General features: G+C 70.7%; 54 protein-coding genes and 1 pseudogene (1 of these 55 cut by a window edge). 39 read left to right on the forward strand and 16 right to left on the reverse strand.

The window, feature by feature from the left end; genetic code table 11:
- The 7 genes and pseudogenes from ABZS66_RS09650 to ABZS66_RS09680 form a co-directional block, all read left to right on the forward strand.
- Positions 1-549 (forward strand): annotated as a pseudogene (locus tag ABZS66_RS09650) (hypothetical protein); the annotation flags it as partial.
- Positions 546-1,709, forward strand: coding sequence for a thiolase family protein (locus ABZS66_RS09655; protein WP_354756664.1), 1,164 nt, complete (start codon positions 546-548; stop codon positions 1,707-1,709). The pseudogene ABZS66_RS09650 and the gene ABZS66_RS09655, both read left to right, overlap by 4 nt.
- Positions 1,706-2,176 (forward strand): zinc ribbon domain-containing protein, encoded by a 471-nt coding sequence (locus ABZS66_RS09660; RefSeq protein ID WP_354756665.1) that lies wholly within the window; start codon positions 1,706-1,708, stop codon positions 2,174-2,176. The genes ABZS66_RS09655 and ABZS66_RS09660 overlap by 4 nt, the downstream gene beginning before the upstream one ends.
- An 85-nt stretch (positions 2,177-2,261) precedes the next feature.
- Positions 2,262-3,377 carry a TRAP transporter substrate-binding protein DctP gene (dctP, locus tag ABZS66_RS09665; protein ID WP_354756666.1) on the forward strand — a complete coding sequence of 372 codons (1,116 nt, stop codon included), beginning with the start codon at positions 2,262-2,264 and terminating at the stop codon, positions 3,375-3,377.
- Complete coding sequence (locus ABZS66_RS09670; RefSeq protein WP_354756667.1) at positions 3,367-3,960, forward strand: TRAP transporter small permease; 594 nt, start codon at positions 3,367-3,369, stop codon at positions 3,958-3,960. The genes dctP and ABZS66_RS09670 overlap by 11 nt, the downstream gene beginning before the upstream one ends.
- Positions 3,957-5,330 (forward strand): TRAP transporter large permease, encoded by a 1,374-nt coding sequence (locus tag ABZS66_RS09675; RefSeq protein ID WP_354756668.1) that lies wholly within the window; start codon positions 3,957-3,959, stop codon positions 5,328-5,330. The genes ABZS66_RS09670 and ABZS66_RS09675 overlap by 4 nt, the downstream gene beginning before the upstream one ends.
- Positions 5,331-5,353: 23 nt before the next feature.
- Positions 5,354-6,364, forward strand: a complete 1,011-nt coding sequence (locus tag ABZS66_RS09680) for a phosphotransferase family protein (protein ID WP_354756669.1) — start codon at positions 5,354-5,356, stop codon at positions 6,362-6,364.
- Here ABZS66_RS09680 and ABZS66_RS09685 read toward each other — a convergent pair.
- Together ABZS66_RS09685 and ABZS66_RS09690 are read right to left on the reverse strand one after the other, a co-directional pair.
- Positions 6,334-7,011 (reverse strand): TetR/AcrR family transcriptional regulator, encoded by a 678-nt coding sequence (locus tag ABZS66_RS09685; RefSeq protein ID WP_354756670.1) that lies wholly within the window; start codon positions 7,009-7,011, stop codon positions 6,334-6,336. The genes ABZS66_RS09680 and ABZS66_RS09685 overlap by 31 nt on opposite strands.
- A gap of 10 nt (positions 7,012-7,021) precedes the next feature.
- Positions 7,022-8,299, reverse strand: coding sequence for an acyl-CoA dehydrogenase family protein (locus ABZS66_RS09690; RefSeq protein WP_354756671.1), 1,278 nt, complete (start codon positions 8,297-8,299; stop codon positions 7,022-7,024).
- 78 nt (positions 8,300-8,377) lie between these two features.
- On the opposite strand from ABZS66_RS09690, the gene ABZS66_RS09695 reads away from it, so the two are divergent.
- The 7 genes from ABZS66_RS09695 (at position 8,378) to ABZS66_RS09725 (ending at position 14,148) form a co-directional block, all read left to right on the forward strand.
- On the forward strand, positions 8,378-8,845 hold the full coding sequence (locus ABZS66_RS09695) for a VOC family protein (protein WP_354756672.1): 468 nt from the start codon (positions 8,378-8,380) through the stop codon (positions 8,843-8,845).
- A 51-nt stretch (positions 8,846-8,896) separates the two neighbouring features.
- Positions 8,897-10,069 (forward strand): MFS transporter, encoded by a 1,173-nt coding sequence (locus ABZS66_RS09700; RefSeq protein WP_354756673.1) that lies wholly within the window; start codon positions 8,897-8,899, stop codon positions 10,067-10,069.
- Between the two features lie 86 nt (positions 10,070-10,155).
- Positions 10,156-11,133, forward strand: a complete 978-nt coding sequence (locus ABZS66_RS09705; RefSeq protein ID WP_354756674.1) for a VOC family protein — start codon at positions 10,156-10,158, stop codon at positions 11,131-11,133.
- Positions 11,133-12,455, forward strand: a complete 1,323-nt coding sequence (locus ABZS66_RS09710) for an aromatic ring-hydroxylating dioxygenase subunit alpha (protein WP_354756675.1) — start codon at positions 11,133-11,135, stop codon at positions 12,453-12,455. Before ABZS66_RS09705 ends, ABZS66_RS09710 begins: the two co-directional genes overlap by 1 nt.
- Position 12,456: 1 nt before the next feature.
- Positions 12,457-12,966, forward strand: a complete 510-nt coding sequence (locus ABZS66_RS09715; RefSeq protein WP_354756676.1) for an aromatic-ring-hydroxylating dioxygenase subunit beta — start codon at positions 12,457-12,459, stop codon at positions 12,964-12,966.
- Between the two features lie 25 nt (positions 12,967-12,991).
- A complete protein-coding gene (locus tag ABZS66_RS09720) occupies positions 12,992-13,771 on the forward strand; it encodes an SDR family oxidoreductase (protein WP_354756677.1) in 780 nt (259 codons plus the stop codon).
- 44 nt (positions 13,772-13,815) lie between these two features.
- Positions 13,816-14,148, forward strand: a complete 333-nt coding sequence (locus tag ABZS66_RS09725) for a non-heme iron oxygenase ferredoxin subunit (RefSeq protein WP_354756678.1) — start codon at positions 13,816-13,818, stop codon at positions 14,146-14,148.
- 11 nt (positions 14,149-14,159) lie between these two features.
- Here ABZS66_RS09725 and ABZS66_RS09730 read toward each other — a convergent pair whose 3' ends face one another.
- Positions 14,160-14,918 (reverse strand): SDR family oxidoreductase, encoded by a 759-nt coding sequence (locus tag ABZS66_RS09730; protein WP_354756679.1) that lies wholly within the window; start codon positions 14,916-14,918, stop codon positions 14,160-14,162.
- 253 nt (positions 14,919-15,171) lie between these two features.
- Here ABZS66_RS09730 and ABZS66_RS09735 point away from each other — a divergent pair, with 253 nt between their 5' ends.
- The 6 genes from ABZS66_RS09735 (at position 15,172) to ABZS66_RS09760 (ending at position 22,185) form a co-directional block, all read left to right on the forward strand.
- Positions 15,172-16,377 carry an ABC transporter substrate-binding protein gene (locus tag ABZS66_RS09735; RefSeq protein WP_354756680.1) on the forward strand — a complete coding sequence of 402 codons (1,206 nt, stop codon included), beginning with the start codon at positions 15,172-15,174 and terminating at the stop codon, positions 16,375-16,377.
- Between the two features lie 19 nt (positions 16,378-16,396).
- Positions 16,397-19,090 (forward strand): branched-chain amino acid ABC transporter permease/ATP-binding protein, encoded by a 2,694-nt coding sequence (locus tag ABZS66_RS09740; protein WP_354756681.1) that lies wholly within the window; start codon positions 16,397-16,399, stop codon positions 19,088-19,090.
- On the forward strand, positions 19,087-19,791 hold the full coding sequence (locus ABZS66_RS09745) for an ABC transporter ATP-binding protein (protein WP_354756682.1): 705 nt from the start codon (positions 19,087-19,089) through the stop codon (positions 19,789-19,791). The genes ABZS66_RS09740 and ABZS66_RS09745 overlap by 4 nt, the downstream gene beginning before the upstream one ends.
- A gap of 88 nt (positions 19,792-19,879) precedes the next feature.
- A complete protein-coding gene (locus ABZS66_RS09750; RefSeq protein ID WP_354756683.1) occupies positions 19,880-20,842 on the forward strand; it encodes an alpha/beta hydrolase in 963 nt (320 codons plus the stop codon).
- 42 nt (positions 20,843-20,884) lie between these two features.
- The gene (locus tag ABZS66_RS09755) at positions 20,885-21,202 is read left to right on the forward strand and encodes a hypothetical protein (RefSeq protein WP_354756684.1); all 318 of its coding nucleotides are present in this window, start codon (positions 20,885-20,887) and stop codon (positions 21,200-21,202) included.
- The gene (locus ABZS66_RS09760) at positions 21,199-22,185 is read left to right on the forward strand and encodes an amidohydrolase family protein (protein ID WP_354756685.1); all 987 of its coding nucleotides are present in this window, start codon (positions 21,199-21,201) and stop codon (positions 22,183-22,185) included. The genes ABZS66_RS09755 and ABZS66_RS09760 overlap by 4 nt, the downstream gene beginning before the upstream one ends.
- 79 nt (positions 22,186-22,264) lie before the next feature.
- On the opposite strand, the gene ABZS66_RS09765 is transcribed toward ABZS66_RS09760, so the two are convergent.
- Together ABZS66_RS09765 and ABZS66_RS09770 are read right to left on the reverse strand one after the other, a co-directional pair.
- On the reverse strand, positions 22,265-23,458 hold the full coding sequence (locus ABZS66_RS09765; protein ID WP_354756686.1) for an FAD-dependent oxidoreductase: 1,194 nt from the start codon (positions 23,456-23,458) through the stop codon (positions 22,265-22,267).
- Complete coding sequence (locus tag ABZS66_RS09770) at positions 23,455-24,210, reverse strand: IclR family transcriptional regulator (protein ID WP_354756687.1); 756 nt, start codon at positions 24,208-24,210, stop codon at positions 23,455-23,457. The genes ABZS66_RS09765 and ABZS66_RS09770 overlap by 4 nt, the downstream gene beginning before the upstream one ends.
- 278 nt (positions 24,211-24,488) lie before the next feature.
- Between ABZS66_RS09770 and ABZS66_RS09775 the strand changes: the two genes are divergently transcribed.
- The 3 genes from ABZS66_RS09775 to dmpG are packed head-to-tail and all read left to right on the forward strand — an operon-like array spanning position 24,489 to position 27,267.
- Entirely contained in the window at positions 24,489-25,319 is an 831-nt protein-coding gene (locus ABZS66_RS09775) for a fumarylacetoacetate hydrolase family protein (protein ID WP_354756688.1), read from the forward strand.
- Positions 25,316-26,260, forward strand: coding sequence for an acetaldehyde dehydrogenase (acetylating) (locus ABZS66_RS09780; RefSeq protein ID WP_354756689.1), 945 nt, complete (start codon positions 25,316-25,318; stop codon positions 26,258-26,260). Before ABZS66_RS09775 ends, ABZS66_RS09780 begins: the two co-directional genes overlap by 4 nt.
- A complete protein-coding gene (dmpG, locus tag ABZS66_RS09785; RefSeq protein WP_354756690.1) occupies positions 26,257-27,267 on the forward strand; it encodes a 4-hydroxy-2-oxovalerate aldolase in 1,011 nt (336 codons plus the stop codon). Before ABZS66_RS09780 ends, dmpG begins: the two co-directional genes overlap by 4 nt.
- Before the next feature lie 23 nt (positions 27,268-27,290).
- On the opposite strand, the gene ABZS66_RS09790 is transcribed toward dmpG, so the two are convergent.
- Positions 27,291-28,247, reverse strand: a complete 957-nt coding sequence (locus ABZS66_RS09790) for an NADP-dependent oxidoreductase (protein ID WP_354756691.1) — start codon at positions 28,245-28,247, stop codon at positions 27,291-27,293.
- 154 nt (positions 28,248-28,401) lie between these two features.
- Between ABZS66_RS09790 and ABZS66_RS09795 the strand changes: the two genes are divergently transcribed.
- Positions 28,402-29,265 carry a LysR family transcriptional regulator gene (locus ABZS66_RS09795; RefSeq protein WP_354756692.1) on the forward strand — a complete coding sequence of 288 codons (864 nt, stop codon included), beginning with the start codon at positions 28,402-28,404 and terminating at the stop codon, positions 29,263-29,265.
- 14 nt (positions 29,266-29,279) lie between these two features.
- On the opposite strand, the gene ABZS66_RS09800 is transcribed toward ABZS66_RS09795, so the two are convergent.
- Positions 29,280-29,849: a TetR/AcrR family transcriptional regulator C-terminal domain-containing protein gene (locus tag ABZS66_RS09800; protein ID WP_354756693.1), complete on the reverse strand. Its 570-nt coding sequence runs from the start codon at positions 29,847-29,849 to the stop codon at positions 29,280-29,282.
- A 50-nt stretch (positions 29,850-29,899) separates the two neighbouring features.
- Here ABZS66_RS09800 and ABZS66_RS09805 point away from each other — a divergent pair, with 50 nt between their 5' ends.
- The 3 genes from ABZS66_RS09805 to ABZS66_RS09815 all read left to right on the forward strand — a co-directional run bounded on the left by ABZS66_RS09805 (position 29,900) and on the right by ABZS66_RS09815 (position 31,925).
- Positions 29,900-31,150, forward strand: a complete 1,251-nt coding sequence (locus ABZS66_RS09805; RefSeq protein ID WP_354756694.1) for an FAD-dependent monooxygenase — start codon at positions 29,900-29,902, stop codon at positions 31,148-31,150.
- Complete coding sequence (locus ABZS66_RS09810; protein WP_354756695.1) at positions 31,147-31,539, forward strand: RidA family protein; 393 nt, start codon at positions 31,147-31,149, stop codon at positions 31,537-31,539. Before ABZS66_RS09805 ends, ABZS66_RS09810 begins: the two co-directional genes overlap by 4 nt.
- Positions 31,540-31,601: 62 nt before the next feature.
- The gene (locus ABZS66_RS09815) at positions 31,602-31,925 is read left to right on the forward strand and encodes a PadR family transcriptional regulator (RefSeq protein ID WP_354756696.1); all 324 of its coding nucleotides are present in this window, start codon (positions 31,602-31,604) and stop codon (positions 31,923-31,925) included.
- A gap of 815 nt (positions 31,926-32,740) precedes the next feature.
- On the opposite strand, the gene ABZS66_RS09820 is transcribed toward ABZS66_RS09815, so the two are convergent.
- Positions 32,741-34,588 carry an MDR family MFS transporter gene (locus tag ABZS66_RS09820; protein WP_354756697.1) on the reverse strand — a complete coding sequence of 616 codons (1,848 nt, stop codon included), beginning with the start codon at positions 34,586-34,588 and terminating at the stop codon, positions 32,741-32,743.
- 53 nt (positions 34,589-34,641) lie between these two features.
- On the opposite strand from ABZS66_RS09820, the gene ABZS66_RS09825 reads away from it, so the two are divergent.
- Both ABZS66_RS09825 and ABZS66_RS09830 read left to right on the forward strand, forming a co-directional pair.
- Positions 34,642-35,142 carry a MarR family transcriptional regulator gene (locus ABZS66_RS09825; RefSeq protein WP_354756698.1) on the forward strand — a complete coding sequence of 167 codons (501 nt, stop codon included), beginning with the start codon at positions 34,642-34,644 and terminating at the stop codon, positions 35,140-35,142.
- A 21-nt stretch (positions 35,143-35,163) separates the two neighbouring features.
- Complete coding sequence (locus ABZS66_RS09830) at positions 35,164-36,075, forward strand: NADP-dependent oxidoreductase (RefSeq protein WP_354756699.1); 912 nt, start codon at positions 35,164-35,166, stop codon at positions 36,073-36,075.
- Positions 36,076-36,094: 19 nt separating this feature from the next.
- Here the strand turns inward: ABZS66_RS09830 and ABZS66_RS09835 are convergent, their stop codons facing one another.
- Together ABZS66_RS09835 and ABZS66_RS09840 are read right to left on the reverse strand one after the other, a co-directional pair.
- Complete coding sequence (locus ABZS66_RS09835; RefSeq protein ID WP_354756700.1) at positions 36,095-36,754, reverse strand: TetR/AcrR family transcriptional regulator; 660 nt, start codon at positions 36,752-36,754, stop codon at positions 36,095-36,097.
- A gap of 88 nt (positions 36,755-36,842) precedes the next feature.
- Positions 36,843-37,709, reverse strand: a complete 867-nt coding sequence (locus tag ABZS66_RS09840; protein WP_354756701.1) for an SDR family oxidoreductase — start codon at positions 37,707-37,709, stop codon at positions 36,843-36,845.
- Between the two features lie 411 nt (positions 37,710-38,120).
- On the opposite strand from ABZS66_RS09840, the gene ABZS66_RS09845 reads away from it, so the two are divergent.
- Complete coding sequence (locus ABZS66_RS09845; protein ID WP_354756702.1) at positions 38,121-38,702, forward strand: DUF4240 domain-containing protein; 582 nt, start codon at positions 38,121-38,123, stop codon at positions 38,700-38,702.
- A gap of 347 nt (positions 38,703-39,049) precedes the next feature.
- Complete coding sequence (locus ABZS66_RS09850; protein WP_354756703.1) at positions 39,050-41,320, forward strand: tetratricopeptide repeat protein; 2,271 nt, start codon at positions 39,050-39,052, stop codon at positions 41,318-41,320.
- Between the two features lie 97 nt (positions 41,321-41,417).
- On the opposite strand, the gene ABZS66_RS09855 is transcribed toward ABZS66_RS09850, so the two are convergent.
- The 3 genes from ABZS66_RS09855 to ABZS66_RS09865 are packed head-to-tail and all read right to left on the reverse strand — an operon-like array spanning position 41,418 to position 44,115.
- Entirely contained in the window at positions 41,418-42,188 is a 771-nt protein-coding gene (locus tag ABZS66_RS09855; protein ID WP_354756704.1) for a metallophosphoesterase, read from the reverse strand.
- 32 nt (positions 42,189-42,220) lie between these two features.
- Positions 42,221-43,501: an ATP-binding protein gene (locus ABZS66_RS09860; RefSeq protein WP_354756705.1), complete on the reverse strand. Its 1,281-nt coding sequence runs from the start codon at positions 43,499-43,501 to the stop codon at positions 42,221-42,223.
- 5 nt (positions 43,502-43,506) lie between these two features.
- Complete coding sequence (locus ABZS66_RS09865; protein WP_354756706.1) at positions 43,507-44,115, reverse strand: response regulator transcription factor; 609 nt, start codon at positions 44,113-44,115, stop codon at positions 43,507-43,509.
- A 125-nt stretch (positions 44,116-44,240) separates the two neighbouring features.
- On the opposite strand from ABZS66_RS09865, the gene ABZS66_RS09870 reads away from it, so the two are divergent.
- Genes ABZS66_RS09870 through ABZS66_RS09880 form a run of 3 tightly spaced genes read left to right on the forward strand, consistent with a single transcriptional unit; the run spans position 44,241 to position 47,970 of the window.
- Positions 44,241-45,320: an iron ABC transporter substrate-binding protein gene (locus tag ABZS66_RS09870; protein ID WP_354756707.1), complete on the forward strand. Its 1,080-nt coding sequence runs from the start codon at positions 44,241-44,243 to the stop codon at positions 45,318-45,320.
- Positions 45,321-45,325: 5 nt separating this feature from the next.
- Positions 45,326-46,891, forward strand: a complete 1,566-nt coding sequence (locus ABZS66_RS09875) for an iron ABC transporter permease (RefSeq protein ID WP_354756708.1) — start codon at positions 45,326-45,328, stop codon at positions 46,889-46,891.
- Complete coding sequence (locus ABZS66_RS09880; RefSeq protein WP_354756709.1) at positions 46,888-47,970, forward strand: ABC transporter ATP-binding protein; 1,083 nt, start codon at positions 46,888-46,890, stop codon at positions 47,968-47,970. The genes ABZS66_RS09875 and ABZS66_RS09880 overlap by 4 nt, the downstream gene beginning before the upstream one ends.
- A gap of 8 nt (positions 47,971-47,978) precedes the next feature.
- Here ABZS66_RS09880 and ABZS66_RS09885 read toward each other — a convergent pair whose 3' ends face one another.
- Positions 47,979-49,517: a LuxR C-terminal-related transcriptional regulator gene (locus tag ABZS66_RS09885; protein WP_354756710.1), complete on the reverse strand. Its 1,539-nt coding sequence runs from the start codon at positions 49,515-49,517 to the stop codon at positions 47,979-47,981.
- An 860-nt stretch (positions 49,518-50,377) separates the two neighbouring features.
- Here ABZS66_RS09885 and ABZS66_RS09890 point away from each other — a divergent pair.
- Positions 50,378-50,986, forward strand: coding sequence for a hypothetical protein (locus tag ABZS66_RS09890; protein WP_354756711.1), 609 nt, complete (start codon positions 50,378-50,380; stop codon positions 50,984-50,986).
- Between the two features lie 6 nt (positions 50,987-50,992).
- Here ABZS66_RS09890 and ABZS66_RS09895 read toward each other — a convergent pair whose 3' ends face one another.
- Positions 50,993-51,790 carry an alpha/beta hydrolase gene (locus ABZS66_RS09895; protein ID WP_354756712.1) on the reverse strand — a complete coding sequence of 266 codons (798 nt, stop codon included), beginning with the start codon at positions 51,788-51,790 and terminating at the stop codon, positions 50,993-50,995.
- A gap of 207 nt (positions 51,791-51,997) precedes the next feature.
- Here ABZS66_RS09895 and ABZS66_RS09900 point away from each other — a divergent pair, with 207 nt between their 5' ends.
- Positions 51,998-52,282, forward strand: a complete 285-nt coding sequence (locus ABZS66_RS09900) for a hypothetical protein (protein WP_354756713.1) — start codon at positions 51,998-52,000, stop codon at positions 52,280-52,282.
- 244 nt (positions 52,283-52,526) lie between these two features.
- On the forward strand, positions 52,527-52,811 hold the full coding sequence (locus ABZS66_RS09905) for a DUF3027 domain-containing protein (protein ID WP_354756714.1): 285 nt from the start codon (positions 52,527-52,529) through the stop codon (positions 52,809-52,811).
- A 246-nt stretch (positions 52,812-53,057) separates the two neighbouring features.
- Here the strand turns inward: ABZS66_RS09905 and ABZS66_RS09910 are convergent, their stop codons facing one another.
- Complete coding sequence (locus tag ABZS66_RS09910; RefSeq protein ID WP_354756715.1) at positions 53,058-54,923, reverse strand: hypothetical protein; 1,866 nt, start codon at positions 54,921-54,923, stop codon at positions 53,058-53,060.
- Between the two features lie 193 nt (positions 54,924-55,116).
- Between ABZS66_RS09910 and ABZS66_RS09915 the strand changes: the two genes are divergently transcribed.
- The gene (locus ABZS66_RS09915; protein ID WP_354756716.1) at positions 55,117-55,533 is read left to right on the forward strand and encodes a hypothetical protein; all 417 of its coding nucleotides are present in this window, start codon (positions 55,117-55,119) and stop codon (positions 55,531-55,533) included.
- Positions 55,534-55,538: 5 nt separating this feature from the next.
- Positions 55,539-55,579 carry the start of a helix-turn-helix transcriptional regulator gene (locus ABZS66_RS09920; RefSeq protein WP_354756717.1) on the forward strand. 184 nt of this gene lie beyond the right edge of the window, so only the first 41 of its 225 coding nucleotides appear in the window; the start codon lies at positions 55,539-55,541; its stop codon lies beyond the right edge, outside the window.

Consider the following 55,579-nt stretch of genomic DNA (forward strand, 5'->3'; position numbering starts at 1 on the left):
GCGCCCCCCGCGGACGCGGACACCCGGGTCGCGCCGTTGCGACCGGCCGAGCTCGGTGCCACCGCCGACGCGGCCGCCGCCGTCGTCCTGGGTCTGCACGGCGACGGGCCACGGGTGGCCGGGGTGGGCCACGGCACAGACCGGGCCAGGATCGGCGACCGGGATCTCGTCGAGCTGCCGGCCGTCCGGGACGCCGTCGCCGCCGCACTGCGGGCCGCGCACCGTGACGTCTCCGACGTCGGGCTGGCCGAGCTTGCCGGCCCGACGCTCTTCGACGAGATCCTCATCCTGGAGGCGGCCGGACTTGCCGGGCCGGGCGAGGGCTTCGGCGTCTATGCCGACAACGTGTGGGTGAACCCGTCCGGCGGGGCGGCCGCCGGCGACTGTTTCCCGTGCAGCGGCCTGCTGCGGTTCGTCGCCGCCGTCCGGCAGCTGCGCGGTGACGGCGGCGACCGCCAACTCGCCACGCCACCGGCGGTCGGCCTCGCCGTCGCCGGCTCGACCGTGGCCCAACAGACCGCCACCGCGGTCGTCCTGGAGCGGACATGAACGATCCCATCGGCATCATCGGTGTCGGCCAGACGCCCTACCGCAAGCGAAACCCGGACCGGTCCGCGGGGGAACTGGTCCGCATCGCGGTCACCGAGGCCCTCGCCGACGCGCGTATCGAGCTCGCGGACATCGACTTCGTCGTCGGGGGAGTGGCCCCGGACGCGCTCAGCGGGATCGCCGACATCGACAAGGCCTCGATCAGCCTGCCCGGCAAGCCGTACCTACACGTCAACACCGGTGGCGCCACCGGGTCGTCGGCCCTGCTGGCGGCCCGGACGCTGATCGACGCGGGCCGCGCCGACGTCGTCCTCGTGGTCGCCCTGGAACGGATGGGCCAGGCGACCACCGCGCAGAGCATCTTCAACACGATCTTCGACCCGATCTACGAGAAGGACTTCGTCCTCACCACGATCACGATGGCCGCGCTGCGGGCCACGATGCTCATGAGCCGCCACGGGTTCACCGGGGAGCACTGGGCCGGCATCGCCTCCCGCAACTTCACCCAGGCGACCCACAACCCGCTCGTGGTCGGCGCGAGGCCACGGACGGTCCAGGACGTACTGGACTCTCCGGTGCTGGCCTGGCCCATCCACCTGTACGAGGCCTGTCCCATCTCCGAGGGGGCCTGCGCGGTCGTCCTGGCCCGCGGCGACCTGGCCCGGTCCCGGGAAACGGCGTGGATCCTCGGGACGGGCGCCTACAGCGACACCTACGCGATGGGCGACCGGATGCACCGGCCGGAGGGGAGCCTGATCGAGATGGTGCCGCTGCGGCGGGCCGCGGAGAAGGCCTACCGCGAGGCCGGCATCACCGAACCGCTGCGCCAGGTCGACGTGCTCGAGCTGCAGGCACCCTTCGCGATCATCGAGGCGATGGCGTACCCGGCCCTGGGCCTGTGCGACCTCGACGACAGCCGCGGGTTCGTGGAGCGCGCCATCGCCCTGGACATCCCGTTGACCGTCAACCCTTCCGGCGGCGCCCAGGCCGCCAACCCGGTGTCGGCGACGGCGCTGGTGCGCATCGCCGAGGCCGCCCTCCAGGTCCGCCACCGCGCCGGAGACCGGCAGGTTCCCGGCGCCCGGACGGCCCTGGCCACCGGGCAGGGCGGCGCGACCCAGTTCTCCACCGTCTGCCTGCTCGGAAGCGAGGCGCCTTGACCACCGATGACCTGCTCGTCCTGCCCGGCAACTGGAACTTCGACTACCAGTACTTCGCCGGCGAGACCGCGAGCCGCTTCTTCGCCGAACTGCGCGACCGCCGCCGCATCATGGGGCGGCGCTGCCCGTCCTGCCGGCGCCTGCTCATCCCGGCACGGTCCTACTGCGATGTCTGCTACGTCGAGACCGGGGAATGGGAGGAGGTCGGCCTGTCGGGGACGCTCGAAGCCTTCGCCATCATCCTGGCCCACTTCCCGGGCCTGCCGGAGCCGCCGCTCGCGATCGGCTTCGTCACGCTCGACGGCGCCGACTCGGCGATCCTCAACTTCGTCCGCGGTGTCGACCTGACCGACGCCGACGCGGCGGGTGCGCGGCTGCTGCGCGAGACGCGCGTCGATGTCGTGTTCTCCGCCGAACCAGCAGGCCGGATCACTGATTTCCATTTTGTTATCAGCTCGTCAACGTAGGTGTTGACAAGAAATCGGCGGCTCCCTAGCGTCGTACCGAGCATGACCGTCGTCACATCGGTGCCGTCAATCGGCGAGGAGAGCCATGGGCATCAGATATTCCTGGAGCGGCGCGGCAAGGATCGCCGGCATCGCCCTCATCAGCACCGCCGCACTGGCCGGCTGCGGCGGTGGATCCGGCGCGGGGGACGGTTCGGTGACCATCAAGCTGGCCATCCCGACCGGACCTGACGCGCCCATCGGGCAGGCCGCGAAGTTCTGGGCGGAGACCCTGGAGAAGGAGAGTGGCGGGCGGGTGCGGGTCGACATCTTCGACTCCGGCTCGCTCGTCCCCGGCACCGAGACGCTGAAGGCGACCCGGGACGGCCGGGTCGGGCTGGGCATCGTGCCCAACGCGTACCACCCCGAGGAACTCGCGGCGCTGAGCGTCGTCGCGACGCCGTACGTGACCCAGAAGACCGTCGTCGACATCGCCGCCCTCAACGAACTGGCCGTGAGCAACAAGACGCTCAAGGCCGAGTTCGAGGAGCTCGGCGTCAAGCCGCTCTTCTTCGTGGGCAACGGCGGAGCCGCGGCCGTCACCAAGGCTCCGATCACCTCGCTCGCGGACTTCAAGGGCAAGCGCTTCCGGGCGCTGGCGACGACCGACACGATGGTCAAGCCGCTGGGCGCGACCGGTTCGTTCGTCGAGTTCGCCGACGTCTACGAGAGCATCCAGCGGGGCGTCATCGACGGCGCCTTCCCGATGGACATGGGCAGCGCGGCGAGCGCCAGCCTCAACGAGGTCGCGCCGTACCTCACGGTCACCGGCCAGGGCACCTACACCGTCTCGGTCGGGATCGTCGCGCAGCGCACGTACGACAGCTACCCGGCCGCCGTCAAGGACGCCATCGAGCGGACCAACCAGGCGTACAACGCATGGGTCCCCACCGCATTCGCCGAGTACGAGGCCAAGGTGTGCGACAAGCTCCGCGCCGCCGGCGCACACGTCAGCGTCCTTCCCGGCGACCAGTCCAAGGAATGGCAGGACAAGACCGAGGCCAAGCTCAACGAGCTGCTCCTGGCGGCGGCGGCGAAGGGCCGTATCGCCGCCGACGACTTCAAGGCGCTCCAGGACGACTACCGGAAGCTCGCATTGAAGTACGAGAGCACCACGAAGTACGAGGACGGGCTGACCGCCTGTGCGACACGTGCGAACTGACACCGAACGGCTGGGTGCGGACCCGCACGGGTCCGCACCCACGGAGGTCCCCGACCCGGCGAGCACCCCGGGCGGCACGGTGCTCGACCGGCTGGAGACCGTCACGGAAACGGTCGCCCGGTTCGCCGCGTACCTCGGCGGCGTCGGGATCGCCTGTCTCGTACTGGCCACGGTGACCGACGTGGCCCGGCGCGCCGCCGGGATGACGAGCATCAACGGACTCGTCGACCTGACCGAGGTGGCCCTGGTGTTCGTCGTGTACTTCGGCTTCGCGCAGGCCGAGGTGGACAAGACGCACATCCGCACGAGCTTCCTGACCGAGCGCCTTCCCGACCGGGTGCGCCGGGTCGTGCTCGCCGCGGTCTGGGCGCTCGCGTTCGCCTTCCTGCTCTGGGCGGTCGTACGGACCGGCCAGTCCGCGGCGGACTCGTTCCACGCCGGCGAGTCGCGGGCCTCGCAGTCGGGCGTGCCCGTCTGGCCGGCGCGGGTGATGGTGTCGCTGGGACTCCTGGGTCTGGCGCTGCAGAGCTTGATGAACGTGATCGCGGCCGTCCGCGGTCGCCGGTCCGGAGGAGACCGATGAGCGCCGGAGTCATCGTGATCTGCGCCGTGGCGGTGCTGCTGCTGCTCATCGTGGTCGAGGTACCGGTGGGCCTCGCGCTCGCCGTCAGCGGCATCTTCGGGTCGGTCCTGCTGGAGGGCTGGCCCGTAGCGTCCGACGTGCTCAGCACCACGCCGTACTACGCAAGCGCGCGGTATGCGCTCTTTGTCATTCCCATGTTCGTGCTGCTGGGCGCGCTGGTGGCCAACGCCGGCATCGGGGCGCAGATCTTCACCGCGGTCAACAAGGTCGTCGGACGGGTCCCGGGTGGTCTGCCGGCCACCACCGTCCTGGCCACCGCGGCCTTCAGCGGCATCTCCGGGTCGAGTGCCGCCGACGTCGCGGCGTTCGGCCGCATCTCGGTCCAGGAGATGACGCGCAAGGGCTACTCGCCCAACTACGCGGCGGCGGTGGTGGCCGCGGCCGGTGCCTTCGCCGCGCTGATTCCACCGAGCATTGTGCTGGTCGTCTTCGCCATCACCGCCGACATCTCGGTCGGTTCGATGATCCTCGCCGGTGTGCTTCCCGGGCTCTTCTCCGCCGCCGTCCTCGCCGGTTACGTCGTGGCAAGGACGATCTGGAGCAGGCGCGGCAGTCCCGCGGAAGCGCACGACTCGCCGGTCGACCTCACCCGGGACGCCCCCGAGGACGCCGAGTTCGCCCGGTACCAGCAGTCCCGCCGCGGGTCCCTCATCGGCGCGCTCTACGCGGTGCTGCTGTTCGCCATCGTGATCGGTGGCATCCAGACGGGGCTCTTCACCTCCACCGAAGCCGGTGCCGTCGGTGCCTTCGCCGCGCTCCTGCTGACCCTGGTGGTCAAGCGTCCCAAGCATCTCACCCGGTGGGCCGTCGTCGCGCGGTCGCTCAAGGAGACCTCGTCGATCACCAGCATGGTCTTCCTGTTGCTGGTCGGTGCCGCGATCTTCAACTACTTCCTGATCTCCGCCCGGGTGCCCAGCGACGTGGCCGCGTGGGTCGCCGGGCTCGACCTGCCCGCCCACATCGTCCTGCTGCTGATCCTGCTGCTCCTGCTGCCGCTGGGCACCGTCCTCGACGGGCTGTCCATGGTCCTGGTGGTCACACCGATCGTCGTTCCCATCGTCAACGAGCTCGGCTTCGACCCGATCTGGTACGGCATCCTGCTCATCAAGATGACCGAGATCGCGCTCATCACCCCACCGGTCGGCATCAACGTCTTCGTCATCGCGGGAATCATGAAGGCCACCAAGGTGGAGCAGATCTTCCGTTCGGTGTTCCCGTTCGTGCTGCTCGACCTCGCCGTCACCGCCGTGCTGTTCGCCTTCCCGTCCATCATCACCTGGCTGCCGAGCATCGCGACCCCAGCCGGCTGACCTCACCGTCCAGAGTGGATCCTGTGACCAGTCCGAACCGTGACCCCGCCACCGTCGCCCGCGCCCTGTCCGGTCTCGCACCGGATCTGGCCGGCCCCGGCGCCACGCTGGTTCGCGTACGCCCCGCCGGCGGGAACGCGGGCTTCTCGTATCTGTTGGACGTCGGCACGGACGAGGGGGTGCGCACCCTCTTCCTCCGGCTCGCACCCCCGGGCGTACGGCGTGCGGGGACTGCCGACCTGGGGCGGCAGAGCACCGCGCTGCGAGCGCTCGACCCGACCGAGGTGCCCCATCCCGCGGTCCTGGCCCAGGGCGAGCACCCCCTCGTCGGCGACTATCTGGTCACGTCGATGGTGACGGGTCGGGCGCGAGGGGAACGCGGCTCCCTGGCCGGTGTGGACCGCGACGTCCGGGACCGCATGGCCGGCGAGGCGATGACCGCGCTGGCCGGCATCCACGCAGTGCCGCCCCGCGCGGTCGAGGGATACCTGGGCCCGTTCGCGGGGGCCGAGCAGCAGGTGCGCCGCTGGGACCGGTTCTTCCTCAAGGGCGAGTACGTCGAGGAGCTCGGCCCGGACTTCCAGCGCGCCCGCACCCTGCTGCTCGCGTCGGCGCCGGCCGAGCCGAGGCTCTCGCTCTGTCACGGCGACTTCCAGTTCGGAAACCTCATGTTCACCGATGACGGCGCGCTGACCGCCGTCATCGACTGGGAGCTCTGCGAGGTGGCGCCGGCCCTGAGCGATCTCGGCTGGGTCATGGCCTTCCACGACCGGCGGGCCTGGGGCGGGCTGGCCCGTGAGTCCGCGTCCTACTTCGACGCCGAGCAGCTGCGTGCCCTCTACCGGAAGGCGGGCGGCGACAGCACCGGCGTGGAGTGGTACCAGGCACTGGCGCACTACAAGTACGCGGTGATCGCGTCGCTCAACCTGAGCCTGCACCGGCGCGGCAAGCGCCAGGACCCCGAGTGGGAGCGGCGCGGGCCGGGCGCGCTCACCAACATGCGCTACGCGGTGGAGCTGCTGGAGTCCTGCTGACCGCGGGCGAGGAACCCGGTGAGCAGCATGTCGGCCATCTGGTTGCCGAGCTCCTTGCTGGTCGAACCGCGCCCCGGCGTGAACCAGCGGTGCGACCAGTTCACCGCGCCGATGATCACGTTCATCGCCAGGTGGGGGTGGGAGATGGCGAGGCTGCCGTCCCGGCCGCCGTCGTGGAGGATACGCATCAGAGCTTCCTCGAACCGGCGCCCCAGCTCGACCATCGTGCGTGCCCACACCTCGTCGATCGAGCTCGAGTGGATCCGGTTCATGTCCTCCTGGATGTAGACGAACATGTACGGGAAGTGGGCCTCGTACTTCTCCATGGTCGTCGTGATCAACGTGCGGAGCCGGCTCTCCGCGTCACCCTCCTGGGCGGCGACCGTCTCGGCCGCGACGACGACCTCGGTGACCGCCCGCTGGGTGACGAGCTGGAACAGCTCGTTCTTGCTCGCGACGTAGTAGTAGAGCGACGCACGGTCGGTGCCGAGTCGCTCCGCGACGTCGCGCAGGCTGGACGCTTCGAAGCCCTTGTCCCGGAAGACCTGCGCACCCGCGGCGATGATCTCGTTGCGGCGCTGTGCGTATCCCTCACCGTGGTCTCGCAGCGCGGCCGTCCGCCGCCGCCCGATCCCGCTCTTTGCCATGGCGATGATGCTAGCGTGCGACGCTGTCGTGGTACTGCCGCGTGGCCCGTTCCCGGGCGAAGGGCCGGAAGTAGTCCGGGAAGTCCTCGGGGCCGGGCGTGACGTCGCGCAGCAGCTGCTTGGCCAGATTGATCCGGTGCACGTCGGTCGGGCCGTCGGAGAGCCCCACGCGGTACGACTGCATGATCCAGTCCGCGAACGGCATGTCCGTCGACAGGCCGAGCGAACCGTGCACCTGCAGCGCCGCCGAGGCGACGTCGTGCAGTACCCGCGGCATGGTGGCCTTCACCGCGGCGATGTTGCGGCGGATCTCGCGGGAGTCCCGGCCCGCGTCGATCAGCCAGGCGGTCTCCAGCACCAGCAGCCGGAACATGCGCAACTGGGTCCAGGTGTCGGCGATCATCGCCTGGACGAGCTGCTTGTCGGCGAGGCGTTCGCCCTTCGTCGTGCGCGAGACGGCGCGCTCGCACATCATCTCGAACGCCCGCCGGGCCTGCGCTACGGTACGCATCGCATGGTGCATGCGGCCGCCGCCGAGCCGTGCCTGGGCGACCGCGAAGCCGGCGCCGCGCTCGCCCAGCAGGCTGCCGGCCGGAACGCGGACCCGGTCGAACCGCACATGCGAGTGGGCCGGCTCGGGCTCGCCGTGGAAGCCGCTGTCGCGCAGGATCGTGAGTCCGGGCGTGCCGGCGGGAACGATCACCAGCGATGTGCGCCGGTGCGGGGCCGCCTCCGGGTCGGTCACGGCGGCGACGATGAAGAACGCCGCGTACTTGGCGCTGGTGGAGAACCACTTCTCGCCGTCGACGATCCAGCCCTCGTCGTCGGGCGTCGCGGTGGTGCGCAGCGCGGTCGGGTCGGAGCCGCCATGCGGCTCGGTCATCGCAAAGCACGAGACGATGCGGTTGTCCAGCAGGGGCTCGAGGTACCGCGACTGCTGCTCGGGCGTCCCGAACCTGGCCAGGATCTCACTGTTGCCGGTGTCGGGCGCCTGCGACCCGAAGACCGTCGGGCCGAACCGGGAGCGGCCCATCAGCTCCGCGAGCAGGGCCAGCCTGACCTGCCCGTAGCCCTTGCCGCCGTGCTCCGGGTCCAGGTGGCAGGCCCACAGGCCGCGGGCCTTGACCTGCGACTGCAGGGGCCGGACCAGTTCGTCGAAACGGGGCTGGGCCAGGTCGTGCGGGTTCTTGAGGAGATGGTCCAGTGGCTCGACCCGCTCCAGCATGAACCGGTCGACCCAGTCGAGCTCGTCGCGGAACTCGGGATCGGTCTCGAACTCCCACGCCATGTCCCACTCCTCGCTCGGTCCGGCTGGCGTCAACGTTAGCGTTGACAACGATCGCAGGCCAACCATAGCGTGGCGGCCATGAACGTCAACCACGTCGGCGTCACCGTCGGGAACCTGGATCAGGCCATCGAGTTCTACACGCGGGTGTTCGAGCTCGAACTGCTCGTCGGGGCCGAGACGGCGTCCAGGCAGACCCCCGGGGCCGACCGGCGCGCCGAGGTCTTCGGCGCCCGATGGGGCAGGATGCGGCTCGCGCACCTGGCCGACGCCAACGGCACCGGAGTCGAGCTCTTCGAGTTCATCGAGCCCGCCATGGTCGTCCCCGAGGAGCATTTCGACTACTGGCGGATGGGCCTGTCGCACCTGGCCTTCACCGTCGAGGACCTCGAAGGGACCCTGGCCGCCTTCGAGGCCGCCGGAGGGACGGTCCGTACCGGCATCCACACCGTGCGCCCGGGCTGCCGTATCTGCTACTGCCGTGACCCGTGGGGCAACGCCATCGAACTGAGCACGGGAACGTACCCCGAGACGCACCCCAAGAGCTGACCGGCCGCGGCCATGGGCTGGAGGCTGCCGCGCGGGGCCGCGTTTGCGACCGTGTCGCTGGCGACCGTGACGATCTCGGTCGTGGTCGGGGTGCCGGCCCCCTTGAACCCGCTCTACCAGGAGCGGTACGGCATCGCGCCCGCCGTGTTCACCGGCGCCTTCGCGATCTACGTGGTCTGCGCCGCAGCCTCGATGCTGATCTGCGGCCGGCTCTCCGACCGGCTCGGGCGGCGCACCGTCGGTGTCGCGGCCCTCGGGTTCTCGCTGGCCTCGTGCCTGGCGTTCCTCTTCGTGCGCGACTCCGCCACGTTCGTCCTCGCCCGGGCGCTGGCCGGTTTCGGCGTCGGGCTGGGCATGTCGGCCCTCGGCGCCTTCGTCGTCGACCTGGCGCCCCCGGGACTGCGCTGGATGGCCGCACTCGTGACCAGCGCCGCGGCCCCGGTGGGCACCGCGGCGGGAGCTGTCGGGTCCGGTGCGCTGGTCCAGTACGCGCCGCGCCCCACCACGCTCGGCTTCGTCGTGGCGGCCGGCCTCGTGGCATGCTGCGTCCTCGGCGTGTGGGTCTCGCCCGAGACGGTCCGCCCCGGCGCGGTGCGCCCTTCGCTGGTCCCGACGGTTGCGGTGCCGCGTCGGCTCATGGCGGTGTTCGCCGGCGGCTGCCTCTGCTTCGTCGCCTGCTGGTCGCTGGGCGGGTTCTACCAGTCGCTGGGTGCCACGGTCGCCCGGGACGCCCTGGGGATGCGGGGGGAGCTCGTCGGTGGCGCGGTCGCCGCGGCCGTCATCGGGACGTCCGTGGTCGGCGGGCTCTGCTCGTCCGTGCTGTCGACGCGGCGGGCGCTGGTGATCGGGGTCGGCTGCTTCCTGCTCGGGGTGGCCGGCATCGCGGTCACGCTGAGGACCGGTTCCGTGACCGCCTTCCTCGTGGCGAGCATGCTCGCCGGCATCGGGTTCGGCGCCGGCTTCAACGCGTGCCTGCGCGCCCTCCTCGACGCCGCCGCGCCGGGCGAGACCGCGGGGCTGCTGTCGGCGGTGTATCTCATCGGGTTCCTCGGTTCGGCCCTGCCGAACTCCGTCGCGGGCTTCGGCGTCGAGCGCTTCGGGCTCTCCGGCGTGGTCAACACGTACTGCGTCGGGACAGGCCTGCTCGTGCTCGCCGCGGGTCTCGTGGTGTGGCCCCGGGTCGTGCCGCTCGGAGGAGGGACCCGACTGCGTTCCGATCCGTGAAACGTCCCGGTTCCCAGCCTGCCGTGCGGTGTTTAGGCTGCTCAAAGCCTATAAGCGGTTCCCATGCTGACTTTCGGGAGGGCAAGATGGCCATCGTCCAGCAGTTCGGCTACCTGTCGATCGGCGTTCACAACCTGCGCGAGGGCGTCGAGTTCTACTCGCGGTTCGCGCGGCTCGACCTGACCGAGAGGATCGGCGGTACCGCCTTCATGACCGGCGGGCTCGAGCACCACTGGATCCGTCTCGAGGAGGGCAGCCAGCAGGGGGTCAAGCGCATCGGATACGAGCTCGTGAGCGACGAGGCGTTCGACGTGGTGCGCGCGGGCCTTCAGCAGTGGGGCATCGAATACGAGGAGGGCGGCAGCCCTCAGCAGGACCGCGTCCAGCGCTGGCTGCGGTTCACCGATCCGGGCGGTACCGCCATCGAGCTCTATCGGGGCATGTACGAGCGGGGCGTCGCACCCGTCAACAACGGTGTCAACATCGAGACGTTCCTGCACGGTGGCTGGGAGACCGCGAACTTCGAGCAGACCACCAAGTTCTACCAGGAGGTGCTCGGCTTCCGGGCCTCCGACTGGATCGGCGACAAGGTCGGCTTCTTCCGCGCCGCCGACAAGTTCCACCACTCCGCGGTCGTCCTGCGCAGCACCCGGTCGGCGTTCAACCACTTCTGCATCCAGGTCGAGTCGATCGACGACGTGATGCGCTTCCGCAACAACGCCCTGCGCCACGGTGTGAAGCTGCGCGACGACCTGCTCCGGCACGCGCCCTCAGGCTCGATCGGCGTGTACCTCAAGGACGAGGCGCGCGGCTTCGCGGTCGAGTACTGCGTCGGTCACCCCAAGATCGAGGACGAGAACCACCGGCCCCGGATCCTGCCGATGTCACCGGAGACGGCGGACATCTGGCGGTCCCCGCTTCCCGAGGTCGTCCTCCCGGACCTGGGCCTGCAGGAGGTGGAGAGCCTCAGCGCGATGCCCGAGGTCGGCTCCGCCGGCGACACGCTGTCGGTCACCGCCCGGACCGTCGTCAACGACGTGCGCGAGACGGTGGGTGCCCGCTGATGTCCGAAGGCGCAGACCCCCGCTACGTGATCGACGACCGCGAGCGCGGTCTCTTCCGGGTCAACCGCGAGGTCTTCGTCTCCGACGAGGTCCTCGACCTGGAGCGCAGGCACCTGTTCGACCGGGCCTGGCTCTACGTCGGTCACGAGTCCGAGGTGCCCAGGCCCAACGACTTCCACACCCGGCAGGTGGGTGGCCGGACGATCATCTTCACCCGGGACCGCCAGGGCACCGTCCGGGTGCTGCTGAACACCTGCCGCCACCGCGGTGCCGAGGTGTGCCGTGAGCGCACCGGCAACCGCAAGATCTTCACCTGCTTCTACCACGGTTGGGCGTACAACAACTCCGGCGCGCTGGTCAGCGTTCCGGACAGCGACTCCTACTCGTCCGACTTCGACCGCGGCAAGCTCGGGCTGGCCCAGCCGCGGGTGGAGAGCTACCGCGGCTTCGTGTTCACCACGTTCAGCCAGGAGACACAGCCGCTGCTGGACTACCTCGCCGACGCGACGCACATTCTCGACCAGGTCGCGGACATCTCCGACCAGGGCATGCGGATCGTGGTCGGCACGCACCGCTATTCGATGCGGGCGAACTGGAAGCTGCTGATGGAGAACAGCGTCGACGGCTACCACGGCCTCACGGTCCACCAGACCTACTTCGAGATGATGATGAATCTCGGCACCACGCCACCCGGCCTCGACGGCAACCGTGGCATCGGCCGGGGCGTGGAGCTGGGCAACGGCCACGCGGTCGCGGTCATGCCCGAGCTGGGCTCCCCGATCATGTCGGAAGAGGTGCTGCTCGAGCGCCGGCAGCGGCGGGCCGAGCTGGTCGCGAAGTTCGGCGAGGAGCACACGATCCGCATCGCGAACATGACGCGCAACATGCTGCTGTTCCCCAACTCGGCGGTCATCGACCTCAACTGGGGTATCCAGGTGCGCACCATGTACCCGATCGCCCCCGGCCACACCGAGATCGTCGGCTGGCAGCTCATGCCCGTCGGGATCAGCGAGCAGATGGAGCGCTACCGGATCGACAACGCGCTGAGCTTCTGGGGCCCCGCCGGCCTGGCGACGCCGGACGACGTCGAGGGTCTGGAGCAGTGCCAGCGCGGCTTCGCCTCGACCAACGAGGTCGCGTGGTCCGACATCTCCCGCGGCATGAAGAAGGAGAAGCCGACCATCGTCGACGAGCTGCAGATGCGCGCGTTCTGGCGGGAGTGGAACAAGCAGATCACCGGTACGGCCTACACGTTCGAGAACGCGCCGCTGGACACCAGCTACATCGCGTCCGACACGGCGGCCCGGGCAGGAGGTGCCTGACATGACGATGGTGGACGAGCCGCTGGGCACCCGCGTGGTGACCCGCGCCGAGATCGAGGACTTCCTGTACAACGAGGCGGCGCTGCTGGACGAGTGGCGGCTGGAGGAGTGGCTGGACCTCTTCACGCTCGACTGTGTCTACGAGATCCCGTCGTCCGACACCCGCGGCCTGGACGGCGGGCTGGTCTACTCCCTCATCCACGACCGCCGCCCGCTCCTCGAACAGCGGGTGCTGCGGCTGAAGAAGCCGACCGCGCACGCGGAGTACCCCCACTCGCGGACCCGCCGGCTGGTCACCAACGTGCGGCTGCTGTCGCACGACGGCGACGGCATCCGGGCGACCGCCAACTTCGCGGTCTTCCGTTCCCGGGCCGGCAAGGACGTCATGTACGTCGGCTGCTACGAGTACCTGTTCGTGCTCGACGGTGACGCGCTGAGGATCAAGCATCGCACCGCGGTCATCGAGCACGAGTCACTCGACCCCCACGGAAAGATCAGCATCATCATCTGACCCGCCGGAAACGGAGAACCCCCACGTGCAGTTCAACAACCGCACCGCGATCGTCACCGGCAGCGCCAGCGGCCTGGGCCTCGGCATGGCGAGCTATCTGGCCGAGGAGGGCGTCCGGGTCTGCCTGGCCGATGTCGACGGGGTCCGCCTGGAGAAGGTCCTGCCCACGATCCCGGTGGTGGCGCAGGGCCCGCATCTGGGCGTCACGGCCGATCTGAGCACCCGGGCCGGAGCCGAACTGATGGCCGAGCGGGCCGTCGCGGAGTTCGGCAAGGTCGACATCCTGGTCAACAACGCGGGTGGTGGCGTGATCCGGCCGACGCTGGAGCACACCGAGGAGACGCTGCGGCAGACCATCGACCGCAACCTGTGGACGATGACCTACTGCACGCTCGCGATGCTCCCGCACCTGCTCGGCAACGGTTACGGTCGCGTGGTGAGCATCGGAGCGGAGTCCGTGCGCAACGGCCTCTGGCAGCACGCGTTCTACAGCGCCGCCAAGGGTGGTGTGCACGGCTTCAACTCGGGCCTGGCGCGCGAGTTCGCCGAGACGGGCGTGACGTTCAACGTGGTCTCCCCGGCGATGGTGCTCACTCCGCAGTACCACGAGTTGGTGGGCACCCTCGCACCGGACGCCCGGGCCAGGCAGGACGCCTTCGTCGAACAGATCCGCGGTTCGATCCCGATGGCCCGCGGCGGCACCGTGCGGGAGGTCGCGGCGGCCGTGGCCTTCCTGGCCTCCGACGACGCGAGCTACGTCACCGGTCAGGTGGTCAGCGTCAACGGCGGAAGCTCGATGCTCTGACAAGATGAGTGACCTCGTGGCCGCTCAGGAAGGACCAATCGCACATGGAACGGCAGCTTGCCTGTCGCGTGGACGACCTCGCCGACGGTGAGTGCCTGCGCGCCGACACGGACCCGCCCGTCGCCGTCTACCGGGTCGGCGGCGCGTTCTACGCCACCGCCGACTCCTGCTCGCACGAGGAGTGGTCCCTCGGCGAGGAGGGCGAGGTCGACGGGTTCGAGGTGACGTGCTCACTGCACATGGCCCGCTTCGACGTTCGGGACGGCAGGGCGCTGTGCCTGCCGGCGATCCGCGCCCTGGAGACCTACGCGGTCGAGGTCGTCGACGGTGACGTGTTCGTCGCGCACCGCCGGACCGCGGACACGCCGGCGGTGTGACCCGCCGCGGGTCAGGCGCCGAGCATCCGCATGCCACCGTCGACGCTGATCACCTGTCCGGTGATGAACCGGGCGCCGTCACCGGACAGGAAGACCAGTACCGGGGCCAGGTCCCGCCGTGCGTCACCCATCGCGCCGCCGAGCGGGATCAACGCCTGCATCCGCTGGTCGAGGAGTGTGCCGCCCGCCGGGCCGAGATGGTCGCGCAGCCGCTGCGCATTGGTGGTGTCGACCACCGGGTTGACCGCGTTCACGGTGACACCGCAGGCGGCCCAGGCGAGTGCGGCCGAGCGGGTCCAGGCGTGAACGCCGGCCTTCGCCGCGGCGTAGGCGGAGGACCGCGGGTTCCCGGCGATCCCCTCGACCGAGCCGAAGTTGATGATCCGGCCACCCCGGTCCCGCATGAGCTCGAACGCCGCCTGGTTGGTGAACACCGTCGACTTGAGGTTGACGCCGAGCATGAGGTCCAGGTCATGTTCAGTGAGCTCGCCCGGTGCGCCGGGAGCCCACAGCCCCGCCGCGTGGACGAGCACGTCGAGCCGCCCGGCGGACCGGCGGATCGCCCCGAACGCCGCCGTGGTCGCGGCCTGATCGGTCAGGTCACAGGTCAGCCAGGTGGCACGCTCGGCGATGTCCGCACCCGGGGCCGAGGACCGCTGGAACGCGTAGACACGGGCCCCCTCGTCCGCCAGGGCCGCCACGGCCGCGGCGCCGGCCCCGGTGGCGGCACCGGTCACCGCGATCACCCGTCCCTCGAGCTGCCCGGCCATGCGCTCTCCTTTGACCCGCGAATCGTGCTGCGACCGTAGAGGCCGCCGCGGGCGGGCGGAAACCTGCCGTTCCTCGCAACGGAACCGAGTCTGGCCGGAGGCCCGATTCCGCCATCCAGAACAGCGGCATGTCTGCGCCTGTGATGGTGCTCATACGGTGGCGTCCTCCGCAGGGCCATCCCGCGGAGCCGGGAGTTTCGGCTGGTGCGCATGCCATGCGGAGCCCGGGACGCCTCGAAAGGTGGAAACTCCGATGAAGAGAAAGAGAACCCTCGCAGCCGTCGCGGCCCTCGCCGTCGCCTGCGCGCTTGCCGGATGTGCCGATGACGACCCGGGCTCTGCCGGGTCCGGCGGCGACATCACCGTCGCGTTCATCGGGTCGACGGAGTCGCAGGTGTACAGCTTTCCCGAGTCCTCCGACGCCGCGAAGGCACGGTTCGCGGCCGTCAACGACGCGGGAGGCGTGAACGGCCGCAAGATCAACTTCATCTCGTGCAACGACAAGGCCGACCCGAACGAGGCCGCCGCATGCGGCCGCAAGGCCGCCCAGGCGAAGGCCGTCGCGGTCATCGGTGGCATCTCCGCCGCCGGCGACTCGCTCACCAGTGCCCTCGAGTCCGCCAAGATCGTCTACACCGGGAACCGCCCGCTCAGCCCGGGTGAGCTCCACAGCTCGGTCGCCTTCCCGCTGGTCGGTGGCGGTTCGTCGACCGCCGGAGGCGCCGGACTGTACGCCGTGGACACACTGAAGTGCCGGTCGATCTACGTGATCGACGGTGACGTCCCCGGCAACCGCGCTGTCGCGGCCTCGTTCAAGGCCGGCGTCAAGGCCGCTTCCGGCAAGGAGCCCCGGGAGACCGTCACCCCGGCGACGTCCTCCGACTACGCCCCGGCCGCGGCTGCCGCCGCCGGCGCGGGCGCGGACTGTGTGTACTTCGCCATCTCGGTCCCGGAGATGCCGAAGGCGATCCCGGCCTTCCGCAGGGCACTGCCCGGTGCCACGCTGATCACCAGCTCCGGCAACCTGCCCGGCCCGATCATCAAGGCGCTGGGTGCCGACGCCGAGGGCTTCGTGCTCTCCGACTCGCAGATCCCGGTCACGACCACGGGCAACGAGTACCTGGACCGGTTCCACGCCGAGATGACCAAGTACACGCCGAGCGCGACCCAGAGCCCGTTCGCGCTCTCCTCCTGGATGGGTGCGGACCTCCTCGTCAAGGTCATGACCGGGGCCGGCGGCGACGTCGACGCGGCGTCCGTGCTCGACGCCTACCGCAAGCTGGGCAGCGTCGAGGGGCACGGCGTCATCGGCGACTTCTCGTTCTCCGACAAGGGCCCGCTGTCGGACACCCCCAGGCTGTTCAACCTGAAGTACACGGTGTTCAAGGTTGTGAACGGTGTCCCGACGCTGGCCGGCGCCGCGCAGTTCGGGGACGCCAAACCGGCCCTGGAGGCGTGATGCCGGAGGAGAGGTACCTGTGGACGTCGTGAACCTCGTCATCCTCGGCCTGTGCGCCGGTGCGATGATCAGCCTGTCGGCCCAGGGTGTGGTGCTCGTCTTCCGGGGCTCAGGTGTGCTCAACCTTGCCCACGCCGCCATCGGCAGCCTCGGCGCGTTCGTCTACTGGGAGCTCGAGGTCAACCACTCCCTCCCGTTCGCGGTCGCGGTCGTGGGGGCGACCGCGGTCGCGGCGGTGACGGGGCTGGTGGTGTACGCGGTGGTGATCCGGCCGCTGCACGGAGCGTCGACGCTGACCAAGCTGGTCGCGACGCTCGCCGTGCTGGTCGTCATCCAGTCGGCACTGCAGCTCAAGTACGGCTCCGACCAGTTCATCGTGCCCAACCCGCTGCCGGACCAGAACGTCAGCCTCGGTGGACTCGATGTCCGCGGCGACAAGCTCATCCTGCTCGCGATCTCGATCGTGGTCACCGTCGCGCTGGTGCTCGTCTACCGGCGGACGCGGTTCGGGCTCGCCACCACCGCCACCGCCGAGAACGCCCGCGGCGCGGCCGCGCTCGGCATGTCGCCCGGCTTCGTCGGCGCGGCCAACTGGTGTGCCGGTGCGGGTATCGCCGGCTTCGCCAGCGCGATGATGGCACCCGCCCTGCAGGTGCAGCTGGCCAGCCAGGTGAGCCTCATCGTCCCGGTCCTCGCCGCGGCGCTGATGGGCGGCATGCGGTCGTTCGGCTGGACCTTCGCCGGCGGCGCCGTGATCGGCATCGCGCAGGCGCTCGTCGGCCGCTACGTCGACACGCCCGGCTGGGGCGATGCGGTTCCCCTGGCCATCATCATCGCGGTCATGGTCGCGCGGAGCACCGGTATCCCGAGCCGGCCGCAGCCCCGGGAGACCAGACCCCGGGTCGGATCCGGGACGATCCGCCCCCTGCTCGTGGTGGCCCCCGCGGCAGCCGTGTTCGTGCTGCTCAACTGGGTGCTCCCGGTGGAGTACGTCGACGCGGTCACGCTGACGCTCTGCGTCGGACTGATCCTGCTGTCCAGCGTGGTGATCACCGGGTACGCCGGGCAGCTGTCGCTGTCCCAGTTCACGCTCGCCGGCGTGGGCGCGGTCACCGCCGGGCTTCTCGTCAGCGAGCTCGAACTGCCGTTCCTCGTCGCCCTGGTCGCGGGCACCGTGCTCGCCTTCCCGATCGCACTGCTGATCGGTGCCCCGGCACTGCGGACCCGCGGCATCAACTTCGCCATCACGACGCTGGGCATCGCCTCGGCGTTCCAGGGCGTACTGTTCCTCAACAGCCGGTACACCGGCGGCGACTACGTGACCGTGCCGGTGCCCGCCATCTTCGGCTGGGAGATGGACAACTTCCTCCAGCCGAGCCGGTATGCCACGTTCGCGCTGGTGCTCGTGGTGCTGGCGAGCCTGATGGTCGCCAACCTCCGGCGGAGCCAGACCGGCCGGAAGCTGCTCGCCATGCGCTCCAACGAGCGCGCCGCCGCCGCGATGGGCATCCACGTCTACGGCACCAAGCTCTACGCCTTCGCGCTCTCCGGATCGATCGCGGCGCTGGGTGGCATCCTGCTGATCTTCCGGCAGACCAGCCTGAGCTACATCGCCCAGTTCCAGCCGATCCAGTCGATCAACGGCGTGCTCTACTCGGTGGTCGGCGGTGTCGGCTACGTGGTCGGGCCGTTGACGGGCTCCCTCGGCCAGCCCGCGAGCATCGTCCCGACCATCTTCCACGGGCAGGGCGACACCTTCGCGCTCTGGCTGAGCCTCGTCCTGGGACTCGGCACGATCAAACTGGTGCAGGACGCGCCGGACGGCCTGGTGGGGCTCATCAGGCAGCATCTCGGCCGGTTCGTCTTCCGCAAGCGGCAGCCGGGCACGAGCGCCCTGGTTGCCCGGGACGAGGTACCGCTCCGGGTCGCGGCCCGCGCCCTGGAGATCCGTGACCTCGACGTGCGGTACGGCGGGGTGACGGCCGTGAGCGGATTCAGCTGCACCGTCGAACCGGGCACGATCCACGGCATCATCGGGCCGAACGGTGCCGGCAAGACCTCGCTGGTCGAGGCCGTCACGGGCTATGTCACACCGGCCCGCGGTACCGTGCGACTCGGCGACCTCCCCCTTGACGGATCGAGCGTCCACGCGCGGGCTCGCGCCGGGCTGGGCCGGACGTTTCAGAGTCTGGAACTCTTCGACGACCTGACCGTCGGGGAGAACCTCCTGCTGGCGTCCGGCGGCCACCGAGTCTCGGCGCTCGCCACCGACCTGGTCTACCCCCGCAAGGTCGCCTTCTCCGACGCGGCGCGGGCCGCGATCCACGAGTTCGGGCTCGAACGGGACCTCGACCGGCTCCCCGACGAGCTGTCCTACGGCCGGCGGCGCCTCGTCGCCATCGCCCGGAGCGTCGCCGCGGGGCCGTCGGTGCTGTGTCTGGACGAGCCGGCGGCCGGCCTCTCGGGCGTGGAGCGCGGCGAACTGTCCGAACTGCTGCGCCGGCTCGCCCGGGACTGGGGCATCGCGATCATCCTGATCGAGCACGACGTCGACCTGGTCATGTCCGTGTGCGATCACATCACCGCCATCGACTTCGGTCGTACCATCGCGAGCGGTACGCCGGCCGAGGTGCGCTCGGACCCGCTGGTCCTGGCCGCGTACCTCGGGGCCGAGCAGCCAACCGCCCCGGAAGGTGTCGAGGTGCCCTCATGAGGACCGTCGCCGAACCCGTCGTGCTCGAATGCCGGGGGCTGACCGCCGGCTACGGCGCCGTCCCGGTCGTGCGGGAGGTCAGCATCTCCGTCGCGGCCGGCGAGGTGGTGGTCCTGCTCGGGCCGAACGGCGCCGGCAAGACCACGACGATGCTGACCCTGGCCGGTGACCTGCCGCGCATCGAGGGCGAGATCCTCTTCAACGGCGACGGCCGGAGACTCCCGCTGTACCAGCGCGCCCGTCGCGGCCTCGCCTTCATCACCGAGGAGCGCTCCGCGTTCATGTCGCTCACCGTGCGGGAGAACCTCCGGCTCGGCCGGGGCGGGGTGGACGCGGTCCTCGACCTCGTTCCCGAGCTCGCTCCGCTGCTGGACCGGCGGGTCGGACTGCTGTCCGGCGGGGAGCAGCAGATGCTCACCGTCGGCCGGGCGCTCGCCGCGCGCCCCACGGTGCTGCTCGCCGACGAGCTGTCGCTGGGTCTCGCACCCAAGATCCTCGACCGTCTGCTCGCGCTCGTTCGCCGGGCCGCCGACGACGGCGTCGGCGTCCTGATGGTCGAGCAGCAGGCGCGCAAGGCGCTGCGCATCTGCGACCGGGGATACGTGCTGAGCAAGGGCCTGGTGTCGATGGAGGGCACCGCCGCGGAGCTCCTGCGGCGGCTGCCGGAGATCGAGGCGGCCTACCTGTCCTCGCGAACGTAGTTCCACCTGGCGAAATACCCCGGTTGTCGGCGTCCGCGGCGGGGCGCAGCCTTTGACCCGTAGGAAAGCGAGTGGAGGAGGAGCGGACATGGCGTTGACCGAAGAGGGCATCATCAGGATTCCCGGGCTGTTGAGCCGCTGGGTGCAGCTGGGCGACGGTCAGCGGGCGCACTACATGACCGCCGGCGAGACCGGCCCGGCGGTGATCCTGCTGCACGGCGGCATCCCCGGCTCGTCCGGGGCCGCCGGCTGGCGGCTCATGGCGCCGCTGCTCGCGGCACAGGGCTTCCGGGTGTACTGCCCGGACCAGCCCGGTTTCGGCCTGTCGGACAACCGGCGGCAGTACTGGCCGGTCAACGGCCCCTACACGCACGTCGACTTCATCAACCGGTTCGCCGACGCGATGTGCCTCGACGAGTTCCACATCTCCGGCAACTCGATGGGCTGTATCAACACCGCGCACTACGTCGTGCGGTACCCGCACCGGGTCAAGAGCTTCATCCTGATCGCCGGCCCGGTCGGGGACCTCGTCAGGTTCGAGGCACAGAAGCAGCTGAAGGCGAAGGTCGGCTGGGAGAAGGGCGACCGGGACACCATGCGGGCGATGATGCGCTCCATCATCCACCACCAGGAGGAGATCACCGACGACCTGCTCGAGATGCGGATGCTCGCCGCGGACAACCACAAAGAGGGCTGGGAGGCATGGCAGCGGGTCAACAACTTCGGCGAGGTGGACCCGGACGTCGCTCTCGCGCTCTCGACCAAGGACCGGCTCGACCGCAGTACGATTCCCGGCATCTGCCTGTACGGCACGAACGACGCGATCCTGCCGGCCGAGGACCTCGGCTTCCAGGTCGAGGACGCCCTGCCCCGGGTACAGTTCTTCTATCCTGAGGACTGTGGCCATCAGGGCCAGACCGACCAGCCGGAGCTCTTCGCCCAGGTCTTCACGGAGTTCCTCAGCACCGGGCGGGTGTCGCGAGCCACCGCCGACAAGGCCGGCGTGTCGAAGCGCCGTCCCGAGATTCCCGCGCTGGTCGAGCAGGCATGAGCGCCGGTCCGGCTGGCACCGGCGGCTGTCGAGAGGGTGATCATGCAGCTCCTCAAGCACGATCCTGACGGGCCGCACAAACTGGTCCGGGTCGAGACGATGGGATGCGCGGTCAACGTCCTCGTCGGCCTCCACGACGAGAACGGCACCCCGGTGATCGCCGTCGAGGTGGAGCCGGCCCTCCCGGACGAGCTCGGCCGGGTGTGGGAGGCCAATGGGCCGGCCGTCGTCCTCGTGCGATGCCTCGGCCGGCAGGACGAACGGCCACCGGCCGAGGCTGTCGAGGACGATCGCCACGTGGCGAGCCTGCACGATCTCCTCGCCGCCGGGACCGAACCCCGCGAGATCATCACCCCATGACGACGCCCCGGCCCCAACTGCCACCGGGCGCCCGCGTCGACGTGCACACGCACGTGGTACCGCCGCTTCCGCCCGCGCCCAGTGCCGAGTTCCCGGTGTTCGAGGAGGATGCCGGGCTCGGCCGGCTCAGTGTCGCCGGGCGGGTGGTGCGCACCGTCCCGCCCGAGGCGTGGTCGCTGGAGCGGCGCACGCTGGAGCTGGACCGGCGGGGCATCGACCACCACGTGCTGTCCCCGCTGCCTCCGCTGGTGGCCCTCGCGGGCACGGCACGGGAGGCCGGGGACTGGACCGACCGGCTGAACGAGTCCATCGCGGAACTGGTCGCGCCGCACCGCGCCCGGTTCAGCGGGATGGGGATGGTCGCGCAGGCACACCCGCAGCTGATGGCCGGTCAGGTGGAGCGGGCCCACGAGGCCGGGTTGGTGGGCGTCCTCATCGGCACCGATCTGGGCGGCCGCGAGCTGGACCATCCCGACCTCGGCGACTTCTTCGAGGCGGCCGAGCGTCTGGGCATGCTCGTGTTCGTCCACCCGATCGCCACGACCCTGGACGACGCGGTGGGGGAACGGATCACCGGTGCGGAGGTGCGCTTCGGCCTGGGGATGACCACCGACACCGCCATCGCGGCGTCGAAGCTGGTCTTCGGTGCGGTGCTCGAGCGGCACCCCCGGCTCCGCGTGCTCCTCGCCCACGGTGGCGGCACGTTCTACTGGGCACTGTCGCGGGCGCGGCGGCTGATGTCACCGGCCGGCGTCGAGGCGCTCGCGAAGCGGCTGTCGAACGTGTATGCCGACAGCGTCCTGTACGACGTGCGCAACCTGCGGTACGTCCTCGATGTCGCCGGCAGGTCCCAGGTGCTGTTCGGCACCGACTATCCGCTGCCGGCCGAGGACGTCACCATCGTAGAGCGGCTCGACGAGCTGGCCCCGGACGAGGCGGCCGCGGTGCGGGGTGCCAACGCCCGCTCGCTGCTCGGCTGCTGACCTCCCGGTTCAGGCCTGCGGGTTCAGGCCTGTGGGTTCAGGCCTGTGGGTTCAGGCCTGTGGGTTCAGGCTTGCCGGTTCAGGCGAGGGCGGCGAGCTGGTCCCGGACGAAGTCCGCGGCCGGGACCCGCTGCTGGATCGCCTTGCGGGCACGGACGACGATCCTCGGGGCATCGATGGCGAGCACCGCGGTGAGCACCCCGTCGCGGGACCAGGCCGCGGCGCAGAGCGCGCCGCCCGTCCCGATGAGCTCGACGTCGTCCCCTGCCGCGGACCGCCCGACCACCTGCAGCCGCCGGCCGAACTGGTCGGACCACACGTACGGAACGGCCGTCGCCGTGACGGCGTCGCCGACGATGCCGCCGGCGATCACCTCGGCGTGCTCGTTGGCGTTGGTCCAGTGCTCGATGCGTACCTCCCGTCCCAGCGCGGGATGAGGCCAGGAGGCGACGTCCCCGGCGGCGTACACCCGGGGCGTGGAGACCGAGCGCAGCCCGGCGTCGCAGCGCACCCCGTCGGACACGGCGACCCCGGAGCCGGCCAGCCACGCGGTGGCGGGGGAGACGCCCACGCCGAGGAGGACCAGGTCGGCGTCGACCTGTGTGCCGTCGGACAGCATGATCGACTCGACGTGGGTGGCGCCGCGGGCCTCGACGACGGAGACGTTCGTGCGGACCACGACGCCGGAGTCCTGGATGATCCGGCCCAGCGCGGTGCCGACCCGCTCGCCCAGGCTGACGGCGAAGGGTGCCGCCTCGCGCTCGATCATGGTCACGTCGAGGCCGCGTTTGCGGGCCGCCGAGGCGAACTCCGCGCCGATGAACCCGCCGCCGACCACGACCACGCGCGGGGCCCGGTCGAGCGCTCGCCGCAGCGCGACCGCGTCGTCGAGGGTGCGCAGACAGTGCACGCCGTCGAGGCCGGCGCCGGGAACGGGCAGCCTCCGAGCGGTGGCGCCGGTCGCGACGACCACCGTCTCGTACGGGACGGTGTCGCCGCCGGCGAGCACGACCCGCCGGCGGACCGGGTCGAGCCCGGTCGCCCGCTGTCCGAGCAGCAGCTCGACGCCGAGCCCCTCCAGCTCGCCGTCGGCGGTGAGGTACGGCACCGGTGCGTCCGGCGCGGCCATGAAGTCCTTGCTCAGCGGCGGGCGGTCGTACGGCCGCTCCGGCTCGTCGCCGATGAGGACGATCGGCCCGTCGTACTCCTTGCGCCGCAGCGCCTGCACGGTGCGCAAGCCGCTCAGCGACGCGCCGACGACCACGACGCTCACAGCGTCAGCGTCCGTCCGATGCCGGACGCCGCGCGCATCAGTTCGCGAACGGCGCCTGTGGGGACGGTCGAGGTGACCGGGAAGGTGATCGAGATGGCGGCGACCGCGCTCGGCCGGGAGTCCAGGATCGGTGCCGCGAAGCACTGCGCCGCGATGCTCGAACCCGCCTGGTCCACCGCGTAGCCGTGGGTGTGCACGTGCTCGAAATGGCTCTGCAGGATATGCGTGTCGACGATGGTGTACGGCGTGAGCCGCGGTACCGGACTGGACAGCACGGAGTCCTGGTCGGTGGGGGTCGCGTGCGCGAGCAGCGCCTTGCCGAGCGCCGTGCAGAGCGCGGGGACCCGCCCGCCCACGCGACTGGGCAGCGGGATGGTCGCGTGCCCGTAGATCTTCTCGATGTAGAGGACGTCCGATCCGTCGAGCACCGCGAGGTGGACGGTCGCGTCGGTGGCCTTGTACAGGTCGACCATGAACGGTATGGCGTTCTCCCGCAGGCTCCGCGGGCGCGTGTCGGCGATGAGGTTGCCGAGTTCGAAGACCGACCGGCCGAGCATGTAGCGCCCGTCCCGCTTCTCGACGAACCCGTGCTCGACGAGCACGGCGAGCAACCGGTGTGCGGTGCTCTTGGACACCTCCGCGCGCTCGGCGATCTGGGAGACGCCCAGGAGGACCCCGGAGCCGCGGAACGAGTTCAGGATCTGCAACGACTTGCCGACGCTCGACAGGGAGCCGCTTTCCGGGAGGCTCACCGCGGGCCGAGGACGGCTGTCGTGTATCGGGGCGAGAGTCTGTGTCATGACGTCCCTGTTTCGGTCTGGTGACGTTTGTGGTGACCAACATAAGCTATCAACACGTACGTTGAAACTATCCGGACGGCCCATTCAGAGTTTTCCTGGAGGCTGTCAACGCAAGCGTTGATCGGGGTGGTCGTGAAGGTCAACCACGGGGACAGGCTGTCGCAGACATGTGTGCCGCAGACCGGAACGGCGGGCCTGGGATCCCCTCCGGACGGACCGATACTGGCGCAATGTCACTCGCTACCCGGCCTGGGGCCGCGGCCCGAGAGGCCGCCGACCGGCTCCTGCGGGCGGCCGCGGCAGGCACCCCGTGCGCGCCGATCCGCGACCTGATCGCGCCCGGCGACGTCGTCACGGCGTACGCCGTGCAGCAGCTCGTCGTCGAGGCACGGGTTTCCGCCGGCGCCCGCATCGTCGGCCGCAAGATCGGGCTGACCTCGGAGGCCGTCCAGCGGCAGCTCGGTGTGGACACGCCGGACTTCGGCGTGCTCTTCGACGACATGGCGTACGACGAGACCGCCACCGTCCCGATGGGCCGGCTGATGCAGCCCAGGATCGAGGCCGAGATCGCCTTCGTGCTCGATCGCGACCTGGCCGGCGGGAAGGTCGGCGTCCCGGTGACGGCCGCCGAGGTCCGTTCGGCCGTCGCGTATGCCGCGCCGGCGCTCGAGATCGTCGACAGCCGGGTCGCCGGGTGGGACATCAGCCTCGCCGACACCGTGGCCGACAACGCTTCCAGCGGACTGTTCGTCCTGGGCGAGGCGCGGCTCGCGCTCAGCGAGTTCGAGCCTGTGACCGCGCAGATGCGCATGACCGTCGACCGTGACGTCGTGTCAACCGGATCCGGCGCGGCCTGTCTCGGCGATCCCCTCGACGCCGTCGCCTGGCTGGCCACCACCGCCCGCGACCTCGGCAGCCCGCTCCTGGCCGGCCAGGTCATCCTCTCCGGCGCGCTCGGCCCGATGGTGCCGGTCACCGCGGGGAGCCACGTACGCGCGGAGATCACCGATCTCGGGAGCGTCTCAGCGACGTTCGGTGTCGAAGTAGGAGGACAGCATTGAGCGTGAAGGTCGCCATCGTCGGCTCGGGGAACATCGGTACCGACCTGATGATCAAAATCCTGCGAACGTCCCGGGCGCTGGAGATGGGAGCGCTGGTCGGCATCGACCCGGCCTCCGACGGCCTCGCGCGGGCGGCCCGCCTCGGCGTGCCGACGACGGACAACGGCGTCGCGGGCCTCATCGCCCTCCCCGGATTCGATGAGATCGCCATCGTGTTCGACGCGACCTCGGCCGGAGCGCACAAGGCCAACGCGGCGGCGCTGGCACCGTACGGTAAGCGGCTCGTCGATCTCACCCCCGCGGCGATCGGCCCCTTCGTCGTACCCGCGGTGAACCTCGACGGCAACCTCACGGCGGACAACGTCAACATGGTGACCTGCGGCGGTCAGGCGACGATCCCGATCGTCGCCGCGATCTCCCGGGTCGTCCCGGTGCCGTACGCCGAGATCGTCGCCTCGATCGCGTCGCGCTCCGCCGGACCCGGCACGCGCGCGAACATCGACGAGTTCACCGAGACGACGAGCCAGGCGATCGAGTCGGTCGGCGGCGCGACCCGCGGCAAGGCGATCATCGTGCTCAACCCGGCCGAGCCTCCGCTGATCATGCGGGACACCGTGCTCTGCCTGATCGGCGAGCCGGACCCGGCCGTGCACGACCGGATCCGTGCCTCGATCCACGACATGGTCGCGGCGGTCGCCGGCTACGTCCCGGGATACCGCCTCAAGCAGGAGGTCCAGTTCACGGCGGTGCCGCCGGACCAACCGGTGCACACCCTGGTCGGCGACGTCGCGGTGACGCATCAGGTCTCCGTCTTCCTCGAGGTCGAGGGCGCGGCCCACTACCTGCCGGCGTACGCCGGGAACCTCGACATCATGACCTCGGCCGCGCTGCGGGTCGGCGAGCGGATCGCCGAGCGGATCACTGAGGGAGCGCGGGTATGAGCCAACCGCCCCGGCTGTTCATCCAGGACGTCACCTTGCGCGATGGTATGCACGCGATCCGCCATCGGATGGCGCCGGGCCACGTCGGCCAGATCGTCGCGGCGCTCGACGCCGCGGGGGTGGACGGCATCGAGGTCGCCCACGGTGACGGGCTCGCCGGCGGGTCTCTTACCTACGGCCCCGGGTCGAACACCGACTGGGAATGGCTTGAGCAGGCCGCGGCGAACATCACCAACGCACGGCTGACCACGCTGCTGCTCCCCGGTATCGGCACCATCCACGAGCTCCGGCGTGCCCACGACCTCGGGGTGCGCTCCGTGCGGATCGCCACGCACTGCACCGAGGCCGACATCTCCGCCCAGCACATCGCGACGGCACGGGACCTGGGCATGGACGTGTCCGGGTTCCTGATGATGAGCCACCTGGCGCCACCGCAGGAGCTGGCGCGCCAGGCGGCGCTGATGGAGTCCTACGGCGCCCATTGCGTGTATGTGACCGACTCCGGCGGACACCTGCTCATGGACGGGGTACGGGAACGCGTCCGGGCCTACCGGGACGCGCTCGCCGCGACCACGGAGGTCGGCATCCACGCGCACGAGAATCTGTCGCTGTCGGTGGCCAACTCGATGGTCGCCGTCGAGGAGGGAGCCACCCGGGTCGACGCCTCGCTGGCCGGCCAGGGTGCCGGCGCGGGTAACTGTCCCATCGAGCCCTTCGTGGCCGTGGCGACGCTGCTCGGCTGGGAGCACGGCTGCGACCTGTTCGCGCTGCAGGATGCGGCCGAGAGCCTGGTCCGGCCGCTGCAGGACCGGCCGGTCCGGGTCGACCGGGAAACCCTCACCCTGGGCTACGCCGGGGTCTACTCCAGCTTCCTGCGGCACGCCGAGACCGCCGCGGAGCGCTACGGCCTCGACGTGCGGTCGATCCTGTTGGAGGTCGGCCGGCGGGGCCTGGTCGGAGGTCAGGAAGACATGATCACCGACATCGCGCTGGACCTGACCGCTTGAAGCGTTCAGCCGGTCCGGCATCCTCAGACCTGCAGCACGGTCTTGCCGCGTAGATCTGTGACTTCGAACCTGCCGGCAAGGGCTCGCGGCGCCGCTTCGAGAGGGAGCCGCGCGCCGATGACGGGTCGGACGGTGCCCGCCGTGACGAGGCCGGAGATCTCGGCGAGCCGCTCGGGCTTGCGGTCGAGCCGATAGTTCTCGGTGCGGAGACGCTGGTCGGTCAAGAGGTGTTCGTCGACGCCGAAAGCGGTCGACAGTAGCGCGCCGCCGTCCCGTACCGCGCCGGCCGCGAGGCGGGTAGCCGAGCGGTCGCCGACGACGTCGAGAACGGCGTCGAAACCCTCGGGAGCGAGGCCTCGTAGCGCCCGGTCGAGCGGCTCCGCGCCGCGGACGACGATCTCCGCGGCGCCGAGTTCGCGGACCTGCTCGGCGTGCCGGGCGGACGCCGTCGCGACGACCCGGATCCCCGCGGCCGCGGCGACCTGCACCGCGAAGGTGCCGACGCCTCCCGTCGCGCCGATGACCAGCAGCGTGCCGCCCTCGGGTACCTGCAGGTGGTCGATCGCGCCGACGGCGGTCATGCCGGAGGTCGGTAGCGCGGCCGCCATGTGGCTCGGCAAGTCGTCGGGGATGGTTGCCAGCGCACCGAATGCGGGCGCCGCCTGCACGACGCAGCACTCGGCGAAGGTGCCGAATCGCAGCGGTTGGCTCCAGAACTGGCCGAACACGCGGTCGCCGACCTGAAACTGCGTGACGCCGTCGCCGACCGCGGTCACGGTGCCGGCACCGTCCATGCCGAGCGTCAGCGGGAAGCGGTACTCGCCGAGCGCCGCGAGGGATCCAGAGGCGATGGCCGCGTCGAGCGGATTGGTCGCGGCCGCGTCGATAGCCACCTGCACCTGGCCGCCGGCGGGTTCCGGCACGGGGCACTCCATGAGCGCCGGGGTGTCGCCGAAGTGCTTGATGCCGATCGCGCGCATGCTGTTGGTTTCCGTTCTGTCCGCGGTCGCTGCTGCTCGGGCTGCATCAGCCTGCGACCGGGGCCGGGTCCCGGAGAACGACCGATCCGGTACCGACTATGACCAGAAAGGTACCAATCGCGGCGTCGGCCAGGCACTACGCTGAGGCGTGGCGATGGAGTCCCGGGCCTTGCGCTACTTCGTCGCCGTGGCGGAGGAACGCAACTTCACCCGTGCCGCCGCGCGGCTCGGCATCGCCGGCCCCGCGCTGTCGCGAGCGATCCGCAACCTCGAGGCCGAGCTCGGAGTTCGCCTGTTCGAACGCTCCACGCGCACGGTGGAGCTGACGGAGCCCGGCGCGGTGCTGCTGACCCACGGGCGGCCGGCCCTGGAGGCGCTCGACGCGGCAGCCCGCCGGGCGGTGCGGGCATCGGCACCGCATCGCAGCCTGCTGCTCGCGGTCAAGGCGGATACCGACGGTGGCCTCTTGGAAGACATCCTCGCTGCGGCGGCCGCCGAGCCCGATGCCGAGCCCGTCGCCGTGCGCCTGTGCGGCTGGCGGGAGCACACCCGGTTGCTGCGGACGGGCGAGGCCGATGCGGCGCTCATGTTCGAGCCCTACGATCCGGCCGGCATCGACGTGGACGTCGTCGCGGTGGAGCCTCGCGTGGCGGCGCTGCCCGCCGACCACCCCCTCGCCGGGGCCTCCCGGGTACGCCTGGCCGACCTCGGCATCAGCGCCGAGGACGTCACCGAGCGGGCCGAACGCGACATCGGCGAGCTCGCCGTGCACGACCTTGCGCAGCTGCTCGCGCTCGTCGGGCTCGGCGCGACGGTGACGGTGCTGCCGAGGTCGGTCGCCGCCCGGTACCCCCGGCAGGCGGTGGCCTACGTCCCGATCGAGGACGCCCCTCCCGCCGCGCTCGTCATCGCCTGGCCGGAGCACTCCCGCAGCCGCGGCGTGGCGGCGCTGGTCCGCGCGGCGACGGCCGTCGCCGAGTCGCACGGCATGGGCACAGCCGCCGACGCATCGCGGTAGGCGCCCGCCGGGCCTCAGTGGAGCAGTTTGGCGACGCCGAACTCGAAGCGTTCCTCGAACGACGACTCGATCAATGCCGACGCTACGCGTCGGAGCGCCGGGCGCTGCCCGACGTCGAGGTCGATGGTGGATCGACCGGGCAGTGCCTGCTCCTCCTGGGTGAGACCGAGCGTGAAGTAGATGAGGCTCCAGCAGGTCCAGGCGGCCTGCTGCTCCGGCAGGCCGCCGTCCAGGATCGCCGCGACCAGGGCCTCGGCGAAGTTCAGGGTGGCCGGCTCGGCCGGGTAGGTGCCGGTGACGACCGTCGCGCCGTCGCGGTGGGCGAGCAGGGCGTGCCGGTAGCGGCGGGTGAGCTCGACGGCCCGCTCTCGCCAGTGCGCCGGCAGGTCGTCGAGGGAAGCCTCGCCGACGATCGCGTCGGCGACCAGCTCCATCAGCCGGGCCTTGCTCTTGGCGTGCCACAGGACGGTGTTCATCCGGACACCGAGCCGCTCGGCGATCGTCCGCATGGAGATGGCGGCTGCTCCTCGTTCGTCGAGGATCGCGAGCGCAGCCTCCACCACATCCCCTTGACTCTTGGTCACTGACCTAGTGTACTCAAGGCGCATTGTTGGTCAGTGACCAAGGAGATGTCATGGAAGATGTCGCCATCGTCGGTGCCGGGCCGACCGGCCTCTGGCTCGCGGCGGAGCTGCGGCTGGGCGGGGCCTCCGTCACCGTCCTGGAGGTCCGGCACGAGCGCGACCCGAACTCGAAGGCGCTGACGATCCACCCCCGCACGGTCGAGATCTTCGACTGTCGTGGCGTCGTGGAACCGTTCCTGGCCGAGGCGCTGCGCATCCCGAACGGCCACTTCGGTGGGCTGCCGGACCGGATGGACTTCTCGGTGCTGGACACGCCGTATCCCTTCACGCTGGCGTTGCTGCAGGCCCGCACGGAGGAACTGCTCGAAGCCCGCGCCGAGGCGCTGGGCGCGACCATCCGCCGAGGTGTCGAGGTCGTCGGGCTCACCACCGCCGGCGTGGAGCTGGCTGACGGCAGCGTGGTCGCGGCGCGCTACGTGGTCGGTTGCGACGGTGTTCGCAGCACCGTACGCGCGGCCGCGGGCATCGACTTCCCGGGCACCGATGCCACGACCTGGGGTTGGCTCGGCGACGTCGTGCTCGACGCCCCGCCCCAGCGCGGCTTCGCCAACATCGCCGGTGCCGACGGCGGCCTGATGATCGTGCCGCTCCCCGGCGGGATCCACCGCCTCGTCGGCGGAGACCCGGGCACCGACCGACCCGAATGGGCCGGTGACCTCACCTTCGACGAACTGCGGGCGACCGTCCGACGGATCGCCGGCACGGACTTCGGCATGCGAGACCCGGTCTGGCTGTCCCGCTTCGGCAACGCGACCCGGCAGGCGGCCTCATATCACCAGGGCAACGTACTGCTCGCCGGAGACGCCGCCCACATGCACTTCCCGACCGGGGGTGTCGGCATGAACGTCGGCATCCAGGACGCGCACAATCTCGGCTGGAAACTCGCGGCGGTCGTCGCCGGCCGCGCGAGCGAGGCCCTGCTCGACACCTACCACGAGGAACGGCACCCCGTCGGAGCCGACCTGCTGGAGCACACCCGGGCGCAGACCGCCCTGATCACCGCGTACTCACCCGAAGGGCAGGCCCTGCGGGCAGTGCTGAGCGGGCTGATCGCCACGGCGCCGGACCTGTCGCGGGAACTGGCCGAGCGGCTGTCCGGGCTGAGCGTCACGTACGCGACCGGCAAACGCGTCCCCAACCTGAAACTCCCGGACGGCAGCACGCTCTTCGAGAGACTCCGCACCGGGGAACACGTGAAGACCGAAGCGGGACTCGTCCGGCCGGACGGACATCTCGCGTGAGCATCGAGCGCCTCAACCCCGCGGGGCTCGTCGCCATGCCCGACCTCATCAGCCAGGCGGTCACCAGCACAGGCCGTACCCTGGTGTACCTCTCCGGCCAGGTCGCCTGGGACGCCGACGGCAACCTGATCGGCCCGGGCGACCACGCGGCACAGGCGGCGAAGATCGCGGAGAACATCACGGCCGCGCTGGCGGCGGCCAACGCCACCTGGGACGACATCGTCAAAGAGACGATCTACGTCGTCGACTACCGGCCCGAACTGGTCCCGGTCATCTTCGGCGCGCTGCGGCGCGGGCCGGCGCCGGCGAGCACGCTCGTCCCGGTCCCGGCACTGTTCCAGCCGGGCTATCTGATCGAGGTCGAGGTGGTCGCCGCCATCGAAGGCTGATCCAGCTTCCAGGGGCGGGCGAGCGGCTCGACAGCATAACTCTGACTATGTAGAGTTAACGCATGGCTCGTAGTCGACGACCCTCCGCGCAGACCACGGCGGTGGTCCTGGCGTTGGCGGCGCAGCCGTCGGCGTGGCGGCACGGCTACCAGCTGTGCCAGGAACTGGACCTGAAGCCCGGCACGGTGTACCCGATCCTGATGCGGCTGGCGGACCGGGGGCTGCTGGAGGCGACCTGGGACACCGATGTCCCGCCGGGCCGCCCACCACGCCACAGGTATCGGCTGACCGGCTCCGGGCGTGCACTGGCCACCGAGCTCGCGGCGGCAGCCACCACACAGGCACCCCGGCGCGTGGATCCGACGGTGAGGTGGCAGGGAGCATGAACTGGACGCTGCGCAGGTTCCAGGTCGTCACCGTCGGCGTCATCGCTGCGGTGTCGACCGCCTTCTGGGTCGGCACGGCCATATCGGCCGGCAGGTCCGCGGACGGCAACCTGTCCCTGCTGGTCCTCTCGACGGGGTTGTGGGCGGGTAGTGCGCTGCTCGTGCTCAACCGCTGGTGGTCGACGACCGGCTACGGCTCGTCCGCGCTCGACGCGCCGGAGGCCCTGCTCGCGGTCGCCGTGGCGCTGATGCCCGGGCGCCGCCGCGAATGGGGTCTGGCCATGCTGGCCGAGATGGCCGAGGTGCGGGACCGGGCGGCCCGGTGGCGATTCGCGCTCAGCAGCGTGCGGGCCACACTGTTGCTGCGACCCGCCGGCGGCTGGGGAGTGACGGCGGCGCTGGCCGTCCTCGTCGTGTTCGCGGTCGGGGCGACCGGACCGGCGCTCGCCACGAGCATGCCTGAGCTGGGTGTCTTCGCGGCCGGCTTCGTCGGAGCCTTCGGTGCCCTGGTCACCGTCACGGTGGCCCGCTCGGCCCGGGTGCAGGTGGCGCCGCTGCCGGCGCTGCTGGTGACCGCAGCCGTGGTCGCCGCCGTCGCGCTGACCGTGGAGTTCCTGCGCCGCGACCCGGGTGCGGTCACGCAGTTGGCGCCGACCTCGGCGGTGCTCCTGGCCGCCGTGCTGGGCGGTTGTGTGTGGTGGGCGGTGGCCTCGCCCCGGCCGGCGCGCCCCGACCGCACCGCGCCCCGCGTCGGCGTCGGTGCCGCGCTGGTGTGCGGCGCCGCGCTCCTGCTGCTGATCCGCACCGCCTACGACTCAGGCCTTCCGGAACCGGTGCGCGCGGCGGCAGGACTCCTGGGGGCACTCTGGATCGTCCTCGGACCGTCCGCCGCCCTCTTCGTCGCCGCGTTGCTCGGCGCCCGCGCCGGCCGGTCGTTCCGGGCCGGCGTGCGCGCCGGCATCTGGGTCGCCCTCGCCTGCGCGCCACTCATCTACGCCGTCTGGCTGCACGAGTCGCTGCGCATCTATGCCGACCTCGCGGGGGACGAGCGAGGCGGGCTGCTCCTTTTCGGCGACGGCGTATCCCCGGCCGAGAACCTGAGCGCCGCGCGGAACTGGCTCGTCGCCGTCCTGGTCGTCGTTCCGGTCGCGGTCCTCGGCGCCGAGCTCGGATCGCGGCTGCGTCGACCTCCCCCCGGTTCCGTACCGTCCCCGAGCCCCACGCCGGCCGTCGAGCCGTGACGGCCGAATGCGTGTTCGTGCGGGCAGGAGGGCGGGCAGGAGGGCGGCGCAGGGCAGCAGCAGGAGCGCGAATCCGGCGGTCCACCAGAAGGTGTTCGCGTACGGGTGGACGCCGCTCGGGTCCCGGGTGGCCTGCTGCTGGAGGATCACGGCGACCACGGCGGTACCCAGGGCGGCGCCGACGCGCTGGATGACGTTGACGATGCTGGTGGCCTGCGGGATCGCGGCATGGGGGAGCTGGTGGTAGGCGGCTGCCATCGCCGGGATGCCGACGGCCGCCATGCCGATGCCGCGCAGGAGCAACGACGCGCTGAGGACGATGTCGTTCGGGTCGGTCGGCAGCAGGGCGAAGGGGACGGTTCCGGCGGCGGTGATCAGTGCACCGACGACCACCAGCGGCCTGGGGCCGATGCGGTCGGCCAGCCGGCCCACGACGGGTAGCGCGGCGGCGGTGCCGATGCCCTGCGGGGCGAGCACGAGGCCGGTGGTGAGCGCGTCGAATCCGCGGGCCTGCTGGTAGTAGAGGGGGAGCAGGAGCATCGAGCCGTAGAGTGCCGCGCCGGTCAGCGAAGACAACACCGCGGACGCGCGGAGCGACCGGTACCGGAGCAGGCGCAGGTCGACGACGGGTGCCTTGGCGCGCAGGGCGTGTACGGAGAACGCCGTGAGCAGCCCGAGGCCGATCGCGACCGGGACGGTCGTGCCGGCATCGACGAAGCTGGACCGCTCGCCAGCCTGTGCGAGGCCGTAGACCAGGGCGAGCACGGCCGGTGACAGCAGCGCGATGCCGAGCACGTCGAGCGGGCGGCGGCCGCCGTCGACCGGGTCGGCGGGCAGCGCCCGCAAGGCCAGCACGAGCGCGGGTACGCACACCGGTACGTTGATCAGGAAGATCCATCGCCAGGACAGCCCGTCGAGCAGCAGGCCGCCGAGCACCGGCCCGACGATGGGGATGAGGTTGCCGGGCACGGCCACCAGCGCCATGACTCGGCCGAACCGTTGCGCGCCGGCGGCCTGCGCCAGGATGAGCTGGGTCAGCGGAAGGATCATGCCGGCGCCCAGGCCCTGCAGTACCCGGAAGATGATCAGGCTCGGCGCGGACCATGCGGCGCCGCACAGCACGGACCCGGCCAGGAACAGCGCCAGCACCGCCAGCCACGTCCGGCGGGCACCGAAGCGGTCGACGCACCAGCCGGTGAGCGGGATGACCAGCGCCATCGCCAACAGGTAGGCGGTGGACACCCACTGGACGGTGGAGACCGGCGCTGCGAACGCCTTGCCGAGCTGATCCAGCGCGACGCTGACCACCGTCGTGTCCAGCAGCGCGGCGACCGCGCCGAGCAGGACGATCCCGGCGAGCCGCAGGAGCGCCGGGTCGAGCCGATCGTCAAACGGCCGCGGGCCGGGAGGGTTGGTTGGCATGCCAACAGTCTGATACTTTGATGGCATGCCAACAAGTTGGGTGGGGTGAGACCATGACCACGGCACCCGGCGCGGGCGGCGCCCGGCCGCCGCACATCGGCATCAGCGTTGCCGAGGCGCCACTGAGCTCGCTCATGCTGCAGCTCGTGCGGGCGCACGCCGCGATCGCGACCGCGATGCTGCAGCAGATCGGCCTGGTCGCCCCGCAGGAGCTGGTCCTGCTGTTCCTGCAGGAGCACGGGCACACGCCGCAGTCGGAGATCGTCTACTTCCTCGGTCGCGACCGGTCCACCGTCACCAACACCTTGCAGGCGATGGAGCGCGCGGGCCTTATCACGCGAACGCCGTCACCGAGCGACAAGCGCTCGATGGTCGTGAGCCTGACGGGCAAGGGTCGCCGGCTGTGTCCACGCATTCGCGAGATCTGGTCCGAACTGGAGCGGATGGCGTTCGGCGGGCTCACCACCCGGCAGCGCGCCGGCCTGACCCAGCTGTTCACCGATGTCCGGAAGGGGCTGCCGCCCGCCGGGGGCGGTCAGCCGTCTCCCGCCTGACCGACACCCAGGAGCGTTCCCATGGCCATGGCGATCGTCTTCGCCGAGTACGGCGACCCGCAGGTCCTGCAGCCGATCGACATCGACCCACCCACCGCCGCAGCCGGCCAGGTCCGCATCCGGGTCAGGGCCGCCGGCGTCAACCCGGTCGACGTCAAACTTCGCCGCGGCGACTTCGCCGCCGTCATGCCCGCCGACTTCCCGTCCCGCATCGGCAACGAGTACGCCGGCATCATCGACCAGATCGGTGACGACGTGACCGGCTTCGCGACCGGCGACCAGGTCCTCGGGTCGGCCACCGGTCAGTGCTACGCCGAGTACGTCGTCGCCGACGCCGCGGACGTGGTCCACAAGCCCGCCATGATGCCGTGGACCGTGGCCGCCGGTCTTCCCGCGGTCGGCCAGACCGCACACACGGCGCTGCGCCAGCTCGCCGTCGGTGCCGGCGACACCGTGCTGATCCACGCCGCGGCCGGCGGAGTCGGCACTGTCGCCGTGCAACTGGCCCGCCTCTGGGGCGCCTCGGTCATCGGTACCACCAGCGAGCGCAACCACGACTATCTGCGCTCGCTCGGCGCGACCCCGGTCGTCTACGGTGACGGCCTCGTCGAACGGATCCGCGCAACCGTGCCGGGCACCGTCGACGCCGCGCTCGACGGCGCCGGCGGCGAAGCGATCACCGCGTCGCTCGCCCTCGTGCCGGATCGCCACCGCATCGGCACCCTCGTCGACGCGGAAGCGGCGAAGCGGTACGGAATCCAGCGCGTCGGCGGCCGTTCAACCACGGCTCTGCGCGAGCTGGTCGCGCAGTACGAACACGGCCGGTTGCAGCTCCCGATCCACGCGACGTTCCCCCTCATCGAAGCCCATCTCGCACATCGCGAGGTGCAGACCGGACACGTCCGCGGCAAAGTCGTCCTGACTATGCCCTGACACGCCCGCGCGCGAGCGCTCACTCCATGGCGGGAGGCCGTGCGTGCTGACGGCCGGCCGACGGACCCTGGCCCGGGTGGTGGACGAGCGACGCGAGGACGATCTCCCGAGCCGCGCGGACCGTGGCCGCGAAGGTGGCCGGGTCCCGCCCGATGCGTTCGGCGCCCGCGCGCATGACACCGGACAGCAGCTCCACCGCGAGGTGCACGTCGCCGACGTCTCGGAACTCTCCGCGCGCGATGCCGGCCCGCACGACGTTCTCCACCTCGACCACGATCGCGTGGAAAGGGCTGTCCGGCCCCTTCGGCACCTCGGCGAACGGCAGACCGGAGCCCGGCCGGAGCATCAGCTGCGTGACCGGGTCCGTGAACGCCTCCAGGACCGCCACGATGATCTCCCGCATCCGCTCCGCGGCCGGGTCCGCGGACCGCGCGGCGATCGCGGCCACCCGCTCGACCGCGGGCCGGCCCTCTCGCTGGGTCAGCGCCAGGACCAGCGCGCTCTTGTCGCGGGCGTAGTTGTACAGCGTGTTGCGCGCGAGCCCGGCCCGGGCCGCGATGTGGCCCATGTTGATCGAGTCGTAGTCGCGCTCGAGCAGCAGTTGCCGCATCGCCTCGGCGAGGTCGGCCCACACCAGCTCGTTGTGCTCCTCGATGCTGGCTCCCCGGATCCGCGGCATCGGATCATCCTCTCCCACCGTGACTTCCCTCCAGCCCCGGGCCACCATCCCGCCCGCTTCACCTCCCGCTCAGCGCGGGCCGGACGCGTCACGCAGTGGCGCCTTTCGGGTAGTGGCGGCGCAGGTTGGCGGCGATGACCCGGTCGAGCATGCGATCGGACAGCATCCAGGCCAGGCGGATGATCAGGGCGGCATCCCGCCCGATGGTGTAGCGGGTCCGCGGTCTGCGGGCCGTCACGGCCTTCGCGATGACCCGGGCGGCGGCGTCGGCGGTCACGCCCGATGCGGTACCCGAAGCCATCAGCGTGTTGATCGCCTGGACCAGGCTGCCGTAGCGCTCGTCCTGCTCCGCCGTCATCTGGGCAGCCAACTGGTTCGCCGTCACGATCCCGCGCGCGGCCATCTCCGTGCGGACGCCGCCGGGCTCGACCACGACCACCTGTACGCCCAGCGGCGCGACCTCCCGGCGGAGCGAGTCGCTGACCGCCTCCAGGGCGAACTTTGCACCGGCGTACGCGCCGTAGGTGGGCATGGCTGCCTTGCCGCCGACCGAGCTGATGTTGATCACGCGCCCCTTGCTGCGCAGCAGCGCGGGCAGGAGCGCCTGAGTGACGGCGATGTGGCCGAACAGGTTGACTTCGAACACCCACCGCCACTGCGCCATCGGCAGGGCTTCGACCGGGCCGTTCACCTGGATGCCGGCGTTGTTGACGAGCGCGTGCAGCACGCGGGGGTCGCCGGCGACCCGCGCGGCGAGTGCCTCCACCTGCTCGGACCTGGTGATGTCGAGGATGACCGGCTCGATGCCGGCCGACCGGATGGCGTCGGCGTCACGGTCGCGTCGCACGCCGGCCAGGACGTGGAAACCCTGGCGGGCCAGTTCGCGGGCGGCTGCCGCGCCCATACCCGTGGAGGCTCCGCTTACGACGATCAACTTCTGGTCTCGCTTCGCCACGACGCCACACTCCTTTTCACGACACTACGTCGCCAAGATTACGACACTTTGTCGTTAAAGCCAGCCCGCGGGGCTACGTGTGACGCCGTTCACCACACACTTCACCGCGACGTCCGGCCAGCTCGGCTACCGGAGGCGCTCCTGCGCCTTCCATCGGGCGCCGCCGACCACGTACGACACCCGCAACGCGAAAGGGCCGCCGACCGTGTTCGAGCGCCCGCGTCTGTTGACGACTGAGCGCCTGACGCTCCTTGTACATCTCAAGTGGGACCCTGGCCGGGATCGCCGTGCGGCACGCCTTCAGTTCCACAGCGCATCAGAACACCAACGCTCCACATCGGACGCGCTGCAGTTTGAACGTCGCACCTGTGGCCGGGCCAGCCCCGACAAGACACGGTCTACGCTGCGGGCATGCCGACGTCGACTGGCGCCGTGTGGGACCTGCTCGACCGGGTTCCGGCGGCGAACCATGCCGGCAAGGTCGGGATGGACGAGCTGGTCTCTGAGCTCGCTCGCCTGCCGGTTCCGCGTATCGTCGAGTTTCACCGCGGGGTCGTGGCGCTGGCCAACCGCGCTCTCACGTGGCGGCTGTGGGAAGCGGCGACCATCATCTTCCGCCAGGAGATCGGGCAGGACTCGTTCACGGATTTCCGGTTGTGGCTGGTCGCCCAGGGCCGGGAGGTGTTTGAGGCCGCCGTCGCCGACCCGGACTCGTTGGCCGGGCATCGGCCGATCCGTGCGCTGGCCGCCAAGCCGGCCAGCACATGGACCGACGAGGATTTTCCGACGATGTGGGAGCTGGTGGGCGTCGGAGCGTTGGCGTTCGACCTGGTCCTCAGGAAGCTCAATCCGCGGATGGCGAAGCAGGTCGAGTTTCCGGAAGCGCTCGAGCGCGGGCCGCGGGAGTCGCCCGACGGCCCCGACCTTCCACGGTTCGGGGAGGAGCCGGAGACCAGTCGGCGCTGTCCCCGGCTGGTGCAGCTGTTCGCATAGGGTCTCGCTGCAGGGTCCTACGTCGAGCTGTCAGCCCGTCCCTGTCAGGCAGCGACTGTCGCAATCCACGGCATCGGCATACCTTGACCACGAAATGGGTGGAATGCGGCGAACTACCGGCAGGAGGCTGGCTCAACGGTCCCCTCGATCGCGCCCTGCGGTGGCACCGGTGGACGTTGCGGACGGTCGCGTCCGCGAAGGGTATTCGCGATGATGATTCGGTGGCGCGGCGAACTCGGCTGGTGTGGATGGCATTCGCTGGTGCCGCCGCGACAGCTCTTGGCGGATGGGTCGGTGCGGGCGATAGCAGTGTCGTAGCGGAGTGGACGTGGGGAGCCCCATGGCGGGTGGTGCAGGCACTGGCTCATGATTTACCCGAGAAGCCGTGGGATTGGGTTGAACGACTGGGCTGGCTGGTCGCGGTCCTGATGCCGGTCCCGACCGTCTGGCTTGGGATCAAAGCGATTACCGTCTCGAACCCGTCCGCTGGTGCGACGTTGCGTACGAGTCAAACGCTGGTCGTCGACGGCGGCCTGGCGTCGGTCCAAGTCCCGCTGGTGCAGCCGGGAGGTGCGCTCGCCGGCACGAACGCCCTAGTTGTCGGCCGGAGTCACCTGCTGGCGGAGCTGCGAATGCTGGTGCGGCCCAGGTGGTGGCGCTACCGAACCGGGCCGCGGGTGGTGGTGCTCCACGGCGGCGGCGGGAATGGCAAAAGTACCGTGGCGTGGCAGCTGGCGTCGACGCTGCCCGATGACATGGCAGTGTGGTGGGTATCGGCAAGCAGTACCGAGCAGCTACGGAGCCAACTGCGGGAGGTAGCTGCTGCGGCAGGCGCCACCGACGCCCAGCTACAGCTGGCGTGGTCTGGTCAACGTGATCCCGCCGAGTTGCTGTGGGCGTTGCTGGCCGGCTTCCGGCGGCGGTGGCTGCTCGTGCTCGACGATGCCAATGACCTGCAGGTCCTTGCCGGGCGACCGGGCGGTGTCGCCGACGGTCGTGGATGGCTACGCCCGCCCACCAGACGCGGTCTGGTCGTGGTGACGTCCCGGGACGGGGATCCCCAGCAATGGGGCCCCTGGTGCCGGCTTGTTGCTGTCGATCGACTTTCCATGGACGATGCCGCTGACTTGCTGCACACCCTGGCTCCACTCGCCGGCACGATCCGGCAGGCGCGTCCGCTGGCAGCCCGGCTGGACGGACTGCCGCTCGCGCTTCGACTTGCTGGCACCTATCTGCGCCAGTCCACCCAGAGCCGGCTGCCCCACACCGCGACGACCTTCACCGAATATCTCAGCGCCTATCAGCGTGCGATCGAGAATCCCGATCCTGCATCAGCCGGGGAGTCAACGATCGCGGAGATCCGCCGGTCGAACGAACTCTCCCTACAGTTGCTCGATCTGCGAGGTCTCCAGGCTGCCCGGGTCGTGCTGCAAGTTTTGGCGCAATTCGCCCACGTTCCTATCGGCAAGGAAAGCCTGGACCCTGCGATCTTCGCTCAGCATCCGTACCTGAGTAGCCTGACCGGCGTTGGGTTGCAGCAGTTGCTCGACGCACTCCAACAGCTCGATCTCATCACCCAGACGTATCATGCCGTCCAGCTCCATCAACACATCCAGGACGTCAACCGCTGTTCCGACCTTGCCGACCCGTCCTGGCTGGTGGCCGCCAGCTTGATCGGTACGGCAATCCCTGCCGACTTCGAGTTGTACGACGTCGCCCGCTGGCCAACGGTGGACTGGGCGGTGCCGCACATCCTTGACCTCTTCAAGCGCGCCGCCAACACGCCTGCAGCAGCGCCGGCAAGATCGCTGGCGGTGGCGGCCCGCAAGGCCGTCACCTGTCTGTACTACCGCAACATCACCCCGGCCGTCGACGCCGAACGCGTGCTCCGGGACGTCCTCACCGTCCAGCGTCCGACGCTGGGCGACGACGACAGGGAAACCCAGCGAACCCGCGGCAGCCTTGCGGTACTGCTCCATGATCGTGGCAACGTCGAGGCGGCCCAGCAGGAATACCGCACTGTCCTGTACGTCCAGCGCAAGCTGTTCGGCGACGACGATCGGGAGACCCTACGCACCCGCAGCAACCTGGCTCTACTAGAGCACGAATTCGGCGACCTGGACACGGCCCAGGACGAGTACCAGGCAGTCCTGGACACACGTCGCCGGCTGTTCGGCGACGACGATCGGGAGACTCTCAGCACTCGTCACAACATGGCCTACCTGGCACGCCAGCGCGGCGATCTGGAGTCAGCTGAGCGGGGGTACCGAGCCGTTCTCGATGCCAGGCGCCAGCTGTTCGGCGACGACGACCGGGAGACGCTACGCACCCGGCACAGCCATGCCACACTCTTGCACGAACGGAAAGAACTCTTCTCAGCAGAACAGGAATATCGCGCGATCCTGGACGCCCAGCGCCGGCTGTTCGGCGACGACGACCGGGAGACGCTGCGTACGCGAAGGAACTTGGCCCTGTTGCTCCACGAGCGCGGCGAATTGGTTGCGGCGGAGCGGGAGTATCGAGCGATCCTGGACATGCGGGGACGCCTCTTTGGCGACAGCGATCGCGAGGTCGTCTGGATCCAGCATCAGCTTGCGGTCCTCCTCAGCCAGCGATGACGCGTCGCCGACGCCGGACTTTCGAACGCAGCGGCCGACTCGCGGGCAAAATTGTGCTCGTACGTCGGAGACTCACGCACGTGGCCTCGGGGGCAGGTCAGACGCGGGCCACCCATCCTTCGTGCAGTTCGTAGACGCGGACGTTGCGTTCGAGGGCTGTTCCGTCGCAGTCGAGGCCCAGCACCCGCGGCCGGTTGGTGAACTCGGGGCGCGCGGTGTAGAGGACGTGGTAGTGGCCGTGCACGATCAGGGCCGGCTGGAGGGCGTCGACGATCCGGCGCAGTACCTGGCGGTGCTCGTTTGCGAGCTGGAGCTCCAGCGGAGGGAACGGCGGCGGGCCGTCCCGGTCGTCAACCCCGGGGATCATGACCCCGGCGGGGCAGTCGTGGGCGACGAGCACATCGACCGGCCCGCCGGCGACACACCGTGCCGCGTCCTCTTCGGTGATCGTTTCCTGCCGCCACCACGACACGCCCGGTTCCCGCCATGGCCGGTCGACGGAGTGTGCGCCGCCGCAGCCGAGGAACGAAGTTCCGGCCCATTCCCAGCGGTGGCCGCGAGGGATGTGCCAGATCCGGTCGGTGACCTCGCGGAGGCCGTTGCCGCGGATCGGGTAGCGGCTGAGCAGGTCGAAGTCCTCGTGGTTGCCGTCGACGAACCACAGGTGCAGCCCGGCGCGGGCCAACGCCTTCGTGACGTTGCGCAGGAACGTGGCGGGGAAGTCGTAGCCGAAGTCGCCGACGTGCACGATGATGTCGGCGCCCTGCTGTTTGGCGTAGTCGATCGCGGTGACAGCCCAGCGAGTGTTGGCGTGCCAGTCTCCCGCGAACGCTACGCGTTGAGGATCGGCGTGAGCTGCAGACTGCATCAGGTGCTCATTATCCGTCGGGCGACTGCCGATCATGCGTCACGGAACGGGAGCGAGATGGTCGCCGTGCAGCCCGCGCCCGGTCCGGAGCGTAGCGTCAGCGTGCCGCCCGCGTCGGTGACGGCCTGCGTGATCAGGACGAGGCCGAGGTGCCCGGCCGGGTGTGGGACGCCGTCGCCGGGGAGGTGGCGCGGGTCGAAGCCGGCGCCGTCGTCGTCCACGGTGAGGTGCAGCGTGGCGTCGATGTCCAGGGCGACCGTGATGCGGCCCGGCCGGGCGTGCCGCACGGCGTTGCGGACCAGTTCCCGGGCGCAGCGGGCGGCCAGCAGCGCCTGGTCGTCGCCGGGGTCGGCGGCCGCGCCGCGCCGGGTCACGCGTACGTCGAGCGCGATCGGGTCCGGCACGGCAGCGCGAAGCATCGCGGGGAGCCGGCCGGCGAGCTCGGGGCCGGCGATCGCGTCGGGGACGACGTCGTCGGTGAGGGTGCGCAGCTGGCGGAGCCCGTCGCGGACGAGGCCGTGCGCGAGGGTGTTCGTGTCGAGCGAGAGCGCGACGCTGGCGGCGGCGAGCATCTGGATCGGGCCGTCGTGCAGGCGCTGGGCCAGCTCGCGCCGCTCGCGGTCGGAGGCGGTGACCGCCAGCTCGGCCAGCGCCGCCCGGTGCACGGCGGAGCGGCGCGTCCGGCGGGTGGCGGCGACGGTGATCGGCAGCGTCGCGACGGCGACCGCCAGCGACCCGGCCAGCAGCAGCGGCAGCTGCGCGGCCACGGGCCGCAGGACGGTGCGGTCTCCGCCGACGGGCACGTAGAGCTCCAGGCTCATGGTGTTGCGCGCCGCGTCGCGGAAGTCGAGGAACACCTCCATCAGCCGGCCGCGGCGGTCCGCCTCGTAGCGGTGGGCCTCGTCGTCGGGCACGGCGTAGCTGCGTGGTGCGGCCGGTTCCAGCGTGCGGATCGGACGGTCGCCGGTGTCGCGTGCGGTGCCCTCCAGGCGGGCCTCGTCCGACACGAGGATGCGGGCCCGGCCGCCCTCGACCAGCCAGAGCTTGACCCGGGCGAGGGCGCCCGAGCGCAGGAACGGCTGCAGGCCGGCCAGCACGTCGCCGCGGTCGTAGCCGCCGGGCGTGCCGAAGTCGTTGGCCGCGAGGCCGGCGAGCGCCGCGTCGGCGATCGCGGCGGAGACCTGGGTCGCGGCGGAGGCCGACTGGTGCTGGGCGCTGCGCCAGGCGGTGGCGGCGGCGCCGGCCGTGGCGATCAGTGCGACGGCGACGGTGACCAGGACGTGATGCAGCAGCACGAGGCGTAGTCGCGGCATCGGTCTCACCGGAACCGGTCCGGTCGCGCGAGCAGGCCGAGCCGGCCGGCGACGGCCACGGCGTCGAGCTGGGAGCGCGCCCCGAGCTTGGCCAGGAGTGCCTTGACGTAGTCACGCACGGTGTGCAGGGACAGGCCCAGCTCGGCGGCGATCCGCCCGGCGGGGGCACCGGTGGCGAGCAGCGCCAGGACCTGCCGTTCGCGGGGGCTCAGGTGCGGTACCGCGGATGGCGCGGCGTCCGGTTCGGCGCGGCGGATGGCGTCGAGCACGCTGCCCAGCGCGTCGTCCTTGGCCAGGGCCGCGTCGGCGCCGGCGGCGCGGGCCCGCTCGGTGAGGCCGGGCCCGGGATGGCCGGTGAGCACGATCAGCAGCGCGGCCGGGTGCCGGGCGCGCAGCTCGCGCACGACGTCGAGGCCGTCGCCGTCGGGCAGCTGCAGGTCCACGATCGCGATGTCGAACGCCGCGGTCGCGAGCGCGGCGCCGGCCGAGTTGGCCACCGCGACGCAGCGCAGGCCGGGCTGCGCGTCCAGGGCGAACGCGAGCACGTCGGTGAAGACGCGATGGTCGTCGACCAGCAGTACCGACCGGGACGCCAGGGACGTCGTCGGGGTCATCGCGGTGGGTCCCCTTTCGACGGTCCCCCGAAATTGGGGGATTGGCGGATCGCGGCGCAGCCCAAAAGCTAGGTTAGGCGACCCTAACACGGGCCGTCCGACCTCTGACTGAAGGACATCTCCCTGTGTCGAACCCCGCAATGACCGCTCGTCGCCGGCTGCTCGCCCTGCTCGCGGCGCCGGCCGTCGCCGTAGTCCTGGCCGCCTGCGGCGGCGGAACCGATGCGACGCCGCAGGCGGCCGCGTCGGGTGGCAGCACTCCCGCGCTCGATCCCAACGTGACCCTCGTGCTGTACAACGCGCAGCACGACACCCTCACCAAGGAGTGGGTCGCCGCGTTCACCGCCAAGACCGGCGTCAAGGTCGAGATCCGCCAGGGCAGCGACCTGACGATGGCCAACCAGCTCGCCGCCGAGGGCTCCGCGTCCCCGGCCGACGTGTTCCTCACCGAGAACTCCCCGGCCATGTCGCTGGTCGAGAACGCCGGCCTGTTCGCGCCGATCGCCCCGGCCACCCTGGCCCAGGTCCCCGCCGAGTACGTGCCGTCGACGAAGAACTGGATCGGCATCGCCGCCCGTGCGACCGTCCTGGCGTACAACCCCGCACTGCTCCCCGAGGCCGACCTGCCGAAGTCGATCATGGACCTGCAGGACCCGAAGTGGAAGAACCGCTACGGCGCCGCCCCCAAGGGCGCCGACTTCCAGGCGATCGTCAGTGCCATGCTTGAGCTCAAGGGCGAGGCGGCCACCGCCGCCTGGCTCGCCGCGCTCAAGAGCAACGGGCAGGCGTTCAGCGGCAACAGCGCCGCGATGAAGGCCGTCAACGCGGGCACGGTCGCCAGCGCGGTCATCTACCACTACTACTGGTACGGTGACCAGGCCAAGACCAAGGAGAACAGCGCCAACGTCAAGCTGCACTTCTTCGGCAACCAGGACCCGGGCGCGTTCGTCAGCGTCTCCGGCGGCGGCGTGCTCAAGTCGAGCAAGCACCCCAACGAGGCCCAGGCGCTCGTCAACTTCATCACCGGCCAGGAAGGCCAGACCATCCTCGCCAACGGCACCGCCTACGAGTACACGGTCGGCCAGGGCATCGCCGCGAACAAGGCCCTCAAGCCGCTGTCGGAGCTCGGCGCGCCCGCCGTCGACGAGTCCAAGCTCAACAGCCAGAAGGTCACCCAGCTGATGACGTCGGCCGGGCTGCTCTGAACCGCATGCTGCAGGCAACACGGCCAGCAGGCACGGCGGCCCGGCGACGACGGTCGCTGCCACCGCCGCGCCTGCTGGCGCTGTGCGTTCCCGTCACCGTGTTCGCCGCGATACCGCTGGTGTTCATCGCCTACTACTCGTACGAGGTGGGCTGGGCCGTCGCCCGCCCGCTCATCTTCCGGCCCCTTATCGCCGAGCTGCTGGGCAACACGCTCGCGCTGTGCGGTACCGCCACCGGCTGTTGCCTCGTCCTCGGCACCGCCCTGGCCTGGATCGTGGAACGCACGTCGCTGCCGTGGCGCGGGGCGTGGCTCGCGCTGCTGACCGCGCCGCTGGCCATCCCGGCGTTCATCAACAGCTACGCCTGGATCACGGTGCGGCCGGCGCTGGACGGGCTGGCCGCCTCGGCCATCGTCACGACGCTGTCGTACTACCCGTTCGTCCTGCTGCCGGTCGCCGCGTCGCTGCGCGGGCTGGACCCGGCGCTGGAGGAGTCGGCCCGGGCCCTGGGCTGCGGGCCGCTGCGCGTGTTCGTCCGCGTCGTGCTGCCGCAGCTGCGCACGGCGATGGCCGGCGGGGCGCTGCTCGTCGCGCTGCACCTGCTCGCCGAGTTCGGCGCCATCGAGCAGCTGCGCTTCCCGACGTTCACCACCGCGATCATCGCCCAGTACGAGTCGACGTTCGCGTCCACGGCGGCCAACATGCTCGCCGCCGTGCTGGTGCTGTGCTGCCTGGCGTTCGTCACCGTCGAGGTGCTCGTCCGCGGCCGGGCGCGGACCTCCCGCCTCGGCGCCGGCGCCGCCCGCCCCGCCACCGCCGTCCGGCTGGGCTGGTGGACCGCGCCCGTCGTCGCGCTGCTGCTCGCCCTGCTCGGGCTCGCGATCGGCATCCCGGCGTACAGCGTGATCCACTGGCTCACCTACACCACCGCGGCGGCCTGGGACCCGGCGACCCTGCTGCCGGTGCTGGCGACCACGGCGAAGCTCGGCGCGCTCGCCGCCGCGGCCGCGGTCGTGTGCGCCTTCCCGCTCGCCTGGCTGGCCGTGCGTCATCGCGGCTGGCTGAGCACCGTCATGGAGCGCAGCACCTACCTCGCCAGCTCCGTGCCCGGCGTCGTCGTCGGGCTGTCGCTGGTCACCGCGTCGATCCGGTACGCCCGCCCCCTCTACCAGACCACCGCGCTGGCCGTGGCCGCCTACGTGATGCTGTTCCTGCCCCGCGCCATGGTGAACCTGCGCGCGGCCGTCGCCCAGGCGCCGCCCGCGCTCGACGAGGCGTCCCGGGCGCTCGGCCGGTCGGCGCTCGGCACGTTCCGCCGGGTCACCCTCCCGCTCGCCGCACCCGGCACGCTCGCGGCGGCCGCGCTCGTGTTCCTCGCGGTCACCACCGAGCTGACCGCGACCCTGCTGCTCGCGCCGACCGGCACCCACACCCTGGCGACCGAGTTCTGGGCCGCCACCGCCGAGATCGACTATCCGCGGGCCGCGCCCTACGCCGTGTGCATGATCGCGCTGTCGCTGCCGGCGGCGTACCTCCTGTTGCGCCAGTCCACCCGAGGAGCTCGACCATGACCGCCCTGTCGGTGCGGAACCTGACCAAGCACTACGGCCGGTCCCGGATCCTCGACCGGGTCGGCCTCGACGTCGCCGAGGGCACGACCACGACGATCCTGGGCCCGTCCGGCTGCGGCAAGACGACCTTCCTGCGGCTGGTCGCCGGCTTCGACCGCGCGGACGACGGGACCATCTCCCTCGACGGACAGGTGGTTTCCGCGGTACCGCCGGAGCGCCGCAACATCGGCTACGTCGCCCAGGAGGGGGCGCTGTTCCCGCACCTCACCGTCGAGGGCAACGTCGCCTTCGGCCTGGCCCGCTCCGACGGCTCCCGGGCGCAGCGCCGCCGCCGCGTCGCCGAGGTCCTCGACCTCGTCCGCCTCGACCCGGCTTTGGCCCGCCGCCATCCGCACCAGCTGTCCGGCGGCCAGCAGCAGCGGGTCGCGCTCGCCCGCGCCCTGGCCCGCCGCCCCGCGCTCGTGCTGCTCGACGAGCCGTTCTCGTCGCTGGACACCGGCCTGCGCGCGGCCACCCGCGCCGCCATCACCGACGCGCTGCGCGCCTCCGGGGTGACCACGCTCCTCGTCACCCACGACCAGACCGAGGCGCTGTCACTGTCCGACCAGGTAGCGGTCCTCAACCACGGCGCGTTCACCCAGGTCGGACCGGCCCGCGAGGTGTACGCCGCGCCGGCCGACCTCGACACCGCCCGGCTGCTCGGACCCGGCACGGCCCTGCCCGCAACGGTCACCGCCGGCACGGCGTCCTCCCCGCTCGGCACGCTGGCCGTGGCGCACCCCTGCCCGGACGGCGCCGCCACCGTCTTCGTCCGGCCGGAGCAGCTGCGCGTGACCCCCACGCCCACGGGCACGGCCACGGTCCGCGCGAACGGCTTCCTCGGCGCCGACACCATCCTCACCCTGGAGCTGCCGGACGGGACCCGCCTGGACGCGCGTGCCGACGCGGCCGTCGCCTGCGCCGCCGGCGACCGGGTCACCGTGGACGTCGCCGGCCCGGTGCTTGTGTACCCCGCCCGCTCCGCGCTCCCGGCGAGTCCTCAGGCCCGGCTCGTAACCGCCGTCCCCGGCCATCACTGACAACCCGATCATGCTGTGCGGTCGCCGTCGACCGGTACTTTGATGTGCATGACTGTTCCGGCCCCTGGAGGGCTGGTCAGCCGTATCGTGGCGTTCATCGCCTCGACCCGGTCGGTCAGGTCGGTGAGTTCCGCACCGTTGGGATCGGCGCCGCCGACGCCGTTGTCGCGGATCGTCACCTCGAGGATGCCGTCGGACGTTGTGATGGTGATGTCGACGATGCTGGCGCGTGCGTGGATGGCCGCGTTGCGCAGCGCCTCGTAGACGATGTGGTAGACGCCGATCTCGACCGGCTGCGGGAGCCGCTCGCCCACGCGCAGGTCGACCTCCACCGGCATGGGGGAGCGGCGGGCGAGCGACTGGATCGCCGGGCGCAGGCCGCGGTCGGCGAGGATTGCCGGGTAGACGTCCCGGTAGGTGTCGCGGAGGCTTTCGGCTGCCGCGACGAGGCCGCCGGCGACCTTGTCGAGGTCGTCGGAGAGCTGCGCGCGTTCGGGCGGGACCGAGGTTCGCGCCAGGCTGAGCGACAGGCCGAGCCTGGCGAGGTGTTGTTGCACGCCGTCTTCGAGGTCGCGTTCGATGCGGCGGCGGGTGTCGTCGATGGCGGCGAACGTGCGTGCTTTCGCCGCGGAGCGTTCGAGGGCACGGGCGAGCTGGATGCGGGACCGGATCCCGAGCTTGATCATCACGCGGTGCAGGTGGGTGCGGACGCTGGACGGGGACAGCGCCAGTCGTTGTGCGATGGCGCGGTTGGTCAGCCCTTCGCCGACGAGGTCCGCGACCGTGCGTTCGGTGCGGCTGAGGCTCGGCAGCCCGGCCGGTGACGTCGACTCGTCGACGGTTGTGTCCGGTGGTGTTCGCCGGAACCAGACCAGCACGCCGAGGACCCGGCCGCCGTCGGTGACCGGTTCGTACCGGATGGTCAGCCAGGAGCCGTCGGTGAGCGAGAGCTGCCGGGGAGCTGGACCGGCACCGGCCAGCGCCGGTGCGAAGAGGTTCCACAAGCGTTCCTGGTCCGTGCCGTGCAGCAACCTCGCCGCCGCCGGGTTGGCCAGCGTGGTCGTCGGGCCGAGGAGGACCAGCGGGCCCCTGGTACCGCGGTTGGCGACGGCGAACTGTTCCCGCAGTGCCCGTTCGGTGGCCGCGGTGTCGGCCCGCAACCGCTGTTCGATGTCTTCGGCGGCGCGCCTGACGAGGCTCTGCATGAGCGGGGTGGCGTGGTCGCTGTGGCCGGTCAGATTGATCACCCCGACGGGTTGCCCGTCGGGTCCACTGATGGGACTGGCCGCACAGGCCATGCCGATGAGGGTCTCGGCGAAGTGCTCCGTGCCGGTCACCATCGATGTCTGGGCATCGACGATCGCGGTTCCGATGCCGTTGGTGCCGATCACGTCCTCGCCGTACAGGAAGCCGGGAGCGAGGTTGATCCGGTCGAACAGTTGCGCGAGGGCCGGATCGTCGACCCGGCGGTCGATGATGTGGCCGCGTTCGTCCGCGACCACCACGCCCATGCCGCTGCCTTCGAGGTCCCGGGCCAGCCGAGCCACGACAGGCTCCGCAGCCCACGTCAACCGCGCCGACTCGTCGAAGTCCGGCTGGTACGGGAAGCTGATGGCATCGGGTTGCAGCCCTCCACGCAGACTCCGCGCCCACGAGGAAGCGATCACGGCACGTGTCACCTGAGGCCGGTCCTGACGGCTCATCAGGCGCTGCAGGTCCGTGCGGTGCGCATCCGTGTGGTGTGCATCGGCCGACGCGTGGGAGACCATCAGTAACTCCTGCCGGGTTGAGGCGAGGCTCGGAGCGTGCCGCATCGTCGTCCTCGACAAGGCGATGCGGCACGCGCGCCACCGGGGAGGGCACGATCCGCGGAACAGGTGGCTGATAGCGGCCCGGCCGCCAGCAAGGCATCCTGCATACAAGCCCGGCGGGTGCCTTGCTGTGCCGGGGCCGCCGGCAGGACATCGCCTCCAGGACCACCCTCGTCCGTGGGAGGTGGTCTGCCTGGGCTCATGGATAACGATGGGCCACTCATCGAATCTGTCTACTGCCGTGTGCGGGCAGGCCGCCGGATGCACCGCGACGTCCGTCACCAGCTTCGTACGGTACGCGCTCGGCCGAGCGAGCGTCACTTTCCTCGGACGACGGCTGCTGCGTGGTGGCCATGCGACTCACCTGCCGCGTCTCGTGGCAACCTGGACGGCGGCTGGGTGGACGCACAGCGTGGAACTCCCGGCCGCAGGCGTCTGAAACGCAGCGACATCCGCCTGGCCCGAGGCGCATCCTGAACCCTATGGACACACCGACCGGCGAGTTTGTTCGCGTACTCGCCTACGACATCTGGTCCGGGCACCCGAAGCCGATCGAAGCGCTACAGACTTGACTGCGTGAGCATGGCATCGACGGGATGCCCTTCGACCTCGACGACATCCTGGTCATCGCCCCCTGCGGGCGTGACGCGAATGGAAACTGGGACCGCAGCGTCATCGTCCACGTCCGCGCCACCCAGCTTCACCGACTCGGCCTCCATCCCGACAAGCCCACCACGTCCATCGAACCGCTGTCACGGCCTGGTTTGACGTTTCCGCCGGCGGAATCTGCTCGTCAGCCTGTGAGACCCGTTGCTACAGTCCCAGCCGTGGATAGCGTGCCTCACGTCGACCGGGCCGACGTCCGGGAGACCGACGACAGCTCCACGCTGATCCTGTCCGCGAACGGGTTGCACGTCGTGATGATCCGTCTGCGCTATGGCGGGACCGGGGGCGAGGTGGACGAGGTGATCAACAGCGCTGGTGAGGTGGCGACCGGGGCGGTGTGCGCCTGGACGCTCATCGGGCCGATGCTGTCGTTGGAGCTGGACCGTCGGGCAGCAGCCAAGCTGGGGTTTCCGCGTGACTACCGGGTACGCCTCGACCTGCCGGCCGAGAAGCTTTCGTTGGTCCGGGCCAGCCTGCTGGACATCCTGTATACGGCCTGCTTCGTCGTGGACACGCCCGAGGGCCGCGTCAGGAGCTGAGGTGGATTACTTCGCTGCGATCCGGTCGAGGAGGAACCGCGCTGAGATGTCGATGACGGCGTCGAAGTGCGCGCCGTTGGCGGGGTAGTGGAATCCGTGCTCGGCGTGTTCGTACTCGCGTAGCGTGCACTCGTTGCCGGAGCGCACCATCGCGTCCCGGAACCGCCGTACACTGTCGATCGGCTCGATCTCGTCGCGGGTGCCGTGGTGAATCAGCATCGGCGGATTTCCTGGCTGCACGTACCGGATCAGCGAGTAGTCGATCAATCGGCCTGCGGCGATGCCGACCTGGTGTTCGAGGTGGCGCTGCACTTCTGAGTCGAGCGAGTGCAGATCCACTCCTGCGGGATTGAGTGCCACGACGGCGGCGACGCCGGACTCCGGCGCGGGGGCGATCATCGCGGCAACCAGGGCGAGATGAGCCCCGGCCGAACTGCCACCCGAGGCCAGCTGCGCTGCCCCCAGGCCGCGCAGCGCGGCCAGCCGCCCGAACTGTTCGATCGCGCGCCGAACATCAGCGATGCAGTCGTCGATGCTGGCAGCGCCATGACCGAGCAGCCGGTACCCGGCTGACACCGCGAAGATTCCGCGCGACGCAAGTCTCCGGCAGTGCGGGGCCAGCCCGTCGGCCGATCCCTCGCGCAACGCGCCGCCATGGAACACGACGATGCCGGCGCGGGGCCGCGTCCCATCGCCCGGCTCGAACAGCAGCAGGGGCAGTTCCCTGCCGTCGGCGGCTTGATAGAACGTCGAGGACTCGCGGCAGGCCATCATGATGGACGGCATTCGATCATCGACCAACATGCGTCTGCAACTCGTCACGGGCGAGCAGGCGGACCAGTTCGTCGAGCAGCCCGTCCAGGTCCTCTCGATCGGCCAGCCCGGTCGTCAGCCAGGCGCGCCGTGCAGAGGTCTGCCTCGCCGCTGCCCCAGATCGTGCGTTCCACCAACCAGGCGGCAGACTCGAGCTTCTCGTTGCTGTCACCGTTGCTCTCGTAGAGACTCTGCGGCGTGTCTGCGGAACTGGCGATAGACCGGGTGTGGGTCTTCCATGGCGATGGCGCCCAGTTTGCCTCTGGGGTGTTCTTCGACGAGGCGCAGGGCTTGGCCTGGGTTGAGCGTCATCATCTCACCGGAGTCCTGGCCGAGTATCCGGCCGGTGGCGGCTGCTATGACGTAGCTGTGCATGAGGGCCGGTTCCGCTCGACGAAGCCGCACCACGGATCGCCCGCCGACGTCGCCGCATTCGGCCCGGGCCTTCGTCACGTTCACGTGATCGACGGTCATCGCGCCTGACCTCTGTTGGCTGCCCGCCGGCCGGAGCGGGCCGGTTGCGCGCGAGAGTCAGAGCGTAGCGTCGCTGGACGGCTACGTTGCCGGTGAGCGCGATGAGGTGGGCGCTGTAGGTAGCGATCATCGGGACGCTAATCGCTTTGTCCGCAACGGACGATGATCTCGCGATGGCCTTCATGCTCGGCGACCAGACTCGGCCGGACGAATACCGGTGGTGTCCGTCCACGTCGCGGCCGATCATGACTCGGTGACCGAACACGGACCGTGGACGGGCGGCAATAAGGCCCACAACGATGCGTGCCATGCGCGGTGGCTCGACCGGCTCAACCGCAAGACCGGTCAGGACGACTACAAGGAAGCCTGGTACTACGAACAGTGCGGCGGCTGCCGCTACTGGATCGCGCTACAAGGCGCGATCGGCCGCGACTACGGAGCCTGCACCAACGTTCTCTCCGCCCTTGACGGGCAGGTCCGTTTCGAGCACGACGGCTGCGCCGAGTTCACCGAACGCGAGGACGGCACGTTCGGATGAGGCGTCGGCAAGGCCGACACCAAAGGCGGGGGCAGTTGGTCCCTGGTGGGATGGGAGCCCTGCGTGGCCTGCGAGCAGTGCGGCTCCTTGGTTGCTTCCCGGACCGACGACTGCAATGTGGCCCAGGAGACGCGCCTTCACCCGTCCATGGTCGTCTGGGAGACCTGCGACGATGAGGCCGATCGCACCCCCGACCCATTTGCGCTGATCACCGAACCTGAGCGGACCGGCCGGCATCGGGATCGGTCAGGTCTTGCGGACCGCGCTGGTGAAGCCGGCGATGAAGAGCGTCGCGAGGGTCCAGGCGAGGAGCTGGAAGACCCAGCCGGCGACGGTCAGGACCCGGCCGGTGGTGGTGTCGGTGGGCTGGCACTGGTCGCGGGCTCCGGTCTTGAGCAGCGGAGTGCCGAGGTCCAGCCCGACTCCGACATGTTCGATGGTGGTACACGGTGCGGCGGCGGCGGCGGCGGTGGCCTTGCGTGCGAGGCCACCCTGCTCGCCACCGGCGACGCTGAGCGTCACCGCTGCGACGAGCGTGACGAGGAGCAGTACCAGGGCGCGCCACGACTGGTACCCGTAGCCGAGGACGAGGCCGGTGAGTCGGCCCCAGAGGCGCGCGGAGCGGGACGGTTCGGCGCGCCGCAGCTGGTCGCGGCGCTGCGCGATCAGGATCGCCCGTGCGTCGTGGTCGTGCCCGGCGGCCCGGTACGCGGCGGCCAGCTGCTGATAGGGCTGCGCGGCGTAGCCTGGCGTGCGGTCGCGCAGCATCGCCAACCAGTCCTGCAGCGGCATCTCCCGCGGCAGCCCGCGGTAGGTCAACCCGTCCAGCGCCACCAGTTTCCCCACGTTGAGACCCGTGCGTTGCACTGTCCGGACGTCGAGCGAGATTTCACCCTCGATGTGTGTACCGCTGAGGTCGAGCACAGCCTGCCCTCCGCCGCCGGACGCGACGAGGCCGTACAGGTAGGCCCGTCCGCCGACGGTGAGCCGGTCGGCGACAAGGGCTGGTCCGGTCGAGTTGCGCAGCGTCGTCGAGTGGCAGCTCAGGTCGCTGCCGATGACGGCGTTGCGCAGGTGCAGCGTGCCACGAGCGCCGGTGGAGGATGCGGTCATGCCGCTCAGGTACGCGATTCCGCCGACGTGGAGGCCGGTGGCGTAAAGCGCAGTCCCACCGGTGTTCGTCAGCCGCGCACCGGTGCAGCTGAGTTCGCCACCGATGCGGGCGTCGCGGAGGCGGACGGCGCCATCTTCGCTGGCAGCCTCGACGGTGAACCCGCGCCGGAAGGAAAGGTCTCCGTCGATCTGTACCGCGTCGCCCAGGAGGGCCGGCCCGCTGCGGTTCTCCATCCGCGCACCGTTGCAGTACACGTTGCCGCCGATGTTCGCCGCGACGAGCCGGACAGCGCCCTCCCCGCTGTCCGCGGTGGCGGTGAACCCCTCGTCGAACCAGATGCTCTGACCGACCTGGAGCCGGTCAGCAACGAGCGCCGGCCCGGAGTCGTTCGTCAGCCGCGCTCCGCTGAACCGAAGTTCGCCGCCGATCCGAGCCCCGATGAGCCCGATCGCGCCGGTGGCGGTGAAGCCGTCCCCGAAGCTGGCCCGGCTCTCGATCCTCGCGTTCGAGGCGTCCGCGGCGAATCCCGCGGGGTTCTCGACTCGCGCTCCGTCACACACAAGCTCGCCGATCTGCGCGTCGCGGAGGGAGACCGTACCTCCGGTGACCGTGCTCCGGCGCACATCGAACACTCGCGTGTGCACCCGCTGCGCGTCCACCGACCGCTCGATGCGGCATCCGGTCGCGACGAACCCCGCGATCCTCGCGTCGCGGAGACTCACGCCGCCGAGCAGGTCGCAGTCGGTCAGCTCCAGCCAGATGTCGCTGACCACCTTCTGCAGGTCGATCCGGCCTTCGATGACACCGCGGCGCAGCCGGACACCGCGGGGGTCCGGATCGTCGACGAGCCTGCCGCGCACCAGGTCGCGGATCACCGACGCCCGGATGCCACGGTCCTCCTCATCGGCCAGGTCGAGGAACTCCCCGGCGGCGACCGCGGTGATCAACCGCTGCTCGACCGCAGTGTGGCCGGTGACCGCACCATCCGGACCCATCACCAGCCGATCATGCCACCGAGTTCGCGCCAGGTGAACACGCCAGGCTCGGTCCGGCGAACGCCGACGCGGTGACCAGCGAGGCTGCCGCCGGTACACACTCCGGCTCGAGGGTTTGATGTTAAAGATTGTTGACACCATGTCAGGACCGCTTTACCTTCGACATGTCAAGTTTTTTGTACATGGGGAGCGGGACATGTCCTCCGAAGAGAAGCGCACCTGGATCTCCGCACTGGTCGGCACCGTCGTCCCGGCCGCCTACCTGGCGATCGTCCTGTCCAAGGTGCCGGGCACGGACGTGGCGAGGATCGCCTACGTGGGGCCGATGCTCACCTCGATCGGCCTCGGGATCGTCGCGAGCATCGTCCTGGCCATCGTCGCCGCCATGGCCTCGCCCAAGGATCCGGACAGGACCGACGAGCGCGATCGGGAGATCAACCGGCGGGGTGAGTACGTCGGGTTCTACGTCATGAGCGTCGCCGCGATCGTGCCGCTGGCCCTGGCGATGGCGAAGGTCGAGCACTTCTGGATCGCCCACTCGCTGTACCTGGCGTTCGTCCTGGCCGCGCTGGCCTCGGCGGTGGTGAAGATCGTCGCGTACCGGCGGGGCTGATCGCGATGGGTAAGCCGACCAGGGTCACGAACTCGATTCGGGCGCT

Origin of the sequence: Dactylosporangium sp. NPDC005572 (assembly GCF_040605515.1) — a bacterium.
Classification (GTDB): Bacteria; Actinomycetota; Actinomycetes; order Mycobacteriales; family Micromonosporaceae; genus Dactylosporangium.

Coding starts and splice junctions, on each gene's coding strand:
- ABZS66_RS09655 (WP_354756664.1), top strand. CDS start 546: ATGAACGATCCCATCGGCATCATCGGTGTCGGCCAGACGCCCTACCGC.
- dctP (WP_354756666.1), top strand. CDS start 2,262: ATGGGCATCAGATATTCCTGGAGCGGCGCGGCAAGGATCGCCGGCATC.
- ABZS66_RS09675 (WP_354756668.1), top strand. CDS start 3,957: ATGAGCGCCGGAGTCATCGTGATCTGCGCCGTGGCGGTGCTGCTGCTG.
- ABZS66_RS09685 (WP_354756670.1), bottom strand. CDS start 7,011: ATGGCAAAGAGCGGGATCGGGCGGCGGCGGACGGCCGCGCTGCGAGAC.
- ABZS66_RS09690 (WP_354756671.1), bottom strand. CDS start 8,299: ATGGCGTGGGAGTTCGAGACCGATCCCGAGTTCCGCGACGAGCTCGAC.
- ABZS66_RS09695 (WP_354756672.1), top strand. CDS start 8,378: ATGAACGTCAACCACGTCGGCGTCACCGTCGGGAACCTGGATCAGGCC.
- ABZS66_RS09705 (WP_354756674.1), top strand. CDS start 10,156: ATGGCCATCGTCCAGCAGTTCGGCTACCTGTCGATCGGCGTTCACAAC.
- ABZS66_RS09710 (WP_354756675.1), top strand. CDS start 11,133: ATGTCCGAAGGCGCAGACCCCCGCTACGTGATCGACGACCGCGAGCGC.
- ABZS66_RS09715 (WP_354756676.1), top strand. CDS start 12,457: ATGACGATGGTGGACGAGCCGCTGGGCACCCGCGTGGTGACCCGCGCC.
- ABZS66_RS09725 (WP_354756678.1), top strand. CDS start 13,816: ATGGAACGGCAGCTTGCCTGTCGCGTGGACGACCTCGCCGACGGTGAG.
- ABZS66_RS09730 (WP_354756679.1), bottom strand. CDS start 14,918: ATGGCCGGGCAGCTCGAGGGACGGGTGATCGCGGTGACCGGTGCCGCC.
- ABZS66_RS09735 (WP_354756680.1), top strand. CDS start 15,172: ATGAAGAGAAAGAGAACCCTCGCAGCCGTCGCGGCCCTCGCCGTCGCC.
- ABZS66_RS09745 (WP_354756682.1), top strand. CDS start 19,087: ATGAGGACCGTCGCCGAACCCGTCGTGCTCGAATGCCGGGGGCTGACC.
- ABZS66_RS09750 (WP_354756683.1), top strand. CDS start 19,880: ATGGCGTTGACCGAAGAGGGCATCATCAGGATTCCCGGGCTGTTGAGC.
- ABZS66_RS09755 (WP_354756684.1), top strand. CDS start 20,885: ATGCAGCTCCTCAAGCACGATCCTGACGGGCCGCACAAACTGGTCCGG.
- ABZS66_RS09760 (WP_354756685.1), top strand. CDS start 21,199: ATGACGACGCCCCGGCCCCAACTGCCACCGGGCGCCCGCGTCGACGTG.
- ABZS66_RS09775 (WP_354756688.1), top strand. CDS start 24,489: ATGTCACTCGCTACCCGGCCTGGGGCCGCGGCCCGAGAGGCCGCCGAC.
- dmpG (WP_354756690.1), top strand. CDS start 26,257: ATGAGCCAACCGCCCCGGCTGTTCATCCAGGACGTCACCTTGCGCGAT.
- ABZS66_RS09790 (WP_354756691.1), bottom strand. CDS start 28,247: ATGCGCGCGATCGGCATCAAGCACTTCGGCGACACCCCGGCGCTCATG.
- ABZS66_RS09795 (WP_354756692.1), top strand. CDS start 28,402: ATGGAGTCCCGGGCCTTGCGCTACTTCGTCGCCGTGGCGGAGGAACGC.
- ABZS66_RS09805 (WP_354756694.1), top strand. CDS start 29,900: ATGGAAGATGTCGCCATCGTCGGTGCCGGGCCGACCGGCCTCTGGCTC.
- ABZS66_RS09815 (WP_354756696.1), top strand. CDS start 31,602: ATGGCTCGTAGTCGACGACCCTCCGCGCAGACCACGGCGGTGGTCCTG.
- ABZS66_RS09820 (WP_354756697.1), bottom strand. CDS start 34,588: ATGCCAACCAACCCTCCCGGCCCGCGGCCGTTTGACGATCGGCTCGAC.
- ABZS66_RS09825 (WP_354756698.1), top strand. CDS start 34,642: ATGACCACGGCACCCGGCGCGGGCGGCGCCCGGCCGCCGCACATCGGC.
- ABZS66_RS09830 (WP_354756699.1), top strand. CDS start 35,164: ATGGCCATGGCGATCGTCTTCGCCGAGTACGGCGACCCGCAGGTCCTG.
- ABZS66_RS09835 (WP_354756700.1), bottom strand. CDS start 36,754: ATGCCGCGGATCCGGGGAGCCAGCATCGAGGAGCACAACGAGCTGGTG.
- ABZS66_RS09845 (WP_354756702.1), top strand. CDS start 38,121: ATGCCGACGTCGACTGGCGCCGTGTGGGACCTGCTCGACCGGGTTCCG.
- ABZS66_RS09855 (WP_354756704.1), bottom strand. CDS start 42,188: ATGCAGTCTGCAGCTCACGCCGATCCTCAACGCGTAGCGTTCGCGGGA.
- ABZS66_RS09860 (WP_354756705.1), bottom strand. CDS start 43,501: ATGCCGCGACTACGCCTCGTGCTGCTGCATCACGTCCTGGTCACCGTC.
- ABZS66_RS09865 (WP_354756706.1), bottom strand. CDS start 44,115: ATGACCCCGACGACGTCCCTGGCGTCCCGGTCGGTACTGCTGGTCGAC.
- ABZS66_RS09875 (WP_354756708.1), top strand. CDS start 45,326: ATGCTGCAGGCAACACGGCCAGCAGGCACGGCGGCCCGGCGACGACGG.
- ABZS66_RS09880 (WP_354756709.1), top strand. CDS start 46,888: ATGACCGCCCTGTCGGTGCGGAACCTGACCAAGCACTACGGCCGGTCC.
- ABZS66_RS09890 (WP_354756711.1), top strand. CDS start 50,378: ATGCCCTTCGACCTCGACGACATCCTGGTCATCGCCCCCTGCGGGCGT.
- ABZS66_RS09895 (WP_354756712.1), bottom strand. CDS start 51,790: ATGTTGGTCGATGATCGAATGCCGTCCATCATGATGGCCTGCCGCGAG.
- ABZS66_RS09915 (WP_354756716.1), top strand. CDS start 55,117: ATGTCCTCCGAAGAGAAGCGCACCTGGATCTCCGCACTGGTCGGCACC.